Annotated in this window: 45 protein-coding genes and 2 pseudogenes (2 of these 47 cut by a window edge); 36 read left to right on the top strand and 11 right to left on the bottom strand. The window is 66.9% G+C overall.

The genetic code is table 11. From position 1 onward, the window contains the following. The 3 genes from OHA40_RS01170 to OHA40_RS01160 form a co-directional block, all read left to right on the top strand. Positions 1 to 5,085: the 3' end of a helix-turn-helix domain-containing protein gene (locus OHA40_RS01170; RefSeq protein ID WP_330231210.1), read on the top strand. 17,391 nt of this gene lie to the left of the window's left edge; 5,085 of the gene's 22,476 nt are visible here — the last part of the coding sequence; its start codon lies off the left edge, out of view; the stop codon is at positions 5,083 to 5,085. A 179-nt stretch (positions 5,086 to 5,264) separates the two neighbouring features. After that, entirely contained in the window at positions 5,265 to 6,356 is a 1,092-nt protein-coding gene (locus OHA40_RS01165; RefSeq protein WP_330231209.1) for an AMP-binding protein, read from the top strand. Beyond that, positions 6,356 to 7,753 (top strand): aldehyde dehydrogenase family protein, encoded by a 1,398-nt coding sequence (locus OHA40_RS01160; protein WP_330231208.1) that lies wholly within the window; start codon positions 6,356 to 6,358, stop codon positions 7,751 to 7,753. The genes OHA40_RS01165 and OHA40_RS01160 overlap by 1 nt, the downstream gene beginning before the upstream one ends. A 16-nt stretch (positions 7,754 to 7,769) precedes the next feature. Here the strand turns inward: OHA40_RS01160 and OHA40_RS01155 are convergent, their stop codons facing one another. Continuing rightward, on the bottom strand, positions 7,770 to 8,453 hold the full coding sequence (locus OHA40_RS01155; protein WP_330231207.1) for a PAS and ANTAR domain-containing protein: 684 nt from the start codon (positions 8,451 to 8,453) through the stop codon (positions 7,770 to 7,772). Positions 8,454 to 8,873: 420 nt separating this feature from the next. On the opposite strand from OHA40_RS01155, the gene OHA40_RS01150 reads away from it, so the two are divergent. From OHA40_RS01150 to OHA40_RS01105, 10 genes are all read left to right on the top strand, one after another. Then, a complete protein-coding gene (locus tag OHA40_RS01150; protein WP_330231206.1) occupies positions 8,874 to 9,569 on the top strand; it encodes a type 1 glutamine amidotransferase domain-containing protein in 696 nt (231 codons plus the stop codon). Between the two features lie 174 nt (positions 9,570 to 9,743). Beyond that, positions 9,744 to 10,811 (top strand): DNA/RNA non-specific endonuclease, encoded by a 1,068-nt coding sequence (locus OHA40_RS01145; RefSeq protein ID WP_330231205.1) that lies wholly within the window; start codon positions 9,744 to 9,746, stop codon positions 10,809 to 10,811. 190 nt (positions 10,812 to 11,001) lie between these two features. Then, positions 11,002 to 11,739 (top strand): AfsR/SARP family transcriptional regulator, encoded by a 738-nt coding sequence (locus tag OHA40_RS01140; RefSeq protein WP_330231204.1) that lies wholly within the window; start codon positions 11,002 to 11,004, stop codon positions 11,737 to 11,739. A 185-nt stretch (positions 11,740 to 11,924) separates the two neighbouring features. Beyond that, positions 11,925 to 14,003: a serine protease gene (locus OHA40_RS01135; protein WP_330231203.1), complete on the top strand. Its 2,079-nt coding sequence runs from the start codon at positions 11,925 to 11,927 to the stop codon at positions 14,001 to 14,003. Positions 14,004 to 14,086: 83 nt separating this feature from the next. Next, positions 14,087 to 16,369, top strand: a complete 2,283-nt coding sequence (locus tag OHA40_RS01130) for a hypothetical protein (protein ID WP_330231202.1) — start codon at positions 14,087 to 14,089, stop codon at positions 16,367 to 16,369. A gap of 9 nt (positions 16,370 to 16,378) precedes the next feature. After that, positions 16,379 to 16,813 carry a hypothetical protein gene (locus OHA40_RS01125; RefSeq protein WP_330231201.1) on the top strand — a complete coding sequence of 145 codons (435 nt, stop codon included), beginning with the start codon at positions 16,379 to 16,381 and terminating at the stop codon, positions 16,811 to 16,813. Positions 16,814 to 16,840: 27 nt separating this feature from the next. After that, positions 16,841 to 18,604 (top strand): M4 family metallopeptidase, encoded by a 1,764-nt coding sequence (locus tag OHA40_RS01120; RefSeq protein ID WP_330231200.1) that lies wholly within the window; start codon positions 16,841 to 16,843, stop codon positions 18,602 to 18,604. 295 nt (positions 18,605 to 18,899) lie between these two features. Then, on the top strand, positions 18,900 to 19,769 hold the full coding sequence (locus tag OHA40_RS01115) for a helix-turn-helix domain-containing protein (protein WP_330231199.1): 870 nt from the start codon (positions 18,900 to 18,902) through the stop codon (positions 19,767 to 19,769). 10 nt (positions 19,770 to 19,779) lie between these two features. Beyond that, entirely contained in the window at positions 19,780 to 20,898 is a 1,119-nt protein-coding gene (locus tag OHA40_RS01110) for a serine hydrolase domain-containing protein (protein WP_330231198.1), read from the top strand. A gap of 323 nt (positions 20,899 to 21,221) precedes the next feature. After that, a complete protein-coding gene (locus OHA40_RS01105) occupies positions 21,222 to 21,443 on the top strand; it encodes a hypothetical protein (protein WP_330231197.1) in 222 nt (73 codons plus the stop codon). 48 nt (positions 21,444 to 21,491) lie between these two features. Here OHA40_RS01105 and OHA40_RS01100 read toward each other — a convergent pair whose 3' ends face one another. Continuing rightward, complete coding sequence (locus tag OHA40_RS01100) at positions 21,492 to 22,178, bottom strand: alpha/beta fold hydrolase (RefSeq protein ID WP_330231196.1); 687 nt, start codon at positions 22,176 to 22,178, stop codon at positions 21,492 to 21,494. Between the two features lie 49 nt (positions 22,179 to 22,227). Further along, the gene (locus OHA40_RS01095) at positions 22,228 to 23,340 is read right to left on the bottom strand and encodes an FAD-dependent monooxygenase (protein ID WP_330231195.1); all 1,113 of its coding nucleotides are present in this window, start codon (positions 23,338 to 23,340) and stop codon (positions 22,228 to 22,230) included. A gap of 348 nt (positions 23,341 to 23,688) precedes the next feature. On the opposite strand from OHA40_RS01095, the gene OHA40_RS01090 reads away from it, so the two are divergent. The 3 genes from OHA40_RS01090 (at position 23,689) to OHA40_RS01080 (ending at position 26,529) form a co-directional block, all read left to right on the top strand. Continuing rightward, entirely contained in the window at positions 23,689 to 25,146 is a 1,458-nt protein-coding gene (locus tag OHA40_RS01090) for an FAD-dependent oxidoreductase (RefSeq protein ID WP_330231194.1), read from the top strand. After that, a complete protein-coding gene (locus OHA40_RS01085; RefSeq protein WP_330231193.1) occupies positions 25,146 to 26,015 on the top strand; it encodes an alpha/beta fold hydrolase in 870 nt (289 codons plus the stop codon). The genes OHA40_RS01090 and OHA40_RS01085 overlap by 1 nt, the downstream gene beginning before the upstream one ends. A gap of 88 nt (positions 26,016 to 26,103) precedes the next feature. After that, positions 26,104 to 26,529: a hypothetical protein gene (locus OHA40_RS01080; protein ID WP_330231192.1), complete on the top strand. Its 426-nt coding sequence runs from the start codon at positions 26,104 to 26,106 to the stop codon at positions 26,527 to 26,529. Between the two features lie 304 nt (positions 26,530 to 26,833). Here OHA40_RS01080 and OHA40_RS01075 read toward each other — a convergent pair whose 3' ends face one another. After that, the gene (locus tag OHA40_RS01075) at positions 26,834 to 27,163 is read right to left on the bottom strand and encodes a hypothetical protein (protein ID WP_330231191.1); all 330 of its coding nucleotides are present in this window, start codon (positions 27,161 to 27,163) and stop codon (positions 26,834 to 26,836) included. Positions 27,164 to 27,215: 52 nt separating this feature from the next. Beyond that, positions 27,216 to 27,698, bottom strand: coding sequence for a hypothetical protein (locus OHA40_RS01070; protein WP_330231190.1), 483 nt, complete (start codon positions 27,696 to 27,698; stop codon positions 27,216 to 27,218). A gap of 413 nt (positions 27,699 to 28,111) precedes the next feature. On the opposite strand from OHA40_RS01070, the gene OHA40_RS01065 reads away from it, so the two are divergent. The 17 genes and pseudogenes from OHA40_RS01065 to OHA40_RS00985 all read left to right on the top strand — a co-directional run bounded on the left by OHA40_RS01065 (position 28,112) and on the right by OHA40_RS00985 (position 49,381). Then, positions 28,112 to 29,065, top strand: a complete 954-nt coding sequence (locus OHA40_RS01065) for a DNA polymerase domain-containing protein (protein ID WP_330231189.1) — start codon at positions 28,112 to 28,114, stop codon at positions 29,063 to 29,065. Between the two features lie 242 nt (positions 29,066 to 29,307). Next, a pseudogene (locus OHA40_RS01060) lies at positions 29,308 to 29,472 on the top strand (ATP-dependent DNA ligase); the annotation flags it as partial. A gap of 143 nt (positions 29,473 to 29,615) precedes the next feature. Continuing rightward, a complete protein-coding gene (locus OHA40_RS01055) occupies positions 29,616 to 31,508 on the top strand; it encodes a phage tail sheath subtilisin-like domain-containing protein (RefSeq protein WP_330231188.1) in 1,893 nt (630 codons plus the stop codon). Positions 31,509 to 31,514: 6 nt separating this feature from the next. Continuing rightward, the gene (locus tag OHA40_RS01050) at positions 31,515 to 31,955 is read left to right on the top strand and encodes a phage tail protein (RefSeq protein WP_330231187.1); all 441 of its coding nucleotides are present in this window, start codon (positions 31,515 to 31,517) and stop codon (positions 31,953 to 31,955) included. Next, the gene (locus tag OHA40_RS01045; RefSeq protein WP_330231186.1) at positions 31,933 to 32,400 is read left to right on the top strand and encodes a hypothetical protein; all 468 of its coding nucleotides are present in this window, start codon (positions 31,933 to 31,935) and stop codon (positions 32,398 to 32,400) included. The genes OHA40_RS01050 and OHA40_RS01045 overlap by 23 nt, the downstream gene beginning before the upstream one ends. Positions 32,401 to 32,472: 72 nt before the next feature. Continuing rightward, positions 32,473 to 33,387: an eCIS core domain-containing protein gene (locus OHA40_RS01040; RefSeq protein ID WP_330231185.1), complete on the top strand. Its 915-nt coding sequence runs from the start codon at positions 32,473 to 32,475 to the stop codon at positions 33,385 to 33,387. A 2-nt stretch (positions 33,388 to 33,389) separates the two neighbouring features. After that, on the top strand, positions 33,390 to 34,040 hold the full coding sequence (locus tag OHA40_RS01035; RefSeq protein ID WP_330231184.1) for a CIS tube protein: 651 nt from the start codon (positions 33,390 to 33,392) through the stop codon (positions 34,038 to 34,040). Then, a complete protein-coding gene (locus OHA40_RS01030) occupies positions 34,037 to 35,536 on the top strand; it encodes a phage baseplate assembly protein V (RefSeq protein WP_330231183.1) in 1,500 nt (499 codons plus the stop codon). Before OHA40_RS01035 ends, OHA40_RS01030 begins: the two co-directional genes overlap by 4 nt. Beyond that, positions 35,533 to 35,895: a hypothetical protein gene (locus tag OHA40_RS01025; protein WP_330231182.1), complete on the top strand. Its 363-nt coding sequence runs from the start codon at positions 35,533 to 35,535 to the stop codon at positions 35,893 to 35,895. Before OHA40_RS01030 ends, OHA40_RS01025 begins: the two co-directional genes overlap by 4 nt. 4 nt (positions 35,896 to 35,899) lie before the next feature. Continuing rightward, positions 35,900 to 36,298, top strand: a complete 399-nt coding sequence (locus tag OHA40_RS01020) for a GPW/gp25 family protein (protein WP_330231181.1) — start codon at positions 35,900 to 35,902, stop codon at positions 36,296 to 36,298. Continuing rightward, a complete protein-coding gene (locus tag OHA40_RS01015; protein ID WP_330231180.1) occupies positions 36,295 to 38,421 on the top strand; it encodes a baseplate J/gp47 family protein in 2,127 nt (708 codons plus the stop codon). The genes OHA40_RS01020 and OHA40_RS01015 overlap by 4 nt, the downstream gene beginning before the upstream one ends. After that, positions 38,418 to 40,007, top strand: a complete 1,590-nt coding sequence (locus OHA40_RS01010; protein WP_330231179.1) for a phage tail protein — start codon at positions 38,418 to 38,420, stop codon at positions 40,005 to 40,007. The genes OHA40_RS01015 and OHA40_RS01010 overlap by 4 nt, the downstream gene beginning before the upstream one ends. Before the next feature lie 44 nt (positions 40,008 to 40,051). Further along, positions 40,052 to 41,809 carry a hypothetical protein gene (locus OHA40_RS01005; RefSeq protein WP_330231178.1) on the top strand — a complete coding sequence of 586 codons (1,758 nt, stop codon included), beginning with the start codon at positions 40,052 to 40,054 and terminating at the stop codon, positions 41,807 to 41,809. A gap of 16 nt (positions 41,810 to 41,825) precedes the next feature. Beyond that, positions 41,826 to 43,688 carry a hypothetical protein gene (locus OHA40_RS01000; protein ID WP_330231177.1) on the top strand — a complete coding sequence of 621 codons (1,863 nt, stop codon included), beginning with the start codon at positions 41,826 to 41,828 and terminating at the stop codon, positions 43,686 to 43,688. After that, on the top strand, positions 43,685 to 45,643 hold the full coding sequence (locus tag OHA40_RS00995; protein WP_330231176.1) for an ATP-binding protein: 1,959 nt from the start codon (positions 43,685 to 43,687) through the stop codon (positions 45,641 to 45,643). Before OHA40_RS01000 ends, OHA40_RS00995 begins: the two co-directional genes overlap by 4 nt. Beyond that, complete coding sequence (locus OHA40_RS00990; RefSeq protein ID WP_330231175.1) at positions 45,640 to 46,533, top strand: Pvc16 family protein; 894 nt, start codon at positions 45,640 to 45,642, stop codon at positions 46,531 to 46,533. The genes OHA40_RS00995 and OHA40_RS00990 overlap by 4 nt, the downstream gene beginning before the upstream one ends. A 10-nt stretch (positions 46,534 to 46,543) precedes the next feature. Next, positions 46,544 to 49,381, top strand: coding sequence for an eCIS core domain-containing protein (locus OHA40_RS00985; RefSeq protein WP_330231174.1), 2,838 nt, complete (start codon positions 46,544 to 46,546; stop codon positions 49,379 to 49,381). A gap of 159 nt (positions 49,382 to 49,540) precedes the next feature. Here the strand turns inward: OHA40_RS00985 and OHA40_RS00980 are convergent, their stop codons facing one another. Next, positions 49,541 to 49,816 carry a hypothetical protein gene (locus tag OHA40_RS00980; protein ID WP_330234505.1) on the bottom strand — a complete coding sequence of 92 codons (276 nt, stop codon included), beginning with the start codon at positions 49,814 to 49,816 and terminating at the stop codon, positions 49,541 to 49,543. On the opposite strand from OHA40_RS00980, the pseudogene OHA40_RS00975 reads away from it, so the two are divergent. After that, a pseudogene (locus OHA40_RS00975) lies at positions 49,776 to 50,309 on the top strand (VOC family protein); the annotation flags it as partial. The gene OHA40_RS00980 and the pseudogene OHA40_RS00975 sit on opposite strands and share 41 nt — an antisense overlap. 223 nt (positions 50,310 to 50,532) lie before the next feature. On the opposite strand, the gene OHA40_RS00970 reads toward OHA40_RS00975, so the two are convergent. From OHA40_RS00970 to OHA40_RS00960, 3 genes are all read right to left on the bottom strand, one after another. Beyond that, complete coding sequence (locus tag OHA40_RS00970; RefSeq protein ID WP_330231173.1) at positions 50,533 to 51,510, bottom strand: AraC family transcriptional regulator; 978 nt, start codon at positions 51,508 to 51,510, stop codon at positions 50,533 to 50,535. 132 nt (positions 51,511 to 51,642) lie between these two features. Further along, on the bottom strand, positions 51,643 to 51,804 hold the full coding sequence (locus tag OHA40_RS00965) for a hypothetical protein (RefSeq protein WP_330231172.1): 162 nt from the start codon (positions 51,802 to 51,804) through the stop codon (positions 51,643 to 51,645). A gap of 165 nt (positions 51,805 to 51,969) precedes the next feature. Continuing rightward, positions 51,970 to 52,998: a fused (3R)-hydroxyacyl-ACP dehydratase subunits HadA/HadB gene (locus tag OHA40_RS00960; RefSeq protein WP_330231171.1), complete on the bottom strand. Its 1,029-nt coding sequence runs from the start codon at positions 52,996 to 52,998 to the stop codon at positions 51,970 to 51,972. 332 nt (positions 52,999 to 53,330) lie between these two features. Between OHA40_RS00960 and OHA40_RS00955 the strand changes: the two genes are divergently transcribed. Both OHA40_RS00955 and OHA40_RS00950 read left to right on the top strand, forming a co-directional pair. Further along, a complete protein-coding gene (locus OHA40_RS00955; protein ID WP_330231170.1) occupies positions 53,331 to 54,851 on the top strand; it encodes a catalase in 1,521 nt (506 codons plus the stop codon). 286 nt (positions 54,852 to 55,137) lie between these two features. Further along, the gene (locus tag OHA40_RS00950; protein WP_330231169.1) at positions 55,138 to 55,476 is read left to right on the top strand and encodes a hypothetical protein; all 339 of its coding nucleotides are present in this window, start codon (positions 55,138 to 55,140) and stop codon (positions 55,474 to 55,476) included. 5 nt (positions 55,477 to 55,481) lie between these two features. On the opposite strand, the gene OHA40_RS00945 is transcribed toward OHA40_RS00950, so the two are convergent. Both OHA40_RS00945 and OHA40_RS00940 read right to left on the bottom strand, forming a co-directional pair. Beyond that, positions 55,482 to 57,488 carry an erythromycin esterase family protein gene (locus OHA40_RS00945; RefSeq protein WP_330231168.1) on the bottom strand — a complete coding sequence of 669 codons (2,007 nt, stop codon included), beginning with the start codon at positions 57,486 to 57,488 and terminating at the stop codon, positions 55,482 to 55,484. A gap of 77 nt (positions 57,489 to 57,565) precedes the next feature. Beyond that, positions 57,566 to 57,671 carry the final stretch of a hypothetical protein gene (locus tag OHA40_RS00940; RefSeq protein ID WP_330231167.1) on the bottom strand. The gene runs 1,220 nt beyond the window's last position, so the window shows 106 of its 1,326 coding nt (coding positions 1,221–1,326); its start codon lies beyond the right edge, outside the window; it ends in the stop codon at positions 57,566 to 57,568.

The following is a 57,671-nucleotide window of genomic DNA, read 5'->3' as shown; positions in this document are numbered from 1 at the left end:
TCACGTCCACAGCGCGGTGACGTGGTGATGTGGTTCGGCACGGGTGAGCCGGGCGGAGACGAGCGGTTGATGCACGTCGCGGTGGCGGACGGCGAAACCGATCCCAGGGTTGATTCCGCCTCCGTGCTTTCGTTCGGCGCCGATTGCTCGTGGCTGCTGTCACAGCCGCGCCGCGGCGAGACCAGATTGAGCGGAGTCGAACTCACGACAATCGCGGAGATCAGCAACACGATGCTTGCGAACTGGTCGCACACGGTACGTGTCGAGTTCGGACCCGGTCCGTGGACGAAGCCACCGGCCGGCGGCCGGGAGCTTCGAGTGCCACCGAGCCGGGAATCGCGGGCCTTCCAGCCGTTCAACAAGAAGAATTGGCGCCGTGAGTTCCCGGGCTTGGCCGAATGGATGGAAGGACGGCCCGACGCACAGCGATTGACCGCCGCGTTCGACGAGTGGGAGCTGGCCGAGGGCGCCGCGGGTGCGCCGACGCGATTGGTCGAGATGGTCGACGCCGCCGTGTCGAGCCCGCGGATCGAAGCGGCGCTACGGTCGCCCGGGACGTCACCGATCGAGGGACACCCGCAGGTGGCGGTACAGGCGGACCGGGACGGCAACCCGACCGGCCTGAGAGTCGCGAGCATGGGCGAGCACGGCAGTGTCCTGCGCAAGCTGTTCACCGAACGCCCGGACGCGCTGGACACGATCCGGCGCCGCGGTGGCCAGCTGCGGATCGCCTACGACGGCGTGCGGCTGCGGATCGACGGAGAGGTTCGCAGCGAGCATCTTCAGCCGGACGATGCCGATCCGAGCCGGAAACTGATCCCGGGCCGGCTGCTGCACGAGTACCTGCGCCTGTGCAGTGCGGGAGCGCTCGACAAGGCGGGAACCAAACCCGGGAGATCACCGAAACGATCGAGCTTCGAGCAGTGGATAGCGGCGCTCCCGCCGAGCGTGTTCAAGGGGCCCGGTGACTCCTCTTACACGATGACGTCCAACGGCCACATACTGACCGACCGTGCGGTCGAGGAGGGATGCCGGCCACATCGGGCTGACGAGCCCGATGATCCGCACGGCGCCATGGCGGCGCTGCGCCGAATAGTCCTCGACGTCCCCGACGATGCCATCCTCCCCACGCCGATGTCGGAACAACCGGCACCGTTGACGGAACGCTCAAGCGAAGTGCTCGACCTCGGTGTCGTGTCGGCGCGTGTCACGGTCGGTAAGGACCCATCTGGCCGGTGGCGGCTGCTCGTGCAGCCCTACGCACCTGTGTACCCGGGCGAGGTGCTCACACAGTGGTGTGCGCAGCTGCATGCCGGCAGCCGCCGCCGTTTGCTGAGCCTCATCCGGCGGCAGTTGAGCGGCCGAATGGTCGGCTCACCCGCAAACCCTGGTGCTGGACCGGTCGGTTACATCGGCAGCAGGCCCGGGGATGACGCGCCGGCGGATCCGGTGCGTGCGGGGGAGCTGGAGCGTGCCGGAGCGGCCGCGCCCGCCGATCTCATCGGGCCGGTCGACGCGCGTGCCGGTCTGCCGACCTACACCCCACCCGATGCCGAGCTGCGCATGCGGGCCGATCGGGTATTGCGTGAGCATTGGGGTGCCGGGGCGAGCCCGGACGATCTCGTGTACTGGTGGAGGAGATCGACCGCGAAACGCGCGGTGGCTGCCGCTCAGGAGTGTGCGGAGCACGCGGCCCAGAACGCGCGTCGGACGCGGAATCTGAGCGTGGACGACCTGCGAGCGCTGGCGCGGGTGTGGCCCCAATTCGTCGGCAACGCAGGCGGATTCCCGAGAGGTGTGCGCGACCAGGCCAATCGCTGGGCTTTCGCGAAAACGCGGGGCGCACTCGAGGTCGCGGCGATAGCGACCCAGCTGAGCGGCCGCGAGCGGGCGCTGCGGGACTACCTGCTGAATGTCGAGGACCTGTTGATCCGGGCGCGTCAGCGTGCTGCGACGATCGAGACGCCAGGAGTGCCGGCGCCTACCGTGCTGCTCGAGCGGTTCGATACCGACGATCCGGGTGCCGGCTCGATCATGATCTCGTTCGGCAGCGGAGATCCCGTCGCGGAGGCGTGGCAGGTGGACGGCACCGACCGCGATCTGCGCCGCCTCGATCAGCGAATGCAGTTGGCGTGCAACCATTATGAGGTCGCGGTGCGGGAGAACCCGGAGCGCCCGGTCAGGGTCGTGGTGTGGTCCGGGACCGATGGTCACCGCCTGGCCGGCGATATCGCGGCGCTGTCTGCTGACATGGACACCGGGGCAGCGCCGCACCCGTCGGTCCGGCCGGAACTCCAGTTGGTCGTACACGGCAACGGCGGTCGACCCGCGAAGAAAGCTCTGGCACACGAGTGGGCCGCCCGTAGCGTCGACACGGTAGTGGTCTGTGGCGAGGCGAATCTGAGGACGATGAGTGATGCACTGGCGGGCATTGCGTCGTCCACCGACGTGTACTACGGAATCGCATCCCGGGTGAGCAGCCCAGCAAAAGCGAAGGATCTGCCAGGCGTGCAATTCGCGTGCCGGTTTCCTACCGGCGAGGCGGGACGTAGGAATGCGGTGCTGAAGGATATGCGCGATATGGCGCAGAGATACGAGAAGGAGCCGTTCGAGGCGGGTAAGCCGATCGATGTGGAATTCCTTCTGTATATCGACGATCGCACCAAGGCGCCGACGGAGTCGCTGGAGAATGTGGGCCGCATCCTGGCCGGTTATCCGGATCGGGTCGCGCGCCATGATCCCGTACAGAAAGGGTGGGTCAGCTTCACCGAATGTATCGAACGCGCCGTCGATGAGCAGACCGAGTCCGTCTATGCCGGCATCCTGCCGCGTAACCCGCACGGCGTGCCCACATTGAGCGAGACCGGCAGCGACGCCGCTCTCGCCAGGAGCGCGATCGAGAAGCGCGGCGGCCCAGGTGCGGGGCCCGAAGTCCTGCTGCATCGAGGTCTGCCGGACGATTTCACGAGGGCCGGTCGACTCGCGGTCGACAACAAACGGTGGTGGAACTCGCTGCACGGCGACGAGCAGCGCGCGATCGTGGCGTTCTGCCCCGGGATCGTGGGCAACGCGCCGGGACTTCCGTCCGAGGTGGCGAACTACGCGAACGACTATTGGCGATATGCCACTGCCTCCGCTATCCATGCGAAAGGCAGGACGAACGCGAGTCGGACCGAGCGTCAGGTTTTCAGGAACTTGTACGCCGTCGGCGAGGCACTCACCCGTTCGGTCACTGTGCACCGCGACATCCCTCCGCCGGTCGTCACCACAATGGCGTTGGACCCGCAGGCGTTTGGAGGCAACGGATCCGGCACGTTCGTCATCGGCAACTGCCGGCTCGAGGATGCCGAACATGTGGTTTGGTATGTGGACGGTGTCAACACGCGGCTGCAGTCGGCGCCGGTTCGCTTGGCGAGTGCGCGGAATCTGTACGAGGAGTTGGTGCGGGCGGATCGTTCCACCAAGGTCGCCGTGGTGTGCTGGATCGGCTACGAAGCGCCCGCCAACAACAAGGAAGCGTGGGCCTCCAGGCCCGAACTGGCAGAGGCCGGTGGCAGGCTGTTCGCACGCGACGCGCTGGCGTGGCGTGCGGTGATCCGTGCGAGGATGTCGAAGCTCGGTTATAGCTATGGGACCCCGGTCGTTGCCGAAGGCGGCGTCGGCGGCCGGTTGGACGGTGTCTTCGAACACGGCGTGGTCATGGGCTCGCCCGGGCGCGGTCTACGGTTCGACAGTGCCACGGATGCCAGCTGTCGCAACACCTGGGTGCTGGCCCAGTCCGACGACCCGGTCACCGGTTTCGGCGGGGATGCGCCCGATGCGCGGGGCCGCGTGCTCGGTGACGGGCCATTCGGGCTGGGGACCGATCCGGCCACCGACACCAACGCGACGCGAGTGCGTGCCGAACGCGGCTTCCCATATTCGCTGGCTCCCTTCGATGGGCACGGCGAGTACCTGGAGTATTCGTTGCTCGGTGCCGCACAGCCCACGGAGTCGTTGCGGCACGCAGCGTGGTGCCTCTCCGGGCGGGGTGATGAGGTGCCCACGGAGCAGCATCGGCCTGCTGTCGACAATCCGACGGCGATGCACCGCATCCGCGCGAGGGTGGTCGACGCAGCCAGTGATCGCCGTGCGCCGCAATTGGACGCGGCACTCGCCGCACCGGGCGATCACCGGTCCCGCCGCGACCTACCGGGACCTGCCGCGGGAGTGGCGACCGATGGGGTCGGCGGGCTGCGGCCGGCTCCGGTCGAGGCAGCCGGAGCGGCAGTGGGTCCGTCCGACGTCGCGCGGATGGGGCCGAGGCTGGCGGTGCAACTCGGGAAGAACGGGCTCGCGGATGCCGGGCGGGCGTGTGCCGACGCCCTGATGATCGGGGTGAATGCGATCGCCGTGGAGGTGGGCCGGGCTGCCGGGGATATGGCTGCCCTCGACGTGATGTGCCGGTCGGCAGCCTTCGAGGATGCGGCGCTGTCGGTGGAGGTGACCGCGGGGCCCGCCTGGTCCGAGTCGCAAGTCCGGGCGAAGGTGGCGGAGATCGCGGCCACGCTGGAGCGGCAGGGCATACGAGGGGAGCTGCACGCGTTCGACCTCCGGGTATTGACGGCAGCCGCAGAGCTGGCACCGGACTGGCAGCGCGTGGCAATGGTCAACACGCTGACGGTAGTCACCAAGAGAATGCGTGGCGCGGCCGGTTGGATGGCTCGCGCGCTGCGGCCGGGGGCCGAGAAGATCGACGCCATCATCGATGATGCGCGCCGTGCGGGGGCTACCGGTGTCGCGATCCCGTACCCACTGCTGTCCCAGGATTTCGTGCGGCAGACCGCCGAGGCGGGAATGCGCCTCGCGGTCTGGGACGTAACCGGTTCCGTCCGGATGCGCGAAACGCTCAGGACGGACGTCGGCGAGATATGGACCAGACAGACAAAGGATCTCGCACTCCTGCGCGCGGAGGTCGCCGAGAGCGGATTCCGGATACCCGAGGCGTTCTCACCCGCGACACCACCATCGGATGGTCCACCGATGTCCACGCCGTGGTCTGGGCCCCCGGGCGATGACGGGTCCGGAACCAGATCGGGCGGATAACGGCGGTCTGGTGTCGGTGCGGTCCTCTGGCACGTGGCTTGTGGCGAGTTCGCTCCATAAGAGTGTCCTATCGGCGGATCGAACTGCGCGGCGTGGCGTTGGCCGTGGGTGAGGACAGGAGAAGATTGCCGCGTTCGAGCTGAATACCCCGATTCGGGGCACGTCACTGGAGGCCGCGCATGCGCCCCGTAATTCTGGATCTCGCCGCGCACGACTACGCGATGATCGACGCGGAGGAATACCTGCGCGCCGTGATGGCATGGCATTTCAGCGAGGAGACCGGCAGCCCGTACTGGCTGCGCCGGGCGCGGACGCTGGATTTCGACCCGATCGCCGACGTCCGCACGTTCGCGGATCTGCGCCGCTTTCCCAATGTCATCGACGAGTTCCGCACCGTCGCCGTGGAGGACCTGATGCCGCGCGGGTTGCAGGGCGCCGACCGCGACATCGCGGGCATCTACGAGAGCGGGGGCACCACCGGCGCGCCGAAACGGTTCGTCATGTTCGACCGCTGGATGGAGTTCGCGCTCAGCTGGGACGAGCACCACTACGCCGACCTCGGCACGGTGAACACCCTGGCCGTGGCGCCGAGCGGCCCGCACATGTTCGGGGAGTTCGCGCAGCGCAGGGCGCGCAGGCATCGCGGCGTCCGGTTCACCGTCGATCTCGATCCGCGGTGGATCAAGCAGATGATCGCGCGCGGCGATACCGAGAACACCGAGCGGTACGCCGAGCACGTCGTCGACCAGGTCGCGCAGATCCTCACCACCCAGTGCGTCGGGATCCTGATCACCACGCCGCCGCTGCTGGAGCGGATCGCGCGCCGCGACGACCTGGTGGAGCAGATTCGCCGGAAGATCAAGTTCATCTGCTGGAGCGGAGCGCACATGGACGCCGATTCCCGCGAGATCTTCCGGCAGGAAATCTTCCCCGGCATTCCGCTCAAAGGGCTCTACGGCAGCACCACCATTCTGGGCATGTCCCGGGAGCGCGACGAAGAGCGCGAGGACGGGCTGCCCGTCTTCGACCCGCCGAGCCCCTACCTCGCGTTCGAGGTGGTCGACCCGGAGACCGGCGACGACGTCGCCTACGGGGAGCGCGGGCAGGTCGTGATGCATCACCTCACGAAATACGCTCTGCTGCCGAACAATCCGGAACGCGACTTCGCCATGAAGGTCCAGCCGCCGAAGGGCGCGGTCGGTTGCTCCGTCGCCGACGTCGCGCCGATGACCTCGTTCGGCGGCGCCGAGGTGATCGAGGGGGTGTACTGATGAACGAGTTCGTGCACATCGACGCGCTCGGCCCGCAGGGCAGTTTTCGCGCGCGCGACCGCAAGCCGCTGACGACGCTGTCCGGCGCGCCGATCGGGGAGATCTCCCAGGTGCCGCCGCTGTTTGTGCGACGTGCGCTGGCGGCGATGCGCAACGCGCCCGTGCTGCCCGCCGCCGAGCGGTTCGCGGTGCTGGAACGTGCGGCCGACCTGTTCACCGAGGCCGAGATCGGCGGGCTGGGTCCGGAGGAGTACGCACAACTGGTCTGCGTCGCGTCGGGCGTGCCGCTGGCGGTGGTGTGGCAGTCGGTGCGGTGGGTCGCGGACGTGCTGCGCGAGCAGCGCGCCACGCTCGAGTTCGCGATGCCGAAGGGCGCGGTAGCGGATTGGCAGCACGAGCGCACCCTCGGCGGCTGCGCGGTCTGGACCAGGAAGGGCGACCTGTTCGCCGTGCACGCGGCCGGGAACACGCCCGCGGTGCACGGGTTGTGGCCGGAGGCCCTGGCGCTCGGCTACAAGGTGGCGGTGCGGCCCTCGACCAGGGAGCCGTATACCGCGTTCCGTCTGGTCAGTGCGCTGCGCATGGCAGGCATGCCGCCGGAGCTGGTCACCTTGCTGCCGACCGACTACGCTGCCGCCGACGTGCTGGTGGCCGAATCCGATTTCGCCATCGTCTACGGCGGACAGGACGTGGTCGACAAGTACGGCGGCAGCGCGCGGGTGCTCACCCAGGGACCGGGACGCTCGAAGATCCTGGTGACCGCGGACGTGGACTGGCGCGACAAGGTCGCGCTGATCGCCGAGTCGGTGAGCCATCTCGGTGGCACGGCCTGCACCTGCACCACCGCGGTGCTCGTCGAGGGCGATCCGGAGCCGCTGGCGCGTGCGCTCGCCGCGGAGCTGGCGGCGATCCCGAGTCTGCCCGCCGAGCACCCCGACGCGATCCTGACCGTGCAGCCCACCGAATCCGTGGCGGCGATGGACCGCTACCTGCGTCAGGTCGCGGGCGAGGCACGTCCGCTGCTGGGCGGCGACACGATCGTCGACGAGGTGTCTCCGGGCGCGGCAGTCCTCCGTCCCGCGGTTCACCTCGTCGACAGCAGTACCGCGCCGCAATTCGCGGTGGAGCTCGCCTTCCCGTGCGTGTGGGTCGGGCCCTGGTCGCCCTCGGACGGCGTTGCCCCGCTGCGTGATTCGCTGGTCCTCACCGCGATGACCGAGCGACGCGATCTCATCGACGCCCTGCTGGACGAGCCGACCATCACCAACCTCTACCTCGGCGACAACCCGACCACCTGGCTGCGTCCCGGCGTCCCGCACGACAGCTATCTCGGCGAATTCCTCATGCGCACCAAGGGAATGATCCGGTCGGCGCCGGGAGCTGCGAACGAGGCGTGAGGGGTGCCGCCCTCGGTCAGTGGGAGATGTGGTCCGGAGGCGCGGCGCGGTCGTGCAGGGTCAGTAGGAGATGGTCGAAACGGGTGCGCTGCTGAACCAGGGCACCGCCCATCGCGACGATGTCGGCGACGAGTTGCTCGGCCAGCATGCGGATCTTGATGTTGGTTTCCTGTGAGCGCCAGCGCAGCACCCGGAACGCCTGGTCGGCGTTGACGCCGTAGACGAACATGACGATGCCTTTGGCCTGTTCGATCACCGCGCGGGCATCGATGAGGTCGGGCAGCAGGTCGTCGACGGCTTCCTGGCGGTTGTCCTGGAGCGTCTCGGTGACATCGAGGTAGTAACCAGCGGTGCCGACGACGGCGCCCTGGTCGTCGAGCAGTTGATCGCCGATCACGATCACGTCGTGGGTGGCACCCGAGGTGTCGATGATCCGGTGGCGGCTGCAGAACGGCGCCGCCGCCTCGATGGCGTCGGCGAGCGTCTTGGCGACCTGCTCGCGGTCGTCCGGGTGCTGATGGCCCAGCACCAGCTCGGTGGACGGCTCGGCCTCACCGGGGGAGTAACCGTGCATCGCGGCGACGTCTTCGGACCACGCCCACCGCTGCTCGGCGAACCAGAACCGAAAACTGCCGATGTCGGGGCAGCCGCCGAGCGCGCTGCGCGCAGGGTCCTGTCGGCACTGTCCCGTCTCTGTCACTCGTCCAGTATGGCCGGGCCACCTGCTCGGCGCGCAGGTCCGAGGTCCTCGGTGACGGTGACCTTTTGCGTTTGTCGCCGCGCTGGTCAGGGCCTGCGGCGGACTCCGAAGCCGATCGCGGCGATCAGGGCCACGGCGGCGAGCGCGATGCCTCCGAGCCATCGGGCGGCGGTGTCTCGGGGCCCGTCTCGGGCACCGCGCGCGTGCAATGCTCGGTCGATCCATCGAAATCCCGATGCCTGAAATCGGACCTCTTATTCGTCATCTATGGCGGCGCAGGACTACTTTCGAGGGTGTCGCCGCTGACGATGCCACTGCGGCAGGTCGGTCGAACCGCTGCGGCATGCGGTCGGGCCAGCGCGATACGCCTCGATGATCGAACCCCGGTTACCGGGTTCCGGACGACGGAGACAACAGACCATGTCGAAGATCCTTTTCGTGATGACCGGCGTCGACTACTGGACGCTCGCTGATGGGACGAAGCACCCGACCGGTTTCTGGGCCGAGGAGTTCGTGGTGCCCTTCGAGAAACTGAAGGCCGCGGGCCACGAGATCGTGGTCGCCACGCCCGGCGGCGTCGTACCGAGCGTGGACAACAGCAGCCTCGCCGCAGAGGTCAACGGTGGCCGGGAGACCGCCGAGCACCGTGCGCACGTGATCACCACGAGTGCCGAACTGAACAATCCTGTCGAGCTGGCGGATGTCGACCTCGCCGACTACGCCGCGGTGTTCTACCCCGGTGGGCACGGACCGATGGAAGATCTCGCCGTCGACGTCGACTCCGGCCGCCTGCTCACCGCCGCCTTGGCATCGGGCAAGCCCTTGGCAGTGGTGTGCCACGCACCGGCAGCGCTGCTCACCGCCAACCACGACGACGGCAGCAGCAGCTTCGCGGGCTACGCCCTCACCGGCTTCACCAACGCCGAAGAGACGCAGGCGGGTTTCGCAGGCAAAGCCAAATGGCTCCTCCAGGACCGCTTGGTCCAGATCGGTGCCGATTTCCGCGAGGCCGACCCGTGGACACCGCACGTGGTGGTGGACCGCACGCTGATCACCGGCCAGAACCCGGCTTCGTCGGCGGGTGTGGCGGACGAGCTGCTGAAGAGGCTGGGCTGATCACGGCCGCCGACCGGCTCCGGCGGCGCGTTCTGCCGGCGGAGCCGGTCAGTCGAAACGTCTCCTTCTTCGAGTAGTTCACTACTCGTGCACGCCCTGCCCGGCGAACCGATGATGATCGTGGCTGGTGGCCTGCGCCCGGCGTCACCGCGTCCGCCGAACATGGAGTCGACAATGCCTGCGAAGAATCATTTATCCGACCGTCGGCAGGGCGACCTGATCATCGCTCTGCGAAAGTTCATCGGCACCAAGGGTGAGGATTTGCTCGAGGATCCCGACATTTCCTCGATCGGTGTCGGTTACAAGGAGATCGACGGGGAACCGACCACCGAGATTTCGGTGCAGTTCACCGTGAACGAGAAGGTAGCTGAACCGGACACATTCGAAGCGCTGCGAACGCCGTCCATTCCGGAGCGCATCACCGTCGACGAGGCGGCGGTCGCGACCGGATACGACCCGAGTTTCCTCGCCTCGCCGATTTCGCCCCCTGCCGTCGACGCGCGGGTTCGCCCCGACGTCGCCACGGCGCACGACGGTGCGGACGTGCTGCATTACACGCATTTCTCCCTCGCGATGCGCCGTTCCCGCCGGTTCGCCATCTGGGTGGCGTGGAACATCGACGGTGCCTCGATCAGAAAACTCTCGCGAAAGAAGATCGACTTCGTCAAAGACCCGAGACTCGATGCGGACGCGCAGGTCGGCAACGAGTTGTACCACGAGAACCGGCTCGATCGCGGCCACCTTGCGCGACGGGCCGATCTGCTCTGGGGGAGTGCGGCCGTGGCCGCGAAAGCCAACAAGGACTCGTTCTTCTACACCAATATCACGCCGCAGATGGACGACTTCAATCAGAGCGCGCGCAACGGGATCTGGGGCCGTCTCGAAGACGCGGTCTTCGCCGACACCACCGTCGACGACCTCAAGGTGAGCGCGTTCGGCGGCCCGGTCTTCGCCGACGACGACCGGGAGTTCCGGCAAGTCAAGATCCCGCGCGAGTTCTGGAAGGTCATCGCGTTCGCCGAGAACGGCGAGCTGCGGGCCCGCGGGTTCCTGTTGAGCCAGAACCTGCAGCCGCTCGAAGCGCTGGACCTGGACGAGTTCCGCGTCTTCCAGGTTCCGTTGACCGAAATCGAGCAGCGGGCACTGGTCCGCTTCCCGCAAGCCCTGCGAGACGCGGATCTGCACGTGGCGCCGGAGGAATTATCCGGTCCGTTGAACGCGGTTTCGGAGATCCGGTGGTGAATCGCCGATTCGGAGTACTCGTGGACCGGTCCCGGGATCACGTAGTCGGCTACTCGCGCCGAAAGTCCGTGGAATGCGCATGATGTTCTGGTACGAGGTGGCCGAGATCGACCGGCCCGTCTTGCGTCTGCGAAATGAAGATCGACGTCGCGATCGAAGTAGTGAAATGGTGCTCATCGACCACAATGCCATGAATACGACGTGTTTGCAGCTCACGTTGGTCGAGGAATTCGCCCTACGCAGCAGCGGTTGCCGGTTTTCCGTTCCGCACGCGGCAGAACGGGTGCTGACCTATCTCGCGCTGCTGAATCGACCGGTCGCTCGTGGCCGCCTTGCCGGTGCGCTGTGGCCGGAATGCGCTGATCGCTGCGCGGCGCAGCGTCTGCGAACCGCTCTGTGGCGCTTGCGTCGCGTCCAGGACGCCCTCGTGGAGATCACCGGTGATCGGCTTCGCCTCCACCCGGACGTATCCGTCGACCTGGCATTCCTCACCGAATTGGCGCACCGGCTGGTTCACCAGCCTTGCTCGGAGGATCTCGCGCGGGTTCCGCTGCTACTGCATCGCGGGGAGCTGCTGCCGGACTGGGACGAGGAGTGGGTGGTCGTCGACCGGGAACGATTTCGACTGGCCCGGGTTGCGGCGCTCGAATCGGCGGCCGAAGCATTGCTGGAACGTCGGCAGGTCGGCGCGGCCCTGATGGCCGCGTCGGCGGTCGTGGCGGCAGAGCCGCTGCGAGAAAGCTCCCGCCGGATTCTGATGCGGATTCATCTCGCGCAGGGCAACAAGATCGACGCCCTCCGTGAATACCAGCGATACCGAGACTTGCTGCGGGCCGAGTTCGGCGCCGAGCCGTCGTCGGAAATCGAAGACCTGCTCCTCCGCGTCCACGAGTGCGATACCGCGACGATCGAGTGGGCTCCCGGATGACGGACACGAGGCACTACGGGCTCCGTGACGACGGATGACGAACGTCATCGGGGAGGACCTTCCGCGCCAGGTGAGACGGCGAGGTGACGGTGGTGTGACGCGCACGATGAAAACTCGGCCGGTAGCGGACATGCCCCGGTAGCGGACGTGCCAACACCAACTTCTGTTCTTAGGCGGATGGACTGATGAATTCTCGCGAACAAATCCAGGCGGCATGGTTGAAGCAGGTCGAGGCCGCCGCAGAGCGTTACGTTGCGACCGAGACCAAGCGCGAGGACATCGAGCAACTCCGCAAAATGAAGGACAGTCCGGTTGTCGACTCTCCGGAACAGATCAGCGCTCGCGCGCAGCGGCTGGCGACCAGCGGCGAGATGCCGGTCGAGGCCATGATCGAAGCGGGCCGAAGCGAGCCCTCCGACCGGATTACCACCCTCGAGCGGATCATCGGCGCCAGCAACGAACTCCAACCGGCCAACTTCCTGGCCCGCGGCGCTCGCACGGCGGCGACGGTCGCGCGGATCGCACTGCTTCGCAATGGCCGGGAGATACCTATGGGCACCGGGTTTCTGGTTTCGCCCAGACTGCTGCTGACCAACAATCACGTACTTCCCGACCAGGACACCGCCGGACGGGTCGTGGTCGAATTCGGCGCCGAGACGACGATCGACAACGCACCCTGCCTTGCCCTGCGGTTCCGTCTCGACACCGACTTCTTCGTGACCGATGAGCACCTGGACTTCACCCTTGTGGCGGTCCGTCCCGGGACCGAAGGCAGGCCGCCCGGGGAGGTGGTCGGCTGGTGGAACCGCCTGATCATGGATCAGGGAAAGATCGTCATCGGTGAGGCGATGAACATCATCGGCCACCCGATGGGCAGGCTCAAGGAGATCGGGATCCGCAAGAACCAGCTCGACCTGCAGCTCGATCACTTTCTGCACTACTCGACCGACACCGAACCGGGAAATTCCGGCTCCCCGGTTTTCAACGACCAGTGGGAAGTCGTCGCGTTGCACCACTCCGGCGTGCCGCGCACCGACGGGCAGGGACGAATCCTGCGCCGCGACGGGACGGTCTGGGACGAAGGCGACGGTGACGACGCGATTGCCTGGACAGCGAACGAGGGTGTGCGAATCAGCGTGATCCTCAGGCACCTGGCCGGACTACCGCGCTCGGCGCGCCACCAGGAACTCCTCGCCGAACTCGGTCCCGACTCGGGGCTGGCCGCCGGACCATCGGGAACCACCCCCCGGACCGCACCTGCCGAGGATCACACCGAGGTGGTAACCCGAGTTTCGACGCCGCGTGAGAGCACTGGACTGCGCCGCGGCGTCACCGCCCGCGCAGGCGCCTTCGGCGGCATGCGTCACCTGCTGTTCCTGCACGGCCGCAGCCAGCATGGTCGCGATCCCGAGCTGCTGCGCCGGGAGTGGACCGCCGGACTCAACAAAGGCCTCACCCTCGCCGGGGCCGGCCCGCTCGATCCTGCGGATGTGCACTTTCCCTACTACGGTGATCGTTTGGCAGCCCTGCTGCAGCCCCTGGAGGCAGCCACCATCGCGCCCGAAACCATGGCCGTCGACCACGCTCTGGCCATGGCTCCGACCGCACCGCCTGCTCGCCAGCTGTATGAACGGATCTTGGCGGACGCGGCCGCAGATGCCGGTTTGCCGGCCGACGAGGGACAACCGGCGCAGCGCATCGAAGCAGAAGGGCTCGGTTCTCTCGGCAGTGCGATCGTGAGCAAGCTGCAGCGACAGCTCAGCTGGCTCGCTGCCCGCAGTGACCTGGACGATCTCATCATCGCCCAAGTGTTCCGGGACGTAGCCACGTATCTTGCCGACGAGCAGATCCGGCAAGCGGTACTCGACTGTGTGCTGGAGACCGTCCCCGCTTCGGGGCGGCTCACCCTGGTCAGCCACAGCCTCGGCACCGTGGTGGCGATGGATCTGCTCACCCGGCTCCAGCCGCAGCTCGACGTCGCCGTATTCGTCACACTCGGCAGCCCCTTGGGGTTGGACGCGGTCAACGACAAACTCCTGGTTCGAGGGCCGCACCGGCCAGAACGTGTCGGTGACTGGCTCAATGCCTGGTCCGCGGTGGATCCGATCACCATCGGATGCCCACTGCGCCCTGCCTGGAAGGGCCGGCTCCGGGAAATTCCCGTCGACAATCCCAAGGAACGGGCACACAGCATCGCCGAATACCTTGCCCACCCCGCTGTAGCGCAAGCCATCCACAGCGGTATCGCGGCAACGACAACGTGAGATAGCTCAGGTACGGCCGACCCGCGGGGAGGCGTGCGCACCACCCGGCGGATAGGTGTCCGTGACAGTCGACGGGAGGAATCATGACGGGGGAGTCTGATTCCGCGTTCCACGTCCATGTCGGTGGTGCGGTAGCCGGTCAGGTCGTCGTGGGGAATCACAACGTTGTCATCAACGCGGAGAATTCCTCCGTCGTCGTACGTGACGATCCGGCGCCCGCCGTGACGCGGCGGACCCGGCCGGTGAGCGCGGCGCTGCCCAGGGCCGGTGCCGGACTGCTCGGCAGGCGAATGGAATCGGCGCTGCTGATGCAGTGGGTCGCGGAAGGACTGCCGGTCGAGGTGTGCGGCGGGCCCGGAGTCGGCAAGTCCGCGCTGCTGCGGCGGTTCGCCGCCGATCGTGCGGCCGAAGGCCGCGACGTGGTGTTCTTGCACGCCGCCGGGTTGGCGGCGCAGGACGTCATCCAGGAGCTGTTCGAATCCTGTTATGACGCCCCGGGATACCTTCCCGACCTGCGACGGTTGCACCGCCTGATGATGTCCATCCACGCGCTGGTCGTGGTGGACGATTTCGAGGGTTCCGTAGCGGAGTTCTCGACACTCGTCGACGTGCTGCCCGCCAGTGACCTCGTCGTATCGACCAAGCAGCGAGTCGCGTGGGGGCGGGGGCGTTCGCTGGAGTTGCAGGGTTTGGACGAACAGGCGGCCCTCGCACTGATGGCCCGCGAACTCGGCCGCGGATTGGACGAGGACGTGGCGACGGCGCTGCAGTTGTGCCGAGCGGCCAACGGTTATCCGCGCGCGCTACTGCAGGCCGCCGCATGGCTGCGTAGCGGCGGTGCGGCCACGATTCCTGCTGCTCCCGAGGAGCCGCAGCGAGCCCTGGTAGGCGGTCTCGGAGAGCGGTCGCGTCGCGTTCTGACTGTGCTGTGTGCCGTGGCGGGGGCCCACCTGTCGCCTGCGCTATGCCGGGCGATGACTCGCGATGCCGGGAGCCCATCGGCGCTGGAAGAACTGGCTGGTCTGCATTTGGCCGAACGCTCCGGTGCGGGCTACCGGCTGGCCGTAGATCCCCGTACGGTGGCCGGCGAATGGGGGATCCCGCCGCCGAGCGCCGCCGACTACCTCGACCCCCTGCTCGACTGGGCGAACCGGGTGGCCGGACCGAGGGACATCGCGGATGCCGCACCGGTTATCGAGCGTGTGCTGGAGGCCGCGGTCGCACATGGCCGCCAAGCGTCCGCGTGCACCCTGGCGCGGAAAGTCGCGCCCGCGCTCGGCTTGACGCTGCTGTGGGGTGCGTGGGGGACGGTCCTGAAACTCGGCCGAGATGCCGCCTTCGCCAGCGGTTCCGCCGCTGACCTGGCCTACTTCGAGAACGAAGACAGGGTTCGCCGTCAGGCGCTGGCGGCGGCGGCCGGTGCGGTCGTGGCCTCCGGCGCGGCCGGGAAGTTGTTCGGGGGCCGGGTCGCTGCCACGCGCACGGCACGTAAATCCGTTCACGCCACGATGTCTTCGCATCCGGTCGCCACCGGATGGGTCATTGCGCTGGTCGTGGTGGCCGCCATCGCGGGGGTCATGTTCGCCACCGGCCGACCGGCGGAGGTCGGATCGGAAGCGTTTATCACGAGGCTCCCTCCACCGCCGACAGATACGGGTGGAGGGCCGCCCGGAGCGTCCGTACCCGCATCGGGCGGGTCGCGTCCGCTGCCGCCGCCCGGAGGTGATTCCTGTACGCGGTATGCCGACAGCGTCGACTTCGGCGCGGTCGCCGTCGGCGCCGCCACCGATCGTGATGCCTCGTTCCCGTTGCTGGACTGTGACGACGAGTCAGCGGCTTTCCTGGAGGCCGACTCCACATTCAGCGCGCAGCGCGCCTCTTGCCCATTGTCAGGCGGTTCCGGGACCTGTGTGTTCCGAGTGACTTTCAGACCGCAGGCGCCTGGCTCGTACAAAGCGACACTGGTCGTTCCGGACGACAACGGCGGACGGGCGGTGACCATCGCCCTCACCGGCCACACACCGGCGGTTGGTACCAGCGCAAATTCGGAATCACCGACACCGTCGCCGGGCTCGCCACAGCCAATGGTGACCACGGTATCGCCGCCGGGGACTGTGCCGCAGCCGCCACGGACTGTGCCGGAGCCGCCACGGACTGTGCCGGAGCCGCCACGGACTGTGCCGGAGCCGCCGCCGACTGTGCCGCAGCCGCCGCCGACTGTGCCGCAGCCGCCGCCGACTGTGCCGCAGCCGCCACCGACTGTGCCGCAGCCGCCACCGACTGTGCCGCAGCCACCGCCTTGGAGGCCGCCAGACGTCGACTCCGTACCCCCGGTTCCCCTACCGCGCCCGAACCCAGATTATTGAGGAACTCCGATGACCGATAAACCAGGGGATCGCTACAACATTCGCGTGAACGGCGGCGTTTCCGGGCAGTTCACCGTCGGCTCGGATAACACGGTGAGCCGAATCGAGGCCGGACGAGACGCCATCCAGGTGACAGCGGCCGACGTCGCTGCGCTTCGAGGCGAATTCGCCCGTCTGCGTAGCCAACTGCCCCCGGACACCGCCGTCACCGACCAGGCCCGTGATCGCCTCGACGAGTTGGAAGAAGCGGTCACAGCGCCCGAGCCGGATCTGTCGACCATGGAATACGTCCGCAATTGGTTCGTGCGCAACCTCCCGGAACTCGCGGGCGCGGTAACCGGATTGATCGTGCACCCGATCGTGGGGCAGTTGGTCGGAGCTGTCGGCGGCACGCTCGCCGCCGAATTCCAGCGCCGCTTCGGCTTCGACGCCACTTCCCGATGAGAAAAACGCGCAGAAGGAGTACTGAGGATGTCAGCAACATTGGAATCTCTGCACTACCACGTCGCCGATGATCCGGTGACGGGGGAAGGCGTGTCCGCACGCTCACGCGAGTCTTTCCCGGCCGGTGCTGCCGCGCCGGAATTCGAAGCGCCTACTGTGTCTTTCACGAGCAACGAGGCGGCGGCACGATTCTACCTCGATCAAATCCTGCGCAGCGACGGACGCCCTGCCCTGGAATCATTGGTCGAACCCGAACGCGCCGAACGGGTGCCGAGTTTGATTCTCGAGAACGAGCAGGATCTGCGGAGATTGGGCACCCGGCAGGTGCGTTTCGCGCAGACCGCCCGGAGCATCCCCGTTTTCGGAGCAGGCGCTGTGGTCGAACTCAGCGAGTCCCGAGAGCTGGTGAGCGTGAACGCACGGCTCGACGAGGTTTCCGGTGTGGACCCGGTCGAGTCGCTCAGCCGTTCCGAGGCACTGGAGCGGCTGGCGCGGTACACCGGAGTGGCCATTTCCCCCGAGGCGGGCGTGGGCGGAAGGCTCAACTTCTACAAGGACGAGGACACCGGGTCATGGCACCTGGCATGGTTCTTTCCTGAAATTCCCGCGGAACCCCCGGAGCCGACGGATAGCACGGACTTGGATCCCGAGGCAAGCGAGGGCCACGGATTGGGGCCCCGGCCTATCCCGCCGAGCTTCAACTACCTGGTCGACGCACACGACGGCGAAATCCTGTACTACTACAGTGTCGTCCCCATGGCACTCCCGCGGCCGACCCGGTGCAAGGGAACTGACGAGAACGAGGTCGAACAGACCTTCCTCGGAAGGCTGGCATCCCCCGATGCAACCACCTGCCACTTGCACGACCCATTGCGGGAGGTCAGGACCTACGACCTCGAGTTCGCAGACCTCGACAGCAACCCTCCGGTACCTGACCTGCCTGTGGCGGCGGCAAGCAGCGACTTCGGTACGGCACATCGCGCCGCTGTCTCAGCCCACCTGAACGCCTCTCGTGTGCAGGACTTCTACAAGGTCGTTCTGCAGCGGGACGGCATCGATGACCAGGGAATGGACCTCGTGTCGTTGGTGAACGCCACTGCCGCGAGCATGGAGACACCGCCCGGCCTGCTCAATGCCTTCTGGTGGCAGCGCAAAATGTGGTACGGCCAGATCCGGCGGGGTGGTCGGCTGGTCAGCCTTTCCCGCTTTCTCGACATCATCGGCCATGAACTCACCCATGGCGTGATCGAGTCGACGTCGAATCTGGTGTATGCGACGCAATCCGGTGCGTTGAACGAGTCGTTCGCCGACATCGCCGGCATCATCATCAACAACTGGTTCACCGCGCCGGACGGAGAAGACGTTGGAACGTGGAACTGGGAACTCGGCGCCGGTCTGGGCAGAAACGGTGGCCCACTGCGTGACTTCGCGAACCCGACTCGTACGGGACATCCCAAGCATATGAACAATTTCCGCGCGCTCGGCCCTGGTGAGCGTCCCAGTCGCAGCAACGATCAGGGATGGGTTCACGTCAACAGCAACATCCACAACAAGGCGGTGCACAACCTGCTCACTATCTCGAAGAACGGCGAACGGGTGTTCAGCGTGCAAGACGTCGCGGTGCTGACTTATCTGGCGATGGCCCGTTTGACACAGCGTGCGACGTTTGTCGAAGCGCTGCAGTCCATTGTCGATGTCGCTCAAACCTACTTCGGTGGCGACCCCGACAGGAAGGACAGAATAGACGCCATTCGTGAGGCATACCGCCTGGTAGGGATCTCCTCTCCCTGAACCGTGCCCGGTGGGGTGTCCCCTTCCGTGCACATGCCCTGAGCGCATACCCCCTGGGCGTATTGCGATCCGGACCCTTGATCGCGTCAACCTGCGACCACTGGTGTTCCTCGCCGGGCGAAGCGCGCTATCTGTCACCAGGTTTGCAGGCTACTCGTCACTCATCGCCGTCTGGCCGAAGTCCGAACGCGCGCTCACAGCGGCATTATCGTGCGTTCGGATCAGGCGTCGGCGTCGTCCGCGAACGGGCCTGCGTGGGCGATGGTGGGTCCTCACCTTTCCTTAGCCTGGACGGATGGGAGCTGCAGACTTCGGCCGCGAGCCTGATGTGGGGTGGGATTTCGCAGGTCCGGCCAGTGCCGTGCCGCTGGGTGCCGCGATCATCGGTTACCGCGATGCGGGTGGCGCGGGGTTGGATCTTCGGGTTGCCGGGACAGCGGCGATCACCGTGCTGATCGAATTCGGGGATCGCGAGCTGATCGTCGACGATGCTGTCGGGCGGCGGACCCTCGGCGGCTTCGTTGTCGGGCTTCCCGCCGAGGCCATGCGCGTCCGTGGCGAGCGGGCAGAGTGCATCGAGGTTCGCTTGTCGCCGATACAGGCGTATTCGCTGTTGGGTGTTTCCCCAACTGATTTGGGCCGGGGTGTGGTCGGTCTGGAGGACCTGTGGGGATGGCGGGCTCGGCGACTGCGTGAGCAACTCGCGTCCACCCGGACCTGGGACGAGCGTTTCGCAGTGACCAAATCGTTTCTGGCGCAATGCGAAAGGCCGATGCGGACAACTGACCCGGAGGTGCTTGCCAGCTGGAATCGCATACTCACCTCCCATGGCCAGGTGAAGATCGGTGAGCTCGCCGAATCCCTCGGATGGAGTCATAAGCGGCTGTGGGCGCGGTTCGAGTCCCAGATCGGCCTGACACCCAAGCGGGCGGCGATGCTGGTTCGGTTCCGGTACGCGGTCGACGGTCTGCTGGCGGGGCGGCCCGCTGCCGACGTCGCGGTGGACTGTGGGTACACCGATCAGGCTCATCTGTGCCGAGACGTGTCGATATTCGCCGACCGCACGCCGGGGGCACTGAGGGCGCACTATCTGCCCACCATCGCCCGGCACCGGTACCGGGCTTGGGGAAGATTCTTCCAATACCGGGCGGGAGCGGTCGGTTGATAGTGGTGGCGTGACCAACACATTCGATCCCGAGAAGCTACAGACCGCCCTGGAGACCGTCCATCGCGCGGGCATGCCCGGAGTTTTCGCCGAGGTGCGTGACGACGACCAAGTCTGGCGTGGCGCCGCCGGAGTCGCCGATGTCGCTACCGGCCGCCCCGTCACGGCCGATATGCGACACCGCGTCGGCAGCATCACCAAGACGTTCACCGCTGCCGCTGTGCTGCGGCTGGTCGACGATGGCGAAATTGAGCTCGACACACCAATCGGCCACTACCTGCCACGGCTGGTTCCCGGCGAACGAGGTGCGGCGATCACGGTTCGGATGTTGATCAACCACACCAGCGGCCTCGCCGAATACCTCCCGCATGCCTACCCGTCACTCGCGGCCTTTCCGGCCTTGGCGAAAACGACAACGGAGAGCCTGGATGACAAGCGGTTCACCCGGTTTCACGCGACCGAGCTGATCGAGATGGGGGTCTCAGCGCCTGCTGCCGGGACCTCGGGTGGCACGCCAGGGGTGTACTCGAACACCAATTACCTGCTCATGTGCCAACTCCTGGAGTCGGTAACCGGTACCTCGGCAGAGAAATGCATCACCCGCGACATCATCGAGCGCGCCGGGCTGCGGGACACCGAGCTCCCGGCCGGACCGTATGTCCACGGACCGCACTCACTGCACTACGAGGCGTGGTTCGGCATGATCGACCCGCCGCGCGACTACAGCGTCTATGACATGTCGTGGGTGGGGCCGTCGGCTTCGCTGATATCGACTGTCGCGGACCTGAACCGCTTCTTCGGCCTGCTGCTGGCCGGCGAGATCATCAGCAGATCGTCGCTGGCGCAGATGCAACGTACCGTTCCGGTCATCTCCTTCGAGGGAAAGACACTCGACTACGGCCTCGGCCTGCAGAAGATGACGGTGCCCGGTCACGGCACCTACTGGGGCCATGAGGGTTCCGTCTGGGGCGGCGGAGCGATGTCCATGACCAGTGCTGACGGCCAACGGCAAATGTCCATCGCTGTGAACCTGCAGCGATGGAACCAACTCGATTCCTCGGGGAAGCCACAGCCCCACCCCATCGACAACGCACTTCGGGCTCTCACCCAACTGGCGCTGTGTGGTTGATACACCAGCTGGCCGGACAGCCTGCCGGCATCACAAAACGTCCTGACTTCGGCATGTGCGAGCGTTCGAGTTCGGTTGGGTGTGGGGCAGCTGTACGCGCGGTAGATCGACTCGGCCTCCGCGTTCTCCGCCTGGCTCGAAGTCGCCGAGCCCACGGGGCTGGAGGTCGATCCGGTGGTCGCGGCAGCGTGGCGATACGCGCGGGCCAACGGGCCGCTGCGATCGGGGGAGTTACTGGCCTTGGCTCGCTTCACCATCGATGCCAGCACTTATCAGCGGTTGGCGCCGCCACCACCCTTGCCCAGTGGCGTGCCACCGGCGAGATGGTTCGCGGTGAACGGCTCGCCTGGTCCTTCGTCGTCATGCGCGACGACGGCTACTGGGACGGGCACCTCGGCGATATCAATATGCTGCCCATCGACTCTCCACCGGTTGTCGGCGCTCACCGATACGCGCTGTTCGCGCACGACTGGCGCACGCAACCACCGGGCCCGTGGCCGGAGGAGAAGTCCGCCGCCATCTCGGCACTGCCGTGGAGCGGATGAGCGAGCTGCTCTGGCATCACGAGTTGAACGGCCACCGAGGTTGCGGATTCACCAGGAAAGCCAAGGTCCGTGTGCGGGAAACAGTGACGTCCAGAAGTCTTGCAGCGCTTCGGCTGCTGCCGCCGGGTGCTCGACCATCCACCAGTGGCCCGCGTGCGGCATCAGGTAGTGGTTCGCCGCGAGTTGCCGGGCGATCTCGGCTGCCGGTTGGTAGTCATCGTAGGGGTCTTGCAGCGGGGTGATGACGAGTCCTGGCGCGGTGGAGCGCTTCAGGTCGGGCCCCCAGTCGCGGTAGGGATTGGGGGTGGCGGAACGGTAGAGATCGAGGATGGAGTTGCCCATGCGGGTGTCGATATCGGTCGCTTGCCGCACGAATTCCTCGCCGGCGCCGCTGGTCTGCCAGGTTTGGGCCAGCTCGTGCCAGCGGTAGTCCGGGTGCATGATGGCCGCTCCGTCGGCTACCCAACTGCGCAGTGGGACATCGTATTTGGTGACGAGCCGGTAGGTCAGCAGTGCGCCCCAGTCGTGGCCGACCAGGTCGATGGGGCCGGGAATTCGGTGCAGCTCGGCGGCCAGCCAGTCCGCGTATGCGTCCTTGGTGGCGGCGAACGATTCCGGTCGGGCGCTCCCGAAGCCGGGCAGCGACAGTGCCATGCTGTCGCAGTCGAGGTGGGCGCGCAGGCTGTCCCACAGGGCGGCGGTTTCCGGGACGCCATGGACGAAGACGAAAGTCATTCGAGTTCCTCTTTTCGAAAGTGCTGAGCAGCAAGGTTTCGGGGCCTTCTCACGGCAGAGCGCGGAGACGGGCGTAGTCGCGCTCGTAGATGCGGGGCGCCGCCAGACGAAGCACCGCGTTGCGAACAATCGGGGCCATGTTTCTGGTGCTGTCGCGTCGCTTGGTCCTCGCCTGCACCCACCGGGTGCGTGGGAGGCGCCGCAGGCGATACCGTTCCAGGAGTTGCTCGATTTCGCCGTTCCCGCACAGTGATTCGGCCAGAACGAGGGCGTCCTCCGCCGACATCGCCACGCCCTGGGCCATATTGGGTGAACTCGCGTGCCCGGCGTCGCCGATCAGGATGATTCGCCGGGTCCGCCAGGTCGGGTCGGTGACTTCCTCGATGGGGGAGAAGTGGGCCGCGGCGGCGCCCGGCCTCGTGAGCAGATCGCGGACTCGACCGTCGAAATTCGAAAAGTGTTCGGCTAGTGGGGTTTCCGCCTGGGCTCCGGCGGCCGCTATGGACGTCGACAGATCGGCATAGCAGTACAGCCGATCCTTGCCGACCGGCACCGCGAGGAAGGTCGCCCCCCGTCCGAGCCACACGGTCCAGTCATCGATATCCGCTCGATTGCCGGTGACGAACCGCCAGCAGACCTGCCCACCATAGCGGGGCTCGGCGTGCGGATTCACCAGGCGGCGCAGCTCGGAGTGCACCCCGTCGGCGCCGACCACGACGTCGTAGCGGCCGCTGCTCCCGTCGCTGAACTCCACGTTCACACCGGATTCGGACTCGCTGAGCGCATGCACGGTGACGCCGGCGCGGACCGGTACACGCAGGTTCTCCACCAGCGCCGCCCGCAGTCGTTCGTGCGCAATGCCGACCGGCTGCCCGACGCCCTGCCACAAACGGTCTATGTCGATCTCGGCGAGCGTCCGGCCCTGATCGTCCTGAAGGCGCTGGGTGTGAATCGGTACGCCCTCCGTGCTGAGCGCCGACCCGACCCCGAGTTCGGTCAGCGCCCGAACGGCGTTGCCCGGCAAGAAAAGACCAGCCCCGGCCGGGTGCTGCGTCCGTCGCTCGACGATGTCCACCGACAGCCCGTGGCGATCCATCGCGCCGGCGGCAGCCAGCCCGGCGACCCCGGCCCCGACGACGAGAACGGTGAGCGGAATCGGCATGTGGTCTCCTCGTTGTGCCGGTCCAGCTCACTCCGAGCCGGTACGGCACCTACCGTCGCCTCCTCTACAGCTCATTCACCAGTCCAGAAGCTGCTCACTTCGACAATTCCGGGTCAGGCGCTTCGCACGCGCTCACGGTGTCGCAGCCCGACGCCGTGGCGAAGGTCATCGTCGACGCCGCGGGCGCCGTTTTCCGATCACCCTGCCGATGTCGATGCGGTGCCGGGTGCAGGACCACGCGGCACCGCCAGACGTCAGCGCGAATGAGCAGTTTTCGGTCTGGGAACTGAGCGCCATTCCAGCCGAGAGTTGCACCAGACCTGGTCCAAAGAGTCGAAAGGATCCATCATGCGAACCACCAAGGAAGGTCGGCCGATGCACGTGGTAGTGCTCGGCGGCGGGCCAACCGGCCTGACCGCGGCCATGCTGCTGGCCGGTGAAGGTCATCGAGTCACATTGCTGGACAAGGATTCCAGTGGGCCCGGCGCCGATGCCGAGCAGGCCTGGGACCAGTGGCGCCGACCGGGTGTCAATCAGTTCCGGCATCCGCACATCCTGCTGCCCGGCGGGTATCAGGTGCTCTCCCGCGAACTACCCGATGCGGTCACCGAGCTGCGGGCGTTGGGCGCGCGACCACACAATATGCTCGACGGCGCCTTCGATCTGGCCGCGATCGGCGGACGCAAGCCTGGCGACGAACGGTTCGACACCCTCGCCGCCCGCAGGCCCGTCATCGAGCAGGGCCTCGGCAATGCCGCCGCGCGGGCCGGGGTCACCGTTCGCCGAGACACCCCGGTCACCGGATTCCTGACCGAGGCGGTCGCCGCGATCCCGCACATCACCGGCGTGCTGACCGCACAAGGCGAGGAAGTCCACGCCGACCTGGTCATCGATGCCCTGGGTCGCAATTCTCCCGCGAGCAAGATGCTCACCGACATCGGCGCGGCCACCCCGGTATTGGACAAGCACGAGACCGGGTTCTTGGCCTACAGCCGCTACTTCCGCTCGGCCGACGGCTCCTATCCGGAACAGGCAGCGTGGCCGCTGGAGCACCACGACAGTCTGGGGCTGACCACCGTTCCCGGCGATGCGGGAACCTGGGCCCTGGCCCTGTTCGTCTCGGCCAAGGACCGCGCCATGCGGGCTTTGAGCGATCCGGAGGCCTGGCAGCGGGTCGCGGCGCTGTACCCCGGTATGGCGCACTGGGCTTCGCACGGTGAGCCCCTTACCGGGGTGCTGGCCATGTCCGGTATGGAGGCCCGGCATCGGAGTTTCGTCGTCGACGGCAAGCCGGTGGCGACCGGACTGCTCAGCATCGGAGATGCCTGGGCGACAACCAATCCAACCTTCGGGTTCGGCCTCACGATGGGCATGTCACACGGCCTGCTGCTGCGGGACGTGCTGCGCGAGGTCGGCATCGGCGATCAGGAGAAGCTCGCACTCCGGTTCGACGAGATCACCAACGCCACGCTCGGACCCGCCCAACACGCCTCGGCCGCCTGGGATCTGCATCGACTCGCGCAGATCGACCTCGAAATCGACGCCATCCCCTATCAAGACGGCGTCACCTATCGGACCGACGATGAGGACTGGAACCTGCGGCAGGCGCTGGAGGCCGCGAAGCTGTGGGATCCCGACGTACTGCGGGCCTTCGGCGATGTCGGTTCGGGACTGAGCAGCCCCGAGGAAGCGCTCGCGCGACCCGGCGTGCTCGATCGGATCAAGGAACTCGGCAGCGGTGCTGCCGGCTATCCCGAGCCCGGCCCGTCCCGTGCCGAGCTGCTCACCGTGATCGGAGCGAAGTAATGCGTATCGAAACCAATGGCATCGAACTGCAGGTACAGGTCAGCGGGTCGGGCCCGGATGTGCTGCTGGTGCACGGCTATCCGGACACCCACGCTGTGTGGCGCTACCAGGTGCCGGTATTGAACGCCGCCGGCTATCGCACGATCGCGCCTGATCTGCGTGGCTTCGGGTCCTCGGACAAACCCACGGAACTGGCGCAGTACGAGCTCGCCGAGTACGTCGCCGATCTGGTGGGCGTGCTGGACGACCTCGACGTGCAGCGCGCCCACGTCATCGGACACGACTGGGGTGCGTCGCTGTCGGTGCTGCTCGCCGGGCTGCATCCCGAGCGGGTCGACAGCCTCACCACCCTGTCGGTCGGAACTCCGGCGGCGGTAGTGGACGCGGGCCTGCCGCAACGCGAGAAGTCCTGGTACTTCCTGCTGTTCCAGTCCTTGGGCATCGCCGAACGCTGGCTCTCGCAAGACGATTTCGCCAACACCCGGCAATGGCTCGCCAGCCATCCGGACCTGCTCGCGGTCATCGAACGGATGCGTGACCCGCGGGCGCTCAGTACCAGCCTGGGGCTGTACCGCACCGGAGCCGGACCGGAGTTCCTCGTCGACCCGCCCGTCCTTCCACCGGTACTCGCACCGATGATGGGCGTGTGGAGCAGCGACGACGCGTTCCTCACCGAGCAATCGATGCTCGGCAACGAGAAGTACGTCAAAGGTTCGTGGCGATATGAACGTCTCGACGGCATCGGCCACTGGATGCAACTCGAGGCACCGAACCAAGTCAACGAACTGCTACTGGACTTCTTGCCAGAACCGAACCCTGCCTCGGGTGATCAAGCATCGCCGCTGTCGACGTCAGCGACGACGCAGTGATGCGCATGCGAAGTCTGTTCTCCAGCATGCGCTGGCCGCGCCGTCCCCGGCCGTCGTGCCTCCTACAGCCGACGCGCGGCCGCCCACAATGGCGAAGACGCAGGGGTGGTTGCAGATCTTCAGCGGTACCGCCCCGGCCGGCGCGGTACATGTGCAACTCGCTGTGACCAGCGATCCCGATATCGGACAGTACGTTTCAGACGGCGGCGGCCGGTCGCTGTACCGATTCGACAAGGACACCGCGACACCGCCGACGTCTACGTGCGCCGGTCAGTGCGCCACGACGTGGCCGCCACTGACGGTCGCTCGCGGGCAATCAGTATTCGCGGTCGGGGTCGATCCGCAGCTCGTCGGATTCATCGAACGCGGCGACGGCAGTTGCCAAATCACCATCGAAGGCCGGCCCGTCTACTACTTCTCGAAGGACAAACTCCCTGGTGACCTGCTCGGCCAAGGCGTCGGCGGGACGTGGTTCGCGGTCACTCCGAATGGGGGTAAGGCTCTTCCAAAGTAGGGGTGGTTAGGTCGCCAACCTTTCGGCACCGGAAGCCCCTCCGAGAGTGCACCTCCGAATGAAAGCAGCTCACACGATGACGCAAACCATTCCCGGATTCGACTACCACCGGGTCCCCGTGGCCGACGACACTGCTGCGGTAGATGGGCCCTGCGCGGCTTCTCGGCAGGGCCGGTGCGCTCCCTCGGCAGACCCACGCCGGCGCGGCTGCTCGTGGCCGTTTGCGGCAGTGACGACCAACGGCAGTGATGTCGCCCTCGATCAGCTGCGGATCCTCGTGAATGAAGCCAACTCCGGCAGCTTCTTATCGTGATCGGCCGTGGGTGTCGCGGCGTGTGATGCCGTGGCGTTGGAGTGCAGTGCGGATGGTGGTGCGGGCGACGCCGAGGTGGTCACCGACGCGGGCGAGTGATTTGCTGTGTCGGTAGCGGGTGATGGCGTAGTCGATCTCTGCTTTGGTGAGACGGCGTTGTTCGCGGATGGTGGCTCCGCCGGTGTGGAGGACGTCGAGGATGCTGCCTTTGCCGAGGCGGTATTTGGTGGCGAGCTGCTTGGTCGAGGCGCCAGCCTCGAAGCTCTCCAAAACCCTTGGTCTGGTGATCTGGGACAGCAGATCCGCGCGTTGCCAGGACACCAGAATGCTGGGCGGCGCTGAGCGACCGAATAGCGGAAATGCCCTCGAACCGTCAGCCACTATCGGATGGCTTGTACGTGGTCCCGCCCTTCCGGCCCGCAGAACTAACGGCGTTCGCGTAAACGATGCCGGCGGTCGTCAGTGCCGCGACGCCGACAGGAAACGCGAGCCAGCCGATGGTTTGTGCATGGTTCAGGTACTCGGGTGTATCGCTGTTGTACTCGTCCACCCCGAGCAACCGGCCGGCCGGTGACTGCCAGTCGTCGGTATCTCCTCCGTCCGGCACGAACCAGCAGAACATCGTCACACTCAGCAGGAACACCCACAGCAGGATCCTTACACTCACCTGGGCGGCCTTCGTCGCCTTGGCGAAAACACCGTTCGGCGACAGCATTCCGATCGCCATCCGGGCCAGCATGAAATAGCCGATCAGCCAAATCGGCGAACCGAGCATGATCACGAAGGCGAAGATCCAGCCGGGCTCGGCCAGGAACCGCGCGGCCACATCCAGCGCCGGGATCACCAGAATCGCCACCCCTGTCGTCACCGTCAACGCCCTCGCCCCGGTCATCGCCGCGTCCCTTCGACTCTCGGATCATCCTTCCGCTTCCCAGCGTTCGCCATTGCGGCCGATGGAACATGAGTATTCCTACGGGATGGTGCACAGTGCTTCCACAGGGTCTATCTCGCAAACGCTGAGTATGCCCGGGGCGAGGTGTCGGGATTACTCCCGGTCCGTTTCCCCGGACCTCTCGCCGAACCCGCCGAACCGGGCGGCTCCGGCAAGGTCGGCATTCCCGGTAACCGTTTCGGGCCGCGGTCAGCCGAGCCCGGCGGCGTGCTTTGCGGTTTTCTCCAGATTGGCTCGATACTGCTGCCACCAGGTCGGGTCGCAGTTCGCCACCTCCGGTGATTGACCGGCGCCCGGTGGTGGGGGAGGGTGGAGCGATGGCGGGAGGCGAGCTGCGTCACGGGGTCGAACTGTCCAATCTCGATCAGCCGTTGTTCGACGAGGCCGAGGCGAGCAAACGGGATCTGGTGGACTATCTGGAGTTCGCCGGGGAACGGTTGCTCGGGGTGCTGCGCGGACGGCCGCTCTCGGTGGTACGGGTGCGGCCGGGACAGGAGCCGTTCACACAGAAAAACCTCCCGAAGTACACGCCGGAGTGGGTGGCGCGGACGAAGGTCTGGGCGGAGAGTTCGCGGCGGGAGATCACCTACGCGCTCTGTGACGACCTGCGGACCCTGATCTGGTTCGGTAATCAGCGGGCGGTCGAATACCACCCGACCCTGTTCCTCGCGGAATCCGCACCGGTACCCACACATCTTGTGCTCGATCTCGATCCCTCACCGGGACAGACTTTCGCCGACGCCGTGGCAGGTGCCCGGCTGATCCAGGAAGCGCTGACTGCGGAAGGGCTGTCCGGAGCGGTGAAGACGAGCGGTTCCAGGGGATTACATGTGTTCGTGCCGGTGGTGCCGGGGATCGATGTCGAGGACGCGGCCGCGGCGACGCGGGCCGTGGCGGCGCGAGCTGAGCGGATCGATCCGTCGGTCGGCACAACAGCGTTCATCCGGGAAGACCGCCACGGCAAGGTCTTTCTCGACGCCACCCGTGCGGGCGGTGCCACCGTGGCCGCCGCCTACAGTCCGCGTATCCGTCCGGGCGTCACCGTGTCGTTCCCGCTGCGCTGGTCGGACCTCGACGAGGTGACGCCGACTGATTTCACTGTGCGGACCGTGCCGGACCTGCTCGGCGACAACGATCCATGGCAGTCGGAGATGCCTGCCCCGCAGCATCTTCCTCCGGATTTGGTCGAGGAGGGACACACGATTCCAGTGGCCCGGGTTCAGGCCATGCACGAGGGCAAACGACGTGCCAGGGCGCGGCGGAGCGAATGATCGGTGCAGGATCGAGCGTTCCGTCTATGCCGCGGGGTAAGGCGTTTCAGGCTGCCGTCGCCGACGCCCCTGGACCGGTCCGCTGATGGGTCCGGCGATCAATTCGCGGATCGATCCCGCCGCGGGCACAAGGCCACGATCAGTAGCAAAACGCACTGCGGTCACGCTTTGTCTGGAGAAACGAAGTGCTCGATTGCCCGTGGTCTGTGGAGCTCAATGATACCGAGATGATGTCCGGCGAGACGGCGCCGGACCTCTTGGCGGATACCGACCCGTGGGCCGCGGCCATGCCCGACCCGCAACCGCCTCCGGCGGATCTCGTGGCGGAGGGGCACACGATTCCGGTGGCGCGGGTCCAGGCGATGCACGAGGGCAAACGGCGCGCCCGCGACCGCCGCGCGACCTGAGAGGGCTCTTTCCCGTGCTTGCCGCGTCCTCCGCCGTGACGCTGCGGTGACGGCTGGGTGACACCCACTCGCGACAGTGAACGCGACGCAGTGCGGCGTCGAATTGGTCAGTACAAAACGCTGTTCGAGAGCGGAGGCGTCCGATGGCGGACTATCAGGGCCGCGCGCCCGGCGTCTATGTCGAAGAACTTCCCGCGGTCGGTCCGATCCCCGGAGTCGGTACCAGCGTAGCCGCGTTCATCGGGCCCGCGAGCAAGGGCGCGGTCGGTACGCCAGTGAAACTCACCAACTGGACACAGTTCACACAGACCTTCGGCGACTACGTCACCGCACCTCGCCGATACCTCGCGCACGCGGTACGCGGCTTCTTCGAAAACGGTGGTACCTCGGCGTACGTCGTGCGTGTCGGTACCGCGACCAATGCCGCCGTCGATCTACTCGACGACGCCGACAATCCGGTGCTGCGTGTGCAGGCTGCCACCGAAGGCCCTGCGGGCCAGCGCATCACGATCACGACCGGCCCCGCGTCGATAGTGCCGGATACGAAGTTCTTCACTGTGACGCCGAAGCCCGCCGGCGCAGCCGGCAGCACGATCACGCTCGAGAATCCGGACGACGCCCGTGAGTTCACCGCAGGGGATTTCGTGGACTACGAAGGCAAGCGTGCGCTGGTGGCACGGGTGCGAGCCGGGCAGCTCGTCCTGGACTCGGGGCTCCCTACCGGCACGCCCCCGAACGGGTCGGTCCGCATCGCCGACCTCGTGCAGGGGCAGACCAGCTTCCGGCTCACGGCCACTTCCGGTATCGAGCGCGGCAGTCTGCTGCAGCTCACCAAGGACGCCGCGACGAAGGAAACCGTTGTCGTGGACAAGGTTTCGGGCGGCATGGTCACCGTGACGCCGGGGCTGACGAACGCCTACCCGCTGGCGGCCGGCCAGGCCCAGGCCACAATCGCTTCACTCGAGTTCTTTCTCGAGGTGTCCGGCCCCGAGGGCGTCGACAGCTACGACAAGCTCGCGATGGATCCCCGCCACAGCCGCTTCTACGGCCGGATCGTCGACTCGGACGCGGTCACCCTCGCGGCCGCCCCCACGGCCCCGCAGCCGCCGCGCAACCGGCCCGCGAAGGTCACCGGCGTCCCCCTGCGAGGTGGCACCGCCGACGACCCCTCCCGCATCGACCGCACGAAATACACTGCTGCGCTGGACATGTTCGCGACGATCGATGAGATCAGTCTGGTCTGTGTTCCGGACAGCGTCGCCGCCCCGGCAATCCAGGCCGACGTCGTAGCGCACTGCGAGCGGATGAAGGACCGGTTCGCCGTGCTCGACGCCGCGAGCGCCACGCAGGGTGTCCAAGGCGCCGGTGGTGTGCTGGAGCAGCGTCAAGCGGTCCGCTCCGCGTATTCGGCGCTCTACTATCCGTGGATCGCCGTGAGTGCCCCGGACGGCACGGGCACGATCGACATCCCGGCGTCCGGGCACCTCGCGGGCATCTACGCGCGCAGCGACGCCGAGCACGGCGTGCACAAAGCTCCTGCCAACGAACCGATCACCGGTGCCGTCGGCTTGACCCGGGCACTCGATGAAACCACACAGGGCGATCTGAACTCCGTGGGCGTCAACGTCTTACGGATGTTCGGTGGCGGCCGCCCCCTGGTCTGGGGCGCCCGCACGACGTCCGATGACGTCGCGTGGCGCTACCTGAATGTGCGGCGGCTGATGCTGTTCATCGAGGAGTCCATCCAGGAAGGCCTGCGCTGGGCGGTGTTCCAGCCCAACGACCTGTCGTTGCGCAAAAAGCTCGAACGCACCGTCACCGAATTCCTCACCCGGGTCTGGGCGAGTGGTGCCTTGTTCGGCGCCACCGCGTCCGAAGCGTTCTCGGTGAAAGTCGACGACGAGAACAATCCGCCCTCGCTGCGTGAGCTCGGCCAGATCGTGATCGATATCGGCGTCGCACCGGTACGCCCGGCCGAGTTCGTGGTCGTGCGGATCGGGATGTCGGCCGGCGGAAAGCAGATTCAGGAAGGGTGAGTCGACATGGCGCAAACCGGAGCGCGGATCGACCCGTATGTGAGCTTCAACTTTCTCGTCGAGCTCGACGGTATCGCACAGGCGAGTTTCCGCGAGTGCACCGGGCTGGAAGCCACCACCGAGGTGATCGAAACCCGCGAGGGCGGCGATAACGTCACGGTCCGCAAACTGCCGGGCAAGACCAGCTACGGCAACCTCACGCTCAAATGGGGCCTCACCGATTCCAGGGAACTGTGGAACTGGCGGCAGCAGGTGATCGACGGCAACGTGGTGCGCAAAAATGGCTCGATCGTCGTCTACGACCTCGCCAATCGCCGGGAAGTGGTGCGCTGGAACTTCGTCGCCGCATGGCCTACGAAGTGGGAGGGCGCCGCCTTCCACGCCACCGGCAACGAGATCGCGGTCGAGGCCCTCGTGCTGGCCCATGAAGGCATCACGAGGGCGTGAGGTCATGTACGTCACCGAGCACGAATTCGAATTGCCGATGGGCTATCTCGATTCCGACGGCACGCTGCACCGGCACGGCGTGATGCGGCTGGCCACCGCCGCGGACGAGATCCTGCCGATGAAGGACCCACGGGTTCGTGCACTGCCGACGTATCTCATCGTCATCCTCTTGTCCCGAGTGGTGATCCGGATCGGCACGATCACCGACATCAATCCCGGCGTCATCGAGGGCTTGTTCTCCCAGGATCTGACCCATCTGCAGGAGCTCTACAACCACATAAACGGGTTGTCCGCGCGCCGGATCGAGATCACCTGCCCGCACTGCAGTATCGAATTCCTCGCGGAGGCGCCACCGCCGGGGGAATCGACGGCTACCCCCTGGACCGGGTCTACCAGGAGGTCGCCCGACTCGGACAGCTCGTCCATTGGACCCACACCGAACTGATGGAACTGGACCACGCCGAACGACGCCGCTGGCTGGCGACAGCGGTCGCACTGGACTGAAGGAGGAACGGCCGTGCCGGATACCGTCGCGCAGCGGACGCTCGGTGAGCAGCTCCGCGAGCAGGTTCGAGTGTTGACCGACCGGCGTACCGTGCACTCGCCGTGGCAGACGGCGGCCGAGCTTGTGCGTGCGCGAAGCGAAAGCCTGCCCCGGCCCGCGGGCAGCATCCGGGAACGCGTCGAGGCAGTGGTTCGCGATCCCGTCCCAATGCAGGACCCGCCGGCGGACGAACCGAGCTGGCCCGCACCGCCGGATGGCGAGATGCCGAGCGGACGAGCGCTGTCCGGCGACATCGTCGAGCTGCTACGCCCGATCGTGGGGCCGGATCTGCCCGGGCTGACCGTGCACGACGACCGTACCGCTGACGGACTGGCCCGGGCGCATGGTGCGGACGCGGTGACCGTCGGCGATGAGATCCATTTCCGTTCGGGTCGATTCGCACCGCAGGAACCCGACGGATTCGCGCTGCTCGCCCATGAGGCGTGGCACGCGGCCGCGGCGCCGGGAACCGCGGCCGCATGGGACCGCTCGACCGAGCTCGGCATCGCGCGCGAGGAACAAGCGGCCGGTGAGCACGAGGCGGCCGCCTCCGCCGCAGCAGGATCGAGTCCGTCGGCGTCGGCGGGCAGGGGGTCGCACGGCGGCCCGGCGATGCATTCGCCCTCGGGCACGGACAATGGCTCGGCGATGCACTCATCGTCGGGCGCGCGCATCCCGCTGCGGTCCGCACCCTTCCCATCCGGAAACAGCCCCGCGACCTCGGAAGTCACCAGCTCCAGGGCGAAGCCTATGGCGGCGCACCCCGAACGGAGCATGCCGATCCAGACAAGCACCGCCCCTGGTGCGCCGGATCTCGACCAGTTGTCCGAACGGCTGTACCGGGACCTGATGCGGCGGATCAAGAGCGACGTCGAGCGAGGTGCGTGAGCGTGTCCGCCCAGCTCGCGAAGGCGACCATCGTGAACTCCACGACCGGAGATCGGATCCCGGTCATGTACAACCCGGAGGAGTACCGGGTCGAGCAGCGCAACGAGATCGCCGAGATCCCGATCCCCGGGCTCGGGGTGTCACCGGTGCAGTACGTCCGGGGACAGGCACGGGTGCTCAGCATGGACCTGTTCTTCGACACCTACGAGACCGCCACCGATGTCCGCGAGCACACCCAGCGGATCACGGCATTGCTGAGCCCGGCGACTGGAACCTTCGCTCCGCCCGTCCTGGTCTTCGTGATGGGCAGCTTCGGTTTCACCTGTGTACTGTCCGAGGCGGATCAGCGATTCACGATGTTCCTGCCCAACGGCACTCCGGTGCGGGCACGGATGTCGGTGAAGTTCACCGAGTTCGTTCGTGTGGATCTGACCGTGCGCCAGGGCTTCTTCGTCGGTGCGCCCACCGTACACAACGTGGTCGATGCCCGGGTGCATGTGCTGGTGGAGGGCGACACCGTTTCCGGCCTGGCCGCGCGCTATCTGGGCGACCCGTTCCGCTGGCGCGAGATCGCCGACGCCAACGGCATCGCCGATCCGATGAATCTCCGTGCGGGGCAGCGCATCACGATTCCAGGGAGGCGAGCGTCGTGAAGCTCGACACGTATGTCCCACGCGCGGACATCCGGATCAGCGGCGTCAGTCTGGCCGCCGATGTCATGCGCCATCTGATCAGCGTCCGCTACGACAACAGCACCGAGCTCGCCGACATGGTCACGATCGTGCTGGACAACGCGAACAACCGGTTCACGGACTCGCCGCTGTTCGAGCTCGGCAAGAACGTCGAGATCCACCTCGGTTACGGCAACCGGACCTTTCCGATGATGCTCGGCGAAATCGCCGCGATCGAACCGGACTTTCCGCATACCGGGCCGCCGACCATCACGATCGTCGCGTACGACCGCTCGCTGCGGTTGCGACATGATATTCCGGATCGTCCGGCATTCCGGTTCGTCAATGACAGCGCCGTTGCCGCACAGATCGCGCTCGAGGCGGGGCTGATCCCGATTGTCGACCCGTCACCGTTCACCCACACGGTGCTGCCGCAGACGACCACAGACATGGCGTTGTTGAAACGCCGAGCGGCGGACAACTTCTTCGACGTGTATGTGTGGTGGGACAAACTGTTCTTCCGCTACCCACGCCCGCAGATCGAGGCCGTCGAACTCGAATGGGGTCGTAACCTCACCAGCTTCAGCCCGCGGGTCGGTAATGCGAAGCTCGCGGGAATCCAGGTGGTGCGGGGCTACAACGAGGAGCTCGCGCAAAGCATCGTCGGCATGATGAGCACCGCCGCACTCGATCTCGACAGCATCGTGGAACGGCTCGGCAGCAACGCGTTGTCCGCGCTGACCTCGCTCGGACGCCGGGTCCTGCGCGGCCGGCCGGTGAAGTCGCCTGTCGACGCCTTCGCACTCGCGAAGGCCCTGCTGCAGCAGCTGCTCGACGGCATGTACGAGGCACACGGTTCGTGCATCGGCCTGCCGCAGCTGCGGGCCAACACCTTCGTGTCGGTCCGCGGCGTCGGCAAACGATTCAGCGGGATGTACCGGCTCAGCAAGGTGACCCACACGCTGGACCGGCGCGGATACCGCACCGAGTTCGAGGTCACGCAGCGAGCCGGGGCGGGCGTGATGCAGTTGGTGCGCAAAGCGATCGGCGGAACACCACCGCCGGATCAGGAAGAGTCGTATCCAGGCGTGGTCATCGCCGAGGTCATGGTCGTCGATCCGCTGACGAACAAGGTCGGAGTGCGTTTCCCGTGGTTCTCCGACGTGCCGGATCTGATGATGGCGCCGATGATGACCCCGCTGGCCGGAAAACTCAGCGGGACGCTCTTCCTGCCCGATCCCGGCGACAAGGTTGTGGTCGCGTTCGAACATGGGAAGTTCGCCAACCCCGTCGTGCTGGGCAGTCTGCGCAGCCTGGTCGACCCGCCGCCGCCCGGCGCGGGGCCCGGCCAGATCTCGATCACGCACAAGACGGGCAGCTCGCTCACGTTCACCGCGAGCGGTGACATCGAGATGAAGGCGGTCAACGTGAAGGTGAAAGTGCTGCAAGGCATGGACGTGAGCGGACCGACGCCATGAACCCGGTGCTGACCGAAGCGAGCGTGATCACCTGCGGGCACCCGGTCACGCCGGCGTTGCCGATCCGCGTGAAAGGAACTATGCGCCTGACAGTTTCGGGATTCGGCGTGCTGACCGGCAAGAGCATCGTGAACGTGCCGGTTCCGGAAGATAGTTGTGTGTTGGTGGACGGCAACCCGGCGGGCACGGAGAAATGCACGCATGCCACAGCGACCGGAGGCGTGGTCGCGCTGCTCACTGTCGACGGCGAAATGGTGCTCGGGCAGCGCGGATTCGACGGCACCACCACCGGTGTACCCGAGAATCCGGAGGCCGGGCTGATCGTGTCACCCGAGCAGACCATCCTGACGGCGGGCTGAGCCGATGAGCGCGCACATCGATCCCTACGGCCGCGCAGCGGCATTCCCGCCGATGTTCACCGACCTCGGCGGCCTCGCCGAAGCCGCGGACGTCGACATCCTGGATCAGTCCATCCGCGTCGTGCTCGGCACGAGTCCGGGCGAGCGAGCGATGCGACCGGATTTCGGCTGCGATCTGCACAGCCTCGCGTTCGCGCCCAACAATCCGGCCACCGCGAATCTCGCACGCCTGCATGTGGAATCGGCGCTGTCGACCTGGGAGCCGCGCATCGACCTGGTCGGTGTCGACGTCGTCAACGACGTGGAAGTCGGTGCACTGGTCGTCACCGTCCGCTACCACCCGCGTGGCGGCTCGGCTTTGTTGGCTACGACATTTGTTTTCAGCCTGGGAGGATTGCCGTGACCGCCCCCGGAGCCGAGCGCGGCCGACTGGTGCCGCCGAACCTGGACGACCGGCGATGGGCCGACCTTGTCTCCGAAGCGCTCGCGCTGATCCCGGAGTACGCGCCGCAATGGACCTCGCGGGCGCCGAGCGACCCGGGCATCACCCTGGTGGAGCTGTTCGCCTACCTCGTCGAGCAGTTGATATACCGGCTCAACCAGGTCCCCGACAAGCACCATCTCGCATTCCTACGGCTGCTCGGGATCACCCGCGCGGCAGCCGTGCCCGCACGGACGCTGCTCACCTTCACCCCGGTCGAGGGCCGTTCACCCACGATCCCGAAAGGCGCCCTCGCGCAGACGAAGGGCACCGAAGCGCAGCCACCGGTCCTGTTCTCCACCGAGATGGAGGTGCAGGTACTGCCGACCGCCGTCGAACTCGCCTTCGCGGCGGTGGATCCGGGCCGGACACCGGTTGACGTGACCGCCTCGGTGACCGGCGCGGAGCATCCGGGGGCGAGATTCGAGCTCGTGCCGCCGAACCAGCGGGCCGCAACCGTGCTGCTCGGTCTGTCGAAAGCGTTCATGCAGCAGGCGGGTTCACTCGACTTGTACGTTGAGGTCGAGTTCGCGATCGCAGGGAACGAGGACCCCGCTCCGGGCGACCTCGCGCGGCTGACCTGGACTTACTCCAGCACCGCCAACGCCGATCCGCACCATCCGAATCCGGCGACCGATCCACATGACTGGCCCGAGCTCACGGTGGATGCCGCACCGGCGACGGTAGGGCCGTCACGAATCGGTGTTGCCCGCTTGCGAATTCGCGCGGATGCGCCGTGGACTGCGCAGCGGCCGAACGACTGGGTCCGCCGTCCGGCGGGCGCCGGGCCCGACGATCCGGCACGGCGTTGGATCGGCATCGTCGTTCGCAACGACACGCAGGCGAAGCAGTCCGTGTGGGTCCGTCATCTGCTGCTCAACACCGTCCCCGCCAGCACCGCGCTGACGGCGGGACGAGGCGGCGCGGAGATCGTCGGCACCGCGACCGGCCACCCGCAGACGATGCAGTTGCGGAACCGGCCGGTCTACGTCGACACCGACGGCCCAGCGCCGCTGGGGCATGTGGAGGTTCGGGTCGACGGCACGCCGTGGCATCTCGCCGATGACGGCGCGGTTGGTCCGAGGTCGTATCGTCTCGACTCGTCCGCCGGTGAGCTCACCTTTGGTCAGCCCGAAGGGACTTCCTCTCCGCAGCGCGGCGCGGCTGTGACCGCCGTCTACCGCTACGTCTCATCAGGCGCCGCAGGCAATGTGGCGGCCGGAGCGATCACGATGCTCGCCGAAGGGATCGCCGACGTCGCGGCCGTCGGCAACCTGGTTCGCGGCAGCGGCGGGCACGACGAGGAGCCGATCGACGAGACAAAGGCCCGTGCGCCACGACTGCTGCGGACCCGCGACCGCGCTGTTACCGCAAAGGATTACGAGTTCCTGACCGCGCAGGTCTCGCCCCGGATCGCGCATGCACGGTGCCTGCCCGCTCGCGTCGAAAAGTCGGGCAGGCCGTGGACCTTTGCCGGTTTGCTCCGTGCTCCTGGCAACGTGCACGTCCTCGTCGTGCCGTTCGACGGCCCGGACCGCGACCGTCCGGCACCCGACGTCGCGCTGCTCCAGCAGGTCGTCTCGGCGCTGGACGACCGCCGCGACGTGACCGCGGCGTTGCATGTCGGCGGCCCGAAGTATGTCGCGGTGAAGGTGTTCGTCCGTGCCCGGGTCTTCCCCGGCGCCATTGCCAGCGGCCACATCACCACGGTCGAGGACGTGGAAACCGCGATCAAGGCGCACATCGCGGCATTCCTGCATCCGGTCCGTGGCGGAAGCGCCGGACGGGGCTGGGAGATCGGGCAGCACCTCTACGCGTCCGAGGTGTACCGCGCGATAAAACCCGACGACAACGTCGGCTACATCAACGACCTGAAGCTGACCGCCGTGTCACCACCGCCATACCACCAAGGGCCGGACTCATGGGACAACAGCAAGCACCGGCCGTTCGCGTTGGCAGTCGACTCACCGAGCTTGGTGCGGGTGGCCGACTATGAGCTCGTCTGTTTCGGCGGGCACGACGTCGAGGCGGAGCTCGACCAATGACCGCGCCCAGTTCCTACTTCGCCCATCTGCCACGGATCTACCGGGACAATGCGGATCTCGACGCGCTGCTGAAGGTCTTCGAGAAGATTCTCAGCGGCCGTGACGACGACGTAGCCGCACCGCACCGGGCGATCACCGAGCGCATCGACATCTTGCATACGCTCTTCGATCCCGCGACGGTCGAACGACGTTTGCTGCCCTGGCTCGGGAGCCTCGTGGGTCTCGACCTGCAACCGAAATGGGACGATGCCATGCGGCGCAGGGCAATCGGCGAGATCGTCGGCATCTACGGACAACGGGGCAGCCGGGCCGGGCTGGCGCGCTACCTAGACCTGTACAGTGCGAACGCCGCTCGCCAGCGCATCACCATCGACGACGCGGCCAAGGTGCTGTTCTGCCGGATCCCGGGCGGCGGCATCGCCCCGATCCGGGCACTGGTCACGCACGGCCCCGTCCGGTTTCCGCAGGGCACCGAGATCTATCCCGGTCTGGTGAGTGCCGAATGTCTCGCCGTGACACCGGACGGCACACTCGTCGTGGGCGATTCGGGCGAACCGGGAACCAATGTGGCGGCAACGCAGCCCGCGAGTGTGTGGCGGATGACTCGCACCGGTGAGTTCGCCGATTTCACCGGTGCGCCACCGAAACCGCGCATGCTGGGCGCACCCGGGTGGGAGCACCCGGTCGCGCTCGCTGTCGATCCGGCCGCGCCGAACTGGGCGTTGTACGTCCTGGACCTGCGCGCGGGCAGTTATCAGCTGTTCCGCATCACCCGCGACCAGCCGTTCACGGCAACCAGGATCACGATTCCTGCTGCATTTCAACTGAATTCGCCGAGTGCGATGCTGTTCGAAGCGGGGCATCTGCTGGTTCTGGACATTACCGACGTCATCGATGTTGATCTGATCCCGAACCCCCCGTTGTGGAAGCGCAGACCATTGACGGGCGCGATGACGCCGCTGTCGATGACCGTCACCGAAGTGGGCGACCTGTACGTGACCGATGGTCGTGAGCAGGACGGCACGGCGACCCCGGCGGAATTGCTGAAGGTGGACCGCAGCAATCCGGGCGCGTGGACCGTTGTCCGGCAACTCGCGCAACTGCCGGCGAGCGAGAATCCGCTCGTCGCGCCGGTGGCGATCGTCGAGGACCGCGACGGGTCGCTGCTCGTGCTCGACGTCGGATTGAAACCGCTGCGGTCGAGCGCGAAACCGTTCCTGCGCACGGTCGTGGAACCCTCGGCGGTATATCGGGTGCGGCTGGGACAGCGCGTCGGGGCGCTGCCGCGGATCGAGAGGACGAGCAGCACAGGGCGTCTGGTGTTCCCGACGGCGATGGTGCGGTTCGGTCGTGAACTGTATTTCACCGATCGCGGTGATCCCAATGATCCGGCACTCGGACCGGATGTCACGGTGCGCCGGAATTTCCGCGCCGCGTCGCACGAGTTCGGTGTCACCGTGCACTTCGACGAGGACGACACCTCGGTCGACTACCAGCGGGCGGTAATCCAGGGCGTCTCGGAGATCGTCGAACAGCAGCGCCCGGCCGCGTCCTGGCCGTGGCTGATGTCGGCGGTGGGCAGGTAGGAGCGAATCGACATGGCGGAGAAAGTGTTCAGGGGTGAGATCTGATGGCAGAGCAACTGATTCGCACGAGCTTCGTTGATGTGAGCGGTCAGCCGCGGCAGGGCTCGACGAGCCTGCGGGAGAGCCGCGTCGACGCCGAGCGGTACCTGCAGCCGCTGGTCCGGGCGCACGCCTCCGCGCTGCACAGCTGGGGGATCGCTGAAGGTCTGCGGGTTTCGGCAACGATCGGTGTGTCGGGCCTGACGATCGGACCCGGTGTGGCGCTCGATGCGGCAGGCCGGCACATCTGCGTCGCAGAAGGTGGTTCGGTGAAGCTGGACGATGGGTCGCTCGCCGCGGTCGGGCAATCCGGCGTCGAGATACCGACCACCGGCCCGATGGGCGCTACGGTACTGACGATCGCGTGGGACGAAGTCTTCGATCGTGTCGCATTCCACACGGATCAGCTGTTCCAGATGATGGAGACGCCGCTGATCAGACTGCGTCCGGCCGCGGACTTCACCAATGACGGCGAGGCAGTGGTGCTTGCGCACGTAGAGCTGGGCGAGAACGGCGCGATCGCCGCAGTGAGTGCCACTGAGCGTACGGCGGTGGGTGTGTCGGTCGGCCGGATCGATTTCCTGGGGCCGGTGTCGGACAGTACCGATGGCGTCGCGACGCTGGCGCACCAAACCGCGGGATCGATCACTGTCGGCGCGAAAGGTAATCTCAAGTTCGACACCGCACTGGCTCTGCCGGCGAAGGGGATGCGTATCGGCACCGCCGCAGTGTCCGTGCTGGAGGGCGATCTCACCCTGTCGACGAAGCTGCGTGTTCCGGCGTCCGGCATCCAGATCGGCGATATTACGGTGTCGGACAACGGCGCTGCGTCGGTGTCAGCACAACTGCGCCTGCCCGACAGCGGAGTGCAGATCGGGCAGCAATCCGCGGTGGGCAACAACTTCCAGCTCGCGGCGGGCCGCGTTATCGCCGGCGGTGAGCGTGGATTGCGGTTGTCCAGCGGAACCGGCGAATCCTCCAACACGATTCTCACCTCTCGCCGCGACGGCCGCCTGTGCATCGGCGGGACCAATCCTCGTGCGCTGTTGACAGTGGACGATCCCACAGCCGAATGGGACACTGTGGCGTTCCGTCGTGCCGCACTGGGCCCGAACTGGAGTTACATCCATCGGGGCGAGAACGGCGATTGGTACATCCGGTCCGCGAAAGACACCGGCAATGTCGTGATCCAGGACGTCGCAGGTGGGCGGGTGCGGATCGGCACCGTCGGCTTAGGTGCCCCGTCGCGGACGGAACGCCTGCAAGTGGGTGGCGATCCCGCTGGTCCCCTGACACACCGGCCGGCAGCGGTGTTCTGGGGCGATGTCCAGGTCATCGGCAAGCTCACCAAATCCACCAGCAACTTCAAGATCGACCACCCGGACGATCCAGCGAACAAATATCTCTGCCACTCGGCGATCGAGAGCGACGAGATGAAGAACGTGTACGACGGCGCTGTCGAACTAGACGACCGCGGCACCGCCGTGATCGAGCTGCCGGGCTGGTTCGAGGGACTCAACGAGAAGCTCCGGTACCAGTTGACGCCGATCGGTGCGGCGGCGCCGAACCTGCATGTCGCCGAGAAGGTGTCGGGCGGCCGATTCGCCATCGCCGGGGGTGCTCCCGGGATGGAGGTCAGCTGGATGATCACCGGCGTCCGCCGCGACGCCTATGCCCGGGCGCACCCACTCGTCGTCGAAGTCGACAAATCCGGTGGCGAACGCGGCACCTATCTGCACGCCGTGCCACCGGCCGCCGTCTAGGAAAGGTGCCAATTCCATGGCCGAGACGATGATCCGCACGAGCTATCTGGACGTGAGCGGCCAGCCCCGTCAGGGCTCGACGAACTTGCGCGAGAGCCGGACCGACGCGGAGCGATACCTACAGCCGGCCCTCCGTGCCCACGCTGCAGGTTTGCACGCACCTGGCATCGCCGCGGGACTGCAGGTGTCGGCGGCGATCGGCGCACCGGGGATAAGAATTGCTCCGGGCATCGCGATAGACGGCGAGGGACGACACATCAGTATGGCCGCGGGAGGCGCGGCGAAGCTGGAGGATCAAACGCTGGTCACTGTCGACGCGACAGGTGTCCCCGTCCCGACCACGGGAGTGAGCGGAGCGCTGTCGGTCACCATCGCTTGGGCGGAAACCTTCGACAAGGCGGCGTTCCAAGCGAACCAAGTGTTCCAGGTGATCGAGACGCCGATCGTGCGCTTGCGCCCGGCCGCGGCGTTCGCGCCCCGCGTCGACGAGGTGATCCTCGCGCAGGTCGACATCGACAGTGCGGGCAATGTGACCGCGCTCGGTGCACAGCGACGCCGAGCAGCGGGAATCGCGCTGGACCGCATCGAATTCCGACGCCCGACCACGGTCGTCGACGCGGACGGCACGACCGTCGGGCACGGTCCGGCCGCAGTGCTGTCCGTCCGTGACGACGGGGAGCTGGCTGTCTCGTCGACACTGCACGCGGCGCGAGGCGTGCGGCTCGGTTCGAGTACGGGCCTCTCCGCAGCAGGTGACGCCGTCGCTGTCGACGGCACACTGCGGCTCGGCGACGAGGGCGTGGAGCTCGGAAACAGCGACCCAGCCGGTGATTTCCGGCTCGCCACCGGTGCGGTGCTGGCCGGCGGTGTACGGGGCCTACGACTGGCGGCTGGAAACGGCGACCAGGCGGCGACAGTGTTCACCACCTCGGCGGACGGCAAGATCTGCATCGGCGGAAACGCCCCGCAGGCCCGGCTCACGGTCGACGACCCCACCCCCGACAACTCCTGGAATACCGCGGCATTCCGCAAAGCGGCCGCCGGCCCATTTTGGAGCCACATCCACTGGGGGCCGACCGGCGACTGGTTCATCCGGTCGGCTGCTTTCCACGGCAGTGTCAACATCCAGGACACCAACGGATTCGGGAAGGTCAACATCGGCGGATTCCAGACGTCCTTCACGTCGAAGGTAGCGGTGGGCGGGCTGCCGAACTTCGGGGCGATCTCCCCGGAGGTGTACGTCGTCAACGACGACAGTTTCGTCTTCCCGACGCCGATCGCTGTGCTCGCGCAGACGATCACCGGCGAGGGTCTCCGGGTGAGCAGCCGCGACGGCACCGGCATCGTGGCGTCCGGAGGCACCCGCGCCGCGGTGTTCAAGGGCAACGTCGACGTGCTCGGTACGCTCACCAAGTCGGGATTGAACTTCAAGATCGATCATCCCGCCGACCCGGCGTTCAAGTTCCTGTCGCATGCGGCCGTCGAGAGTGACGAGATGAAGAACGTCTACGACGGAACCGTCGAGCTGGACGGGGACGGCGCCGCGGAGGTCGTACTGCCCGACTGGTTCGAGGCTCTCAACGGTGATTTCCGCTACCAGCTCACCGCGATCGGCGCCGCCGCGCCGAACCTCCATGTGGCGCAGGAGGTGTCCGGTGGCCGGTTCCGTATTGCCGGCGGCGACGCGGGTTCGAAGGTCTGCTGGATGGTGACCGGTGTCCGCCGCGACGCCTATGCCCGCGCGAATCCGGTGCAGGTCGAGACCGAGAAGTCCGGCTACGAGCGTGGTAACTATCTGCATCCCGAGCTGCACGGTGAAACGGCCGAGCGCAGCCTCTTCACCATGGTGCCCAATCCGCCTGGGATGGCTGGGCGATGACGGCAGTCGGCGATCTCCGAGACCGGACACGGCAATCCCGCGTCACCGGTTCGGAACTGCCGTTCGCCGACGCGCTGCACCGGCTCGACCAGCGTCTCGCTGCCGCGGTGGACGGCATACCCGCGCCGAACGACCCGCTGGTCGGCGGCGATTGTGGACCGGCATTCGATTGGATCACGCGGACCTACGAGCTGACGGCGTTCGAACTCGACATGCTGCTGGTCGCGCTGTCACCGGAGGTGGATTCGCGGTACGGGCGAGCGTTCGCGTTGCTGCAGGACGACCTCACACGTACTCGACCGACGGTGGAACTCACGCTGAATCTGCTGTGCGCGAATGGGTGCGACATCGGGCGCATCAGGCACGTCGCCACCGATGCGCCGCTGCGCGCGAACCGGCTCCTACGCGTCGTCCCGGACCCCCGTGACATCGAGCCCGCGCTCGGGTCGCACTACCTTGTGCTCGATTCGCAGATCGCCGATGTGCTGCTCGGCAGCAGCGGTCTCGACCGGCGACTCGCGGGCTGGTGCCGGATCTTCCCGGCCACCGAACACGGCGAACCCCGGTGGAACGCGGTGCGGGTCGAGCGCATTCGGAACGGATTGTCCCGGGCAGCACCGGTATACGTGTACGGACCACCGGGATCGGGCCGCCGCGCCGCGGTGCGGGCCGCCGCGTCGGCGATCGGCCGACCGGTTCTGTACGGCGACCTGCGCCGGATGCCCCGCCCGGAGGTGAATGAGGATGCCCTGCACTGCTTCCTGCGTGAGGCGGCGCTGTTCCGCGCCGTCGCTCACCTCGATGGCGTCGACGAGATCGACGAAACCGTCTGGCGCAGGGCCGTATTGCGGTCGGTCGCCGGTGCCGGGCCGGTGGTGCTCGCGGGCCGGCAACCATGGACTGCCGAACCGGGCTTCGGAGTGACACCGGTGTCGTTCGGGCACCTGGACGCGGACGATCGCCGCGCATGCTGGCTGGCACATCTCGAATCACGTGCTGTCGCGGCCGACGATGTGAATCTGCTGGCACAGCGATTCGCGCTCACGCCCGGCGAGATCGAGGCCGCCGCAATGGCGTCGACCGGTGATACGCTCCCCGAACTGACCCGGGCCGCACGGCTGCAGACCGGTCACAAGCTCGCCGCACTGGCTGACCGGGTCGTGACCGTCGCGACCTGGCGCGATCTCGTCCTGCCCGACGACGCCCTGGCGTCGCTGCGGGAACTGTGCGCCACCGTCGCCGGACGCGAACGTGTACTGGGGGATTGGGGATTCGGCCGGACTCTCTCGCGCGGAACCGGAGTGACCGCACTCTTCTCGGGTCCCTCGGGGACGGGCAAGACCATGGCCGCCGAAGTGGTCGCGAACGACCTACGGCTGGATCTGTTCCGGATCGACTTGTCCTGCGTGGTCAGCAAGTACATCGGTGAGACCGAGAAGAACCTGCGCACCATCTTCGCCGCCGCGGAGTCCGCGAACGCGGTCCTGCTCTTCGACGAGGCGGATGCGCTCATGGGCAAGCGAAGCGAGGTCCGCGACGCCCACGATCGCTATGCGAATCTCGAGGTCGCATATCTGCTGCAGGCGATGGAGACCTACCGTGGCGTGGCGATCCTCGCGACCAACCTGCGACACCACCTCGATGACGCGTTCGTCCGGCGGCTCGCCTTCGCCGTGCATTTCCCGTTCCCGGACGAGACGAGCCGACTGCGTATCTGGCAGGGGATCTGGCCCGCCGCGACGCCTCTCGCCGACGATGTGGATTTGGCGGTACTCGCGCAGCGATACAAGCTCGGCGGCGGCAACATTCGCAACATTGCCTTGGCGGCCGCGTATCTCGCGCAGCCCCAACCGATCGCGATGCGCCACTTGCTGCACGCGATTCGGCGCGAGTACCAGAAGTTGGGCAAAGTACTCGACGACGCCGACTTCGACGCGGGCGGTGACCCGACGTGATCGGCCACCTCGACAACATGATTCGCCGACTGCTCATGGCACGGATCGATGGCGTCGATGACGAGGCACAGGTGCGGTTTCAGCCGCCCGACGATGCGTGGAAGCAGTACGTCGCGACACAGCAGAAGGTGGCGCTCAACGTCTACCTGGTGGATCTGCGAGAAAATCGGACACTTCGATCGGTGGAACGGTCGTACCAGCTGGTCGGGGACGAAATGCAGACCGGCGTGGCGCCGCGCCGGGTCGATCTGCACTACCTGATCACCGCGTGGAGTCCCGCGACGCCGAGCCCCGCGGTGGAACCGGCCATCGACGAGCACGACCTGCTGTACCGAGTTGCGGCGGTACTCGCCGAAGCTGAGCCGATCGTGCCACGGCAGGTGTACGCTCCTGCCGCCTTGCCCGCGGGATTTCCATTGTCGATCGCGGCCGCGGAACTGCCGACCGTGGTGCTGCCCGCTGACGGGTTCCCGAAGTACGCGGAGTTCTGGGGAACGATGGGTGGGATGCATCCGTGGCGTCCTGCGGTCTACCTGCGGCTGACCGTTCCTATCGAATTCGGTGCGCGCGATACCGCGCCGCTGGTCACGTCCCAGATGACCGGGTATCGGGTGGAGGACGGCACAGGCGCCGATGTAATGGTCGACATCGGCGGAGTCGTGTCGGACGCGGACGGAGTTCCGTTGCCCTTGGCCGTGGTTCGTGTAGAGCAGCCGCGCGGCGTCATGCTGTGGGAGGCCGAGTCGAACGAGTCCGGCCGCTACATATTCCGTGGATTGGCACGGGGCGAGTACATTCTTCGCGTCCGTGCGGCGGGATTCGCCGAATGTGCGGCGCCGATCAGAGTTCCCGGTGACGGTGTCGACTACTACGACGTGACGTTGGCCTGATCGAGTCGCCATGTCCGAATTCGTCGACCGAATGACTTCCGACCATCACGTACGCGTGCCGGACGTCGCGCAGCACGCCGTAGATCAGGTGCTGAGGACACCCGGCGCGCCCATGGACCTGGGGACACGCGAGTTCATGGAGCAGCGATTCCGCCGCGACTTCGCCCATGTGCGAGTGCATGTCGGCCGTGCGGCGGGACAGTTCGCCGATGCGCTCGGCGCGAAAGCATTCACGGTCGGACATCACATGGTGTTCGGGCCGGGAGCGTATGCGCCGGAAGCCGACGATGGGAAGCGGTCGATCGCACACGAATTGGCGCACGTCGTGCAGCAATCCCGCGGCGGTGCGCCGGCCCCCGGCCTGGATGCCGGCCACACGCTCGAGTATTCGGCCGATGCGGTCGCGGGACGGATCACCCACGCATCGACGGTCGACGTCGGCGGGGCGAGCGCGCCGGGGATCGCGCGGCTGGCCGGCGAAACTCCGTGGTGGAAACGGAAAGTCGCCGCCCTCTATCAGCAAGCCGCGCCCGTGATCGCGAAGGTCGAGCAATTCGTCACCGCGGTGAACGAGGCGCCATCGCTGAGCGAAGTCGTTGCCCGCACAGTGGAGGAGTACGCGGCGAAGGCGAATCCCGAGACGAAGTCCGGTGCGGCCCTGCAGAGCATGTCGAAGGTGTTCACCGCCACCGCGAAGGTCACCAGCAAGCCGCGGCGCGCCTTGGTGCGTGGGTTCATCGCGGGCAAGCCCGCCGCAGCCGTCGCTGAATTCCAGCAGGATATGGACAGCGGCCTCAAAGAACTGAAGGAGGCGACTTTCTCCGGCATCGAAGCATATGAGGAGGGGAAGTTCGGTGATGTGCCCGACCCGATCATGTACCCGGTGGACAAGGTGACCGGCGGCAAGGTCTCGCGCTTCAGCCGCCAGGTCCAGGGCGGCCTGCTGAAGTCGCTGTACACCATGGGCGAGGGCATCGTCACGATCGGCGTGCATCCGGTCCGGACCATCGAGGGTGTCGCCAAGATCGCCGAAATGGTCAGTCCACTTCCGAGCCCGGACACGATCACCAACGCCGTCGGGTTCGCGACCGACCTCGTAGACCCGAAGCTGACCGCAAAGGATGCCGCGAAGCGCTATCTGGCCGCCGAGGAAGCCGAACAGCAGCGGCGCCGGACCGAGATGATCGCGCTGGTGAAGGGCCTCGGCGAAAACTACCTCGACGCCTGGAAGAAGGAGCGCTACGGCGAGATTCCCGGGCTGCTGCTCGGCGATGTGGGCAGCTTCTTCATCGGTGCCGGCGAGGCGAGAGCGGCTACCGGCGCAGCGAAGGGCGCAGGTACGGTCGGGAAGCTCGGCGATGTCGCCAAGCTCGGCGAAGTGGGCGACGTCGGAAAGATCGCCGAGGGCGCCAAGTCGCTGGCGCCGATGGCCGAGGGCGCGAAGCTCGCCGAGTCGGCGAAGGGCGTCGAAGCCGCGCAGCTTTCTAAACCAGCCCTGCCCAAGGAGATACCGGCGCCGATCGAGCCGAAGACTCCGGCCGTCCCCGGATTACCTGGATACCGGACCCCGGAGGTACCCCCACCGGTGCCCGATACGCCCTTCTTCCCGGCCCCCGAGCCGCGTAAACCGTCGATACCTCCGCCGGAGCCGAAGCCGGTGCCGGCCGAGCCCGCGACACCCGTGCCGCCCGAGCCCAGGCCGGTGCCGCCCGAGCCCAAGACACCTGTGCCACCCGAACCGAAGGTCTTTCCGCCTACCCGCCGCCGACGTGACCCGCCACCGTTTCGTGACTGGCGAGATACATTGCCCGCCAACGACAACGCGATTCCGACCGGCAGTCGTCCGGCCAATGACAACGCATTCGCGCCGAAGAACGCGGAAACCGCGGCACAGGTCGAGCGAGAGGTCGCTGAAGTGGCCGCGGTGGAGGAGATTCCGATCAAGCGTGCGGCCGGCGACTTCGAGCGCCATCTTCCACCCGGGGAGACCCTGACGACGGTGGACCGGCCGATGGCGGCGGCGTCGAAACGCGCGGCGGGGCAGCCCCTGCGGACTGTGGGGCCGACCCGACCGGGCGGGCCCGGTGGTCCGTCAGCAACCGGGCGATCGCTCGGTGGTCCGGCCCGACGGCCTCGGCGTCCGGCTATGCCCAAGGAACCACCGATCCTGCCCGAGGGTATCCGGAACCGGAAAATCACCGCGCGCGAGGCGATCGACTTCTTCGAGGGCAACCGGAGGTCCTATCCGGCCGAGATCCGGCAGCTGATCGACGACGCGCGACGCAAGCCGACCAAAGCCGCCGCGGTCGAGATCGATTCGGCTGTACGGAACCTGTATGCCCGCAGGATGAACAAAGCGCTGGGCTATCCCGACGTGGGCCCGCGCGATCAGGTGATCGCGCCCTTCCGCAGGTCGGTCAAAGGGCACTCGCCGCTGGCGGGCGAGGGCGGTCAGTTCGAAGCGCTCATGGAAATGGGGCGTGACCAGCGGCTTCCCTCGCTGAATCTGCTGGCAGAGACGAAGTCGGGCCGACTGCTCGATGTCGACCACTTCGATCCCGTCACCCGTACGGGGCGGGAGATCAAAATGCCCGGTGCGCTAGTGGGGCTGAGCCCTCCTGCGCGAGCGAAGATCTTCGACCAGATTGCCCGGCACGTCGAATGGACCCGCGACTGGGGCATGCGCTACACCTGGGAATTGCACAGCATCGACGACCTGCGCGGGCTGCAGCGGGCAGTTCGGGCCTACGAGTCATGGGTACCGCGCGAAATCTCCGAGATCCTGATCCACGACATCCTCGAAGCGCCCGGCCGCGGCAGCCACATTCGCATCACTGTGATCGAGTAACCTCCGTACTGTCGTTTCCGGTGGTTCTTCCGTTCAGTCTCTTGGCCGAGGGCCGCACCATTCCGGTGGCCGGGGTTCAGGCGATGCACGAAGGCAAACGGCGGGCCCCTCCGCCGCGCGACATGAAGCGAGCGGCCATCGCCGGTGGACCCAAGGGGCTCAGACCTCGATGGGTTCGTAGATGGCGATATGCCAGAGCGAGCTGGGTGTCGGCCGCAGGACCGCGCGGCGCTCATGCGGTCCGCTGACCGCCTGCCCCACCTCGAAACCCTTGGCGCGCAGGTTATTCAGAGTCTCGTCCAGGTCATCGACCTTGATCGCGAGGAACGGGGTGTCGTCGTCGCGGTCGGTGCCCGCGAGCATGACGCGGACGCCGCCGGTGTCGAACTGGGCCGTCTTCCACGGCCCGGTGCTCGACCACAGCCCGGTCGTCACCGCTCACGGGAATCGTTCGTCACCGAGGGATCGGGTCTCGGCCACGTAGTTCTCCCGGTGCCCGACCTCGAGGAGGCGAACCGTTTCTAATGCGAAGTGCTCGGCTTCCTGCCTCGGGGCTCGTTCCGGGTGCCAACCCGCCGGTGTGAGGCCCGTTCGTGTTCGATTCCTGGGTGTCGATCAGCGCCATCACAGCCTCGCGCTGATCCCGGGCACCCGTCCCGACGGCCCGGGACTGGTACACATCATGGTCGAGGTCGACCAGCTCGACGCCGTGGGCCGGGCTCTCGACCGCGTCGTGCGGGCGGGCTACCCGCTGTCGTCGACTCTCGGCAGGCACACCAACGACAAGATGATCTCCTTCTACGTCCGCACTCCCGGTGGCTGGGATCTCGAATTCGGCACCGATGGTGTGCTCGTCGATGAATCCACCTACAGCGCCGAAGAGATCACCGCCGACAGCTACTGGGGCCACGAATGGTCACGTGGCTGACCACCGCGTCGTCCCGGTTCGGCGGCGCTGCTCGGTCAGCGCGGCGGGTGTCCGGATCGTCTCCGCGGCGGCCCGCGAGATCGGTGCGGGTCACGATGCGCATGCCGCGCGGCGGGAATTCTCAGGCGCGCCGCACCCGTCGTGACCTGAGAGCGATCACCGTCTCCGGCGGAGCGTGGTCATAGGGCCGGCGATCTCGGACCGGCAGGTATCCGTTGGGCAGTCAGGCGTGCAGCGTGTCTGTGGGTGGCCGGCCGTAACGGACGGTGTAAGCGGCCGCGAAGCGGGCCGGATGGGCGAAGCCCCACCGCTCGGCGATGGCGGCGACGGTCTGTCCGGTTTCGGGCTCGGCGGCGGTCAGCTCCGCGTGGGCCCGCTCGAGGCGCACCCGACGCAGGTAGCCCAGTGGCGTTGTGTCGTAATGGCGGCGGAAGTCGTGCTGGAGGGCGCATGTGGTGACTCCGCCGGCGTCGGCGATGTCGGTGAGGGTGAGGGGCTGGTCGGCGTTGGCGTTGATGTGGTCGATCGCGCGACGCAAGGCCATCGGAGTGATCGGGCCCGGGTCGCGGATGTAGTCGACTGTCATCGCCGTGTTCGGGAACGTGGTCAGCGCGGCCGCCGCGATACCGGCGGTTGTCTGCTCGGCGACCAGAGGGTTGCACATCGAAGAATCGGGGTCCATGAGTTCGCGGTGGACCACGCCGACCAGTTCGCGCCAGTACCGTCCCATCGCGTGCGAGACCGGCTGGGCGGAGTGGAACCGCAGGCCGCCCGCAGGCGCACCGACCTGCCCTTCCGCCGCCGCGGCGACACGGTCCATCGGCAGCCGGAGCAGGGACATGTCGAGGTCGTGGACTTCGAACGACAGCCCGACACCCATCGGGACCATCGCGACGTCGCCGGGGCGCATCAGGAGTTCCTCCCCACCGCGCAGCAGATACCGGCCCGCGATCAGATGTTCGAACACCAGGTACTCGAATGGTTCGGCGTCGGTGGCATAGCCGATCGCACTATGGACCCGGTCGGTGGCCATCGTGTCGGTGGCGACGCCCCTGGCGGCGAACGCGGCCTCCGGCGGGACATCGAGGAATCGGGTGCGGTTGCCGGCATACATGCGGTCGATGTAGTCGGTGATCTCGGCGGAGTCGGTCGAGGAGAATTCGTATCGCTCGACGGGCGCGGGCGCGGTGTCAATCGACATTGTCGCCTCCTGCTAGGACGATGGTCCAGGCCGCGGCTCGGGAGACCCGCCGTCGCCTGTCCTCCCATTGTCCTGCTCGGGGGACGATAGCTCCAGGTGTCGGTCAGGTCCGGGAGATTGCCGAGCGCGGAATCAGACCATTGTGCGGGTGAGCCGAGCAGCCCGTTCGGCACGCCGTTCGATGCTCTCCCGGCGCTGGGATCGAAGTTCCACCAAGCTGCGTGCGACGACCGTGGCATGGATCGCGATGACGGCCAGGGAAGCCGAGCCGATCACAGCAAGAAGCACAACCACGACAGATACCGGTCCTTTCGGGTGCGAGCGGGGCCTGCTGCCCGCTCGATCGGGTACCGAGTACGCGGTCCGCCGAATGAGGGCGACCGCGCTCCGTCTCCAACGTGCCCCGGCTTCTCCGGACCAAACACACCGATTCTCCGGTGGGGCGAACGGGACGTGCGATCACGCGAGGGCGACCTCGGCGGTCGCGCGGCCGAAGATCTTGCGCCCGTCGTGCTCGGCGGTGATCGCGATCGTGGCGGCGCGCGCGCCCGCGTCCAGGTGTTTGACCCGGCCCCGGAACTCGATCCGGCCGCCGCTCGCGCCGACGTGGACCGGGCTGGTCAGCCGCACGTTGTAGGCGCGCAGGGCGCCGGGGTCGCCCAGCCATGAGGTGACCAGGTCCACACTGATCCCGATGGTCAACATGCCCTGGGCGACAACGGTTTCCAGTCCCATCCGGGTGGCGAACTCGGCACTCCAGTGGATCGGGTTCGGGTCGCCGGCGACGCCGGCGTAGTTGACCAGGTCGCCGCGGCTGATGGTGAGCGTGCGCGGGGGAAGCTCCTCGCCGGGAACCACGGCGTCGAACCGCCGGGCGCGCGCGCTCGCCGGTACGGCGCGCGGTTCTCGCACGGGCTCGGTGACCGGGCCGACGTACCGCGAGGGCCGGTGCGCTCTCCGGATGTCCGGTCGTGCGCCGTGCATCACGACCGCGTCGACGGAACCCGGAAGTGCGCTGTCGGCGCGCCCGACCATGCTGGTCCGCGAGGTGGCGACAGGCAGGTCGTCCTGGTCCAGGATGGTCTGGCGCAGCACGATGAGGTCGCCACCGAAGGCGCGCCGGAACGAGTCCAGGCAGATCTCGAAGCCGATCCGGTCGCCGGCCAGCAGCGGGCGGTGGAACTCGATCATCTGATCGGTCTGGATCATCCGGCTCAGGTCGTAGCCGGGCAGGATCGTGTCGAACACTTCGGCGTAGGCCAGATAGCCGGGGACCGCACCGAAGGTGGGCGGCGCGAGCAGCCTGTCGTAGCCGAGGTCCGCAGCCGCGTCCTCCGACCAGTGCGCGGGGTGGTAGTTGCGCACCGCACGGGCGTACTCGCGAATCTTCTCGCGTCCGACCTCGTAGTAGTCGCAGGAGCGATACCGACACCCGACCGTCGGCACGTCAAGCGCCGCGGGATCGGTCACCGCGGTCTCATCGGACATCGAATGGATGCTGGACATCGCGGGGGAATCTACCCAACGCGACCCGGAATTCCGGTCAGCCCGCATCGCACGTCGTTTTGCCGCAGCCAGGACCCGGAGATCCGGCGGCCGACCTGCGCCGATCCTGGCGGGCTTCGCGCCGGAAGCCCCGGTCGGCGGTAGTTTGGGGAGTGGGCACCTGGGAAGTCGATCGACAGAACCGGCAGTTTCGCGCGACCACGCCGATTCCGTTTCGAGCCGCCCGGCGTCGCGTCGGGACTTGTTCCTCGGTGCCGCTCGTCCTGACGGTTCGCCGTGGGGTTCCCGCCCGCGGCTCGTAGGAGAGGAGAGAGATGTCTGTTCGGAACTACACCACCGACGACGCCGGTATCCCGGTCCCCAGTGACGAGCACTCGCTGACGATCGGGCCCGACGGCCCGATCCTGCTGAACGACGCCTACTTGATCGAGAAGATGGCGGCATTCAACCGGGAGCGGGTACCCGAACGTCAACCGCATGCGAAGGGCGGCGGGGCGTTCGGCACATTCGAGGTCACCAACGACGTGAGCGCCTACACGATGGCCGAGGTGTTCCAGCCCGGCAAGAAGACGGAGATGCTGGCCCGCTTCTCCACGGTCGCGGGCGAGCGTGGCAGCCCCGACACCTGGCGGGATCCACGCGGGTTCGCGCTGAAGTTCTACACCGAGCAGGGCAACTTCGACATGGTCGGCAACAACACCCCGATCTTCTTCGTCCGCGATCCGATGAAGTTCCAGGACTTCATTCGTTCCCAGAAGCGCCGCGCCGACAACAATCTGCGCGACCACGACATGCAGTGGGACTTCTGGACACTGTCACCGGAATCCGCCCACCAGGTGACCTGGCTGATGGGCGACCGCGGCGTTCCGCGCAGCTGGCGGCACATGAACGGCTATTCCAGCCACACCTATCTGTGGTTCAACGCCACCGGGCAGCGGTTCTGGGTCAAGTACCACTTCAAGACCGATCAGGGTATCGAGTTCTTCACCCAGGACGAAGCCGACCAGATGGCCTCGATGGACACCGATTACCACCTCCGTGATCTCTGGGAGGCGATCGAGGGCGGCAACTACCCGAGTTGGACGCTGAAGATGCAGATCATGCCGTTCGAGGAGGCGAAGACCTACCGATTCAACCCCTTCGACCTGACCAAGGTCTGGCCGCACGGCGACTATCCGCTGATCGAGGTCGGCAGGATGACACTCGATCGCAACCCGGCGGACTACCACACCGAGATCGAGCAGGCGGCGTTCGAGCCGAGCAGTTCGGTACCCGGCACCGGCCCCAGCCCGGACAAGATGTTGCTGGCACGGTGGTTCTCCTACCCCGACGCCCACCGCAACCGCATCGGCGCCAATTACAAAGAGTTGCCGGTCAATACGGCGCACGCCACCACCGTGCGTTCGTACAGCAAGGATGGCGCGATGCGCCATCACAACCCGGGCGACCCGGTGTACGTGCCGAACTCGAAGGGCGGTCCGCACGCCGATCCTTCGGTGGCGGGGCCGGTCCCGAGCTGGTACACCGACGGTGAGATGGTGCGCCAGGCCTACACATTGCGCAAGGACGATGACGACTGGGGCCAGGCGGGCACCATGGTCCGGAAAGTGCTCGACGACGCGGCGCGTCAGCGGCTGGTGAACAACCTCGTGGGGCACCTGCTCAACGGCGTCACGGCGCCCGTGCTCGACCGGGCATTCGAGTACTGGCGCAACGTGGACAAGGATCTGGGTGACCGCGTCGAGACGGGCGTGCGGGCGAAGCAGAACGAGCGTGACCCCAAGGCCGCGGCCCAAGCCAACCCGGCTCGCTCTTCGGCCCAGGCCAAAGCCTGACCCGACGCACTGGGCGGCCGGTGGCGACCGGCCGCTTCGTCGTGCCCGCTTGCCGCGACAGCGGGCACGTCCCTGGCCCGCGTGGCCGATTCCTGGTTATCGTTTCGTTATCTCAATTGTGAGTGTCCGGCTTTGCGCATTCGAATTCGTGCAGAAACATGACTCTCTGGATCCGATGGCTCGACAACACCGTGGTGTTTCGAAATTCATTCGCGGCTCGGTGATATCCCCGTGCCACCCGTATGGGTCCCAACGGGCCTGCCGACGGAGATCGGAGGACCGCATCATGGCGTTCATTGCCGAGGGTGGGCTCGTCGCAGGCGCTGTCGCTCTGGCCGCCGTCGCAGTGCTCGCCGCCGCGCCCGCGAGCGCTGAGCCGTCATCGGTCGGCATACCCGGTGCCTCTGATATCCCCGGGGAGATCCCCATACCCGGTGGATTTCGCGGTTTTTCGGGGATTCTGCGATTCACTCCACCCCAACCCCGGCCGCCGGAGCCACAGATGCCGCTCGGCCGACGCCTCGCCGGCGCGGCGCGCACCGGGCCCGATGCCGCCTACTCCGGCGGTGCGGCCGGATCGGAACTCCTGACACGAGACGCTTTGCGCACCGATACCGTTCGATAGTCTGCTCAGACGGCGTACGGATAGGTTTCCGGCAATTCACCGGACTCCCACCGGGAGGTGCGTTCGAGCGGTTCCAGGGCGGTGGTCCGGTCGATATGGATCACGGCATCGAACTGGTCGGCCACCCGCGCCCGGAAGTAGTGGCTGCGCCGCTCGGTCCGGGGCTGGTAGAGGACGCCGATAGCGCGCTCGAGCAGTGCCGACCGCAGTACCCGGGCGAGGCTGGGATCCTCGAAACCGGTCCAGAAATCGCCTGCACGAGTTTCGTGGAAGAACTTCTCGACGCTGCCGTCCAGCGCGGGCCGCACCCGTTTGCAGTCGGCGGGCGCACCCCAGTCGTCGGCCGCGGTCACCGTCCCCGTGTAGGTGGTGAAGCCGAGGATCCGGCACTGGCTCGGGTAGCGCTCCCGGAGCAATTGCCCGACATTCCATTCGCCAACCGACGCGACTTCCGTGGCGCTCGCATCACCCAGATGGGAATTGTGCGCCCAGACAACCATTTTGGCCGGCGTCCCGAACTGTCTGCCGAGATGGTCGCCGAGCGCCTCGATCGTTTCGACCATGTGCTGATCGCGCAGGTTCCACGACGAGACCCGACCACCGAACATCGTCCGGTAATACTCCTCCGCCGAGCGCACCAGGCGGGCATTCTGTTCGGCGAAGAACTGTTCGTCCTCGGCCACCAGACCGTCCCGCTTCGCGTGCTCGGCCGCGTGCCGCTGGAGGTCGACCAACTGGTCCATCGCCTCCTGCTCGCACGGCGCGCTCGCGCCGAACGCGGCCGAGTACCCGTATTCCTGCCCTTCCGTTCCGTACTGCTCGAAGCACGAGTAGCGTTCGCGTGCCCGGCGTGCGGCGCCGGGATCCACCTCGTCCAGGTAGCGGATCACGTCCTCGGCGGAGCGATACAGGCTGTAGAGGTCCATCCCGTAGAAACCGGTTCGCTCATGCGGCGCCGCGGTGCGCGCGTTGTGCTCGCGCAGCCAGCCGACGAAATCCGACACCACGGTGTTGCGCCACATCCAGGCAGGGAAACGCTCGAACCCGCGCAGGGCCTGCTCGGCGGATCCGTCGTCACCACGACCCAGTACGTATCGGTTCACCCGGTACGCGTCCGGCCAGTCGCCTTCGATCACTACCGCCCGGAAGCCTTTGTGCTCGATCAGCCGTTTCGTCATTTCCGCGCGGGCGGCGTAGAACTCGTGCGTGCCGTGCGAGGCCTCGCCGAACAATACGAAGCGTGCGTCGCCGACCCACTCGAACAGCACGTCGTCCGGCGGTATGCCGTGCGGCGCCTGGACCCGCGTCCGGCGCACGATCGATGCCTGATCCTCCTCCTGGTCCTCGTGCTCCGCCGCTGCGCGCGTGGATGCCGCTTTCCGCAGCAATTCCCGGACCTCGTCGTCGCTGGTCTGGTCGAACTCCCAGTACGCCGCACCGACCGCGTAGAACGGAGCGGGAGTGGTCGCGCACACCACCGCATCGACGACGTGGCTCAGTTCCCGGCAGCTCGACGCGGGCGCGGCGGGGACGGCCACGACGATCCGTGCCGGGCGCAGCTGCCGCACTGCCTCCAGCGCGGCGCGCATCGTCGCCCCCGTAGCCAGCCCATCGTCCACCAGGACCACCGCTTTGCCCGCGACATCCGCAAGCGGGCGGCCCTCGCGATAGGCCGTTTCGCGTCGGCGCAGCTCCCGGGCCTCCTGCTCGGCGACGCGCTGGAAATCGCGCGGGTCGACCCGTTCCGTGCGCAGCACGTCGTCGTTCGTCACGATCACCCCGCCACCGGCGATCGCTCCCATGGCGAACTCCGTGTAGCCGGGAACGCCGAGCTTGCGCACCACGAACACATCGAGGGGTGCGCCCAGTCGCACGGCCACCTCGTACGCGACGGGTACTCCGCCGCGGGGAAGGGCCAGCACGACCACGTCGTCGCGATCGCGGTACTCGTCGAGAAGCCCGGCCAGCACCCGGCCCGCGTCGCGCCGGTCATGGAACATTGTGGCCACCATGTTCTCGCGCTACCCACTCCACCGTCGGGGTAACGGCAATCGGAAAGGCCGAGTCGAACGGTGGCCGGAACCGACGGTCAGCCGGTAGCGGTCCGGCCGTATCGCGGTGGTGTCGGGCGGACCTTGTCGGGCTGCGGCTGTTCGGGACGCGGGATAGCGCGGATCACGACACCGATCGCGCAG

The organism is Nocardia sp. NBC_00508, from assembly GCF_036346875.1.
Classification (GTDB): Bacteria; Actinomycetota; Actinomycetes; order Mycobacteriales; family Mycobacteriaceae; genus Nocardia.
This window is presented reverse-complemented; position numbering and strand designations above follow the sequence as displayed.

What these genes read in the sequence shown, in the direction of transcription:
- OHA40_RS01130 (WP_330231202.1), top strand. Translation starts at nt 14,087, where the DNA reads ATGACGGGGGAGTCTGATTCCGCGTTCCACGTCCATGTCGGTGGTGCG.
- OHA40_RS01065 (WP_330231189.1), top strand. Translation starts at nt 28,112, where the DNA reads ATGGCGGGAGGCGAGCTGCGTCACGGGGTCGAACTGTCCAATCTCGAT.
- OHA40_RS00995 (WP_330231176.1), top strand. Translation starts at nt 43,685, where the DNA reads ATGACGGCAGTCGGCGATCTCCGAGACCGGACACGGCAATCCCGCGTC.
- OHA40_RS01145 (WP_330231205.1), top strand. Translation starts at nt 9,744, where the DNA reads ATGCCTGCGAAGAATCATTTATCCGACCGTCGGCAGGGCGACCTGATC.
- OHA40_RS00955 (WP_330231170.1), top strand. Translation starts at nt 53,331, where the DNA reads ATGTCTGTTCGGAACTACACCACCGACGACGCCGGTATCCCGGTCCCC.
- OHA40_RS01150 (WP_330231206.1), top strand. Translation starts at nt 8,874, where the DNA reads ATGTCGAAGATCCTTTTCGTGATGACCGGCGTCGACTACTGGACGCTC.
- OHA40_RS01010 (WP_330231179.1), top strand. Translation starts at nt 38,418, where the DNA reads ATGACCGCGCCCAGTTCCTACTTCGCCCATCTGCCACGGATCTACCGG.
- OHA40_RS01050 (WP_330231187.1), top strand. Translation starts at nt 31,515, where the DNA reads ATGGCGCAAACCGGAGCGCGGATCGACCCGTATGTGAGCTTCAACTTT.
- OHA40_RS00945 (WP_330231168.1), bottom strand. Translation starts at nt 57,488, where the DNA reads ATGGTGGCCACAATGTTCCATGACCGGCGCGACGCGGGCCGGGTGCTG.
- OHA40_RS00970 (WP_330231173.1), bottom strand. Translation starts at nt 51,510, where the DNA reads ATGTCGATTGACACCGCGCCCGCGCCCGTCGAGCGATACGAATTCTCC.
- OHA40_RS01120 (WP_330231200.1), top strand. Translation starts at nt 16,841, where the DNA reads ATGTCAGCAACATTGGAATCTCTGCACTACCACGTCGCCGATGATCCG.
- OHA40_RS01085 (WP_330231193.1), top strand. Translation starts at nt 25,146, where the DNA reads ATGCGTATCGAAACCAATGGCATCGAACTGCAGGTACAGGTCAGCGGG.
- OHA40_RS01045 (WP_330231186.1), top strand. Translation starts at nt 31,933, where the DNA reads ATGAAGGCATCACGAGGGCGTGAGGTCATGTACGTCACCGAGCACGAA.
- OHA40_RS01055 (WP_330231188.1), top strand. Translation starts at nt 29,616, where the DNA reads ATGGCGGACTATCAGGGCCGCGCGCCCGGCGTCTATGTCGAAGAACTT.
- OHA40_RS01080 (WP_330231192.1), top strand. Translation starts at nt 26,104, where the DNA reads ATGGCGAAGACGCAGGGGTGGTTGCAGATCTTCAGCGGTACCGCCCCG.
- OHA40_RS01095 (WP_330231195.1), bottom strand. Translation starts at nt 23,340, where the DNA reads ATGCCGATTCCGCTCACCGTTCTCGTCGTCGGGGCCGGGGTCGCCGGG.
- OHA40_RS01090 (WP_330231194.1), top strand. Translation starts at nt 23,689, where the DNA reads ATGCGAACCACCAAGGAAGGTCGGCCGATGCACGTGGTAGTGCTCGGC.
- OHA40_RS00985 (WP_330231174.1), top strand. Translation starts at nt 46,544, where the DNA reads ATGTCCGAATTCGTCGACCGAATGACTTCCGACCATCACGTACGCGTG.
- OHA40_RS01140 (WP_330231204.1), top strand. Translation starts at nt 11,002, where the DNA reads ATGAATACGACGTGTTTGCAGCTCACGTTGGTCGAGGAATTCGCCCTA.
- OHA40_RS00960 (WP_330231171.1), bottom strand. Translation starts at nt 52,998, where the DNA reads ATGTCCGATGAGACCGCGGTGACCGATCCCGCGGCGCTTGACGTGCCG.
- OHA40_RS01115 (WP_330231199.1), top strand. Translation starts at nt 18,900, where the DNA reads ATGGGAGCTGCAGACTTCGGCCGCGAGCCTGATGTGGGGTGGGATTTC.
- OHA40_RS01025 (WP_330231182.1), top strand. Translation starts at nt 35,533, where the DNA reads ATGAACCCGGTGCTGACCGAAGCGAGCGTGATCACCTGCGGGCACCCG.
- OHA40_RS00950 (WP_330231169.1), top strand. Translation starts at nt 55,138, where the DNA reads ATGGCGTTCATTGCCGAGGGTGGGCTCGTCGCAGGCGCTGTCGCTCTG.
- OHA40_RS01020 (WP_330231181.1), top strand. Translation starts at nt 35,900, where the DNA reads ATGAGCGCGCACATCGATCCCTACGGCCGCGCAGCGGCATTCCCGCCG.
- OHA40_RS01100 (WP_330231196.1), bottom strand. Translation starts at nt 22,178, where the DNA reads ATGACTTTCGTCTTCGTCCATGGCGTCCCGGAAACCGCCGCCCTGTGG.
- OHA40_RS01160 (WP_330231208.1), top strand. Translation starts at nt 6,356, where the DNA reads ATGAACGAGTTCGTGCACATCGACGCGCTCGGCCCGCAGGGCAGTTTT.
- OHA40_RS01165 (WP_330231209.1), top strand. Translation starts at nt 5,265, where the DNA reads ATGCGCCCCGTAATTCTGGATCTCGCCGCGCACGACTACGCGATGATC.
- OHA40_RS01135 (WP_330231203.1), top strand. Translation starts at nt 11,925, where the DNA reads ATGAATTCTCGCGAACAAATCCAGGCGGCATGGTTGAAGCAGGTCGAG.
- OHA40_RS01125 (WP_330231201.1), top strand. Translation starts at nt 16,379, where the DNA reads ATGACCGATAAACCAGGGGATCGCTACAACATTCGCGTGAACGGCGGC.
- OHA40_RS01000 (WP_330231177.1), top strand. Translation starts at nt 41,826, where the DNA reads ATGGCCGAGACGATGATCCGCACGAGCTATCTGGACGTGAGCGGCCAG.
- OHA40_RS01005 (WP_330231178.1), top strand. Translation starts at nt 40,052, where the DNA reads ATGGCAGAGCAACTGATTCGCACGAGCTTCGTTGATGTGAGCGGTCAG.
- OHA40_RS01105 (WP_330231197.1), top strand. Translation starts at nt 21,222, where the DNA reads ATGGTTCGCGGTGAACGGCTCGCCTGGTCCTTCGTCGTCATGCGCGAC.